Here is a 57,671-nt window from a genome sequence, read left to right as displayed (position 1 = left end):
CATATTGTCGCTCAGGACTTGAAGCACCCCTGGTCCGTCAGCGAAGTCGCGGCGCGCGTAGGCTTGAGCCGCAGCCACTTCAGCACGCTGTTCAAGCGGGTGACCGGGGAGAACTTCATCGAGTTCCTGTACCGGATCAGACTGCGGGTCGCGCGCGACATGCTGGCGAACACCTCACTTACGCAACAGGACATTGCGGAGCATATCGGTCTTATTGACGGCAAGTACTTCAGCAAGTGGTTCAAGCGATCCAGCAACGAGACGCCAAGTGAATACCGGCAACGACAAAAGAGAGAACGGGAGCAAACAAAATAAAGAAACGATGCAAGCTCTCCCCGCTATCGAACAAAATGGGGTACAAAAGAAAACGTTTACAAGTGTTGAACCGCTTTCATTCTCGATACAATGAAAGCGGTTCAACAATTTCCGACCACCAGAACAAAGGGGGATACAAGAAGATGAAGAGATCGGCTATTGTACTTCTCGCCACTTGCATGATGCTCGTATTCGCGCTAAGCGCATGCAGCAATTCCGGCAACGGAAACGAGACAGGGAGCAACGCAAGCAACAATAAAAATGAAACCGCTTCAGAAGGCGGGGACTCCGGAGGGAAGAAGGAGCAAGTGACGGTAAGATTCGCCACATGGGATTCCGGAGAAGCCTTGAAAATTCAACAGGATATTGCCAAAAAATTCGAACAGCAGCACCCCGGCATCAAAGTGCAGGTAGAGCCGTACAGCGACGGCTTCGATCAGAAGCTGGCCGCCGGATTCGGCGCAAGCAACCCGCCGGATGTCATGTACATGTGGGATTTCCCGACTTATTACAAATCGCTGGAGCCGCTGGACAGCTTCGTGGAGCAAGACGGCAGCCTCGGCATCGACGACTTCTATCCCGGACTGTTCGCTTACAACAAGGTAGACGACAAGCTGTACGGCTTGCCGGCGGGATTCACCACCCGCGTCTTCTATTACAACAAGAAGCTGTTCGACGATGCCGGTGTCGACTACCCGCAGGACGGCTGGACGTGGGACGATATGGCGGAGATTGCGAAGAAGCTGACCGACAAGGGCAAGAAGCAATACGGCCTCGGCATTCGCGCCGACAACGATACGTACGACCTGCAAGGCTTCGTCTGGAGCAACGGGAGCAGCTTCATTAGCGACGACGGCAGCGCAATCGAAGGCTACATGAACAGCAAGGAGACGGCAGAAGCAATTGGTGTGCTGGGAAGCGCTGTGAAGGAAGGCTACGGCGTACTGGTCGGCGGCAAAAACCAGCAGAGCGGCGACGATATTTTCAAAGCGGGCAAGATTGCGATGTGGGAAAGCGGCATATGGCCGCTGGAAGGCTTCAAGGAAGCGGGCATCGATGTCGGCACGGTAGAGCCGCCTGCATTCCCGGGCAAGCCGGTGAAGGGCGTGCTCGCGCAATCCGCGGTCTCCATCGCCAAGGATTCCAAGCATAAGCAGGAAGCCTGGGAGTTCGTGAAGTTCTATGTGTCGGAGGAAGCGATCAAGATGAGAACGGCAGACCTGCCGATCCGCATCAGCGTTGTCGAAGAGAAGGGATTGAAGGACGATGCGCTGTACAAGCCGTTCTACACGATGCTGGAGCGCTCGTCGAACGGACCGGCCTTCCTGCTGCACCCGAACTGGGGCCAGATCAATCGCAATCTGTCCACGGCTGTGGAGGCGATCATGCTCGGCCAAGATCCGCAGGAGATGCTGGATAAAGCCGTGAAGGATTCAGCCAAGTTCCTGCAATAAAATCCGCTTTACAAGTTCAACCACAGTAGGAAAGGGGCCGTTACGATGGCAACAAGCGACACCACAATCGTTCCTCCTTCCGCCGGAAAGCGAAATCGGTTATTCAGGAGGGGTAGGGCTATTCCCTACCTCTTCATTTTACCCTGGATCATCGGCTTATTCGCTTTTACGCTGGGACCGCTCATCTTCTCCCTGATCATCAGTTTCTTCGACTGGCCGATTGTCGGGGAAGTGACGTTCGTCGGATTCCGCAATTATATCGAAATGTTCACCCAAGACTCCATGTTCTGGAGCTCGCTGTGGGTCACGGTCAAGTTCGCCGCCTTGTTCGTACCGCTCAACATTATTATCGCGCTGGCGCTGGCCATGATGCTGAATGTGAACATGCGCGGCAAGGCGATATTCCGCACCATCTTCTATATGCCGTCGGTCATCTCGGGCGTGGCGCTGGCCATGATCTGGGCCTGGGTGTTCAGCGGTGAATACGGCATTCTCAACTACTTCCTGTCGCTGCTCGGCATGGAAGGGCCGGACTGGCTGAACAGCACGACATGGGCGCCGGTCGCGATCGTGATCGCAAGTCTGTGGGGACAGGGCACGATGATGCTGATCTTCCTCGCAGGATTGAAGAATATCCCGAAGGAGCTGTACGAGGCGGCATCGATCGACGGGGCGGACAAGCTGAAGCAATTCCTGAAGGTTACGTTGCCCATGCTCAGCCCGACCATTCTGTTCAACCTGATTACGACGATTATCGTGGCGTTCCAGCAGCTGACGCTTGCGCTTGTGCTCACCGGCGGCGGTCCGATGCGCTCCACCTACTTCTACGCCATGTACATGTACGAGAATGCGTTCAAGTTCAGCAAGATGGGCTATGCATCGGCCAACGCCTGGTTCATGTTCCTGATCGTGCTGACGCTCACGATGCTTGTGTTCAAGTCGTCCAGCATGTGGGTGTATTACGAGGGTGAAATGAAAGCGAAACGCAAGTGAGGAGGGAATAGGATGAAGAGACCGCTTATATATATTTTATTGATCTTCCTGTCCGTCCTGTTCCTGGCGCCGTTCTTCTGGATGCTGACGACTTCGCTGAAGTCGCCGCAGGAGCTGTATGTGTATCCGCCTCGCTGGATACCTTCCGAGCTGCTGCTGAACAACTTCGCCAAGGCGTGGCAGTCACAGCCGTTCAATCGATTCCTGGAAAATTCGGTGATTGTCACGGTCGCCTCGCTCATCGGCCAGCTGATCTCTTCGGCGCTTGTCGCCTACGGATTCGCCCGGTTCCGGTTCAAGGGCCGTGATGCGCTGTTTATCATCCTGCTGTCGACGATGATGATTCCTTGGGAAGTGACGATGATTCCGCTCTATATGGAATTCAATTATCTCGGCTGGATCAATACGCTGAAGCCGCTTATCGTGCCCGCCTGGTTCGGAGCGCCGTTCTTCATCTTCCTGCTGCGCCAGTTCATTATGACGATACCGGTCGAGCTGGAAGACGCGGCAAGAATCGACGGAGCCAACCCGTTCCAGACTTTCGTCCGGGTCATTGTGCCGCTTATGGTGCCGGCTCTGATTCTGGTCGGCGTATTCCATATTCTCAACAGCTGGAACGATTACCTCGGCCCGCTTATCTTCCTGAACGATCAGAGCAAGTATACGTTGACGCTCGGACTTGCCCAGTTCAGAGGCATGTACGGCGTCGATATGGAAGGCATTATGGCCGTTACTTCGCTGATCTGCATCCCTCCGCTGGCCATCTTCTTCTTCGCGCAGCGGTACATTGTGGAGGGCGTGGCGGGTACGGGGATTAAAGGATAGGAGCAGCATGGCATAACAGAGACGAGAGGAGCAAGATTATGAATGAATGGGATAAAAGGCCGGATTGGCAGCGGTTGGACGTGCTGGAACGCGGCCGCGAGGCGGGACGAGCTTATTTCATCCCGTATCCCGACAAGCGGTCGGCGCTGACCGGCGACCGCGGGAATTCCCCCTGGTTCCGGCTGCTGAACGGCACATGGAAGTTCCACTATGCGGAAGCGCCGCATCTGGCGCCGGACCGCTTCTGCGAAGACGAATTCAACGCTGAGTCGTGGAGGGATATCGCCGTTCCGGGACACTGGCAGCTGCAAGGCTGCGGCAAGCCGCATTATACCGATCTGTACTACCCGTTCCCGATCGATCCGCCGCTTGTACCCAGCGACAATCCGACGGGCTGCTACAGACGCGAGTTCAAGCTTCCCGCCGCATGGCTGTCGCATAAGGTGACGCTGCGGTTCGAAGGCGTGGACAGCGCGTTCCATGTATGGGTGAACGGTCAATTCGTAGGATACAGTCAAGGAAGCCGGCTGCCGTCGGAATTCGACATCTCCCGGCATATTCGGGAAGGCGCCAATAATATAGCCGTGAAAGTGTATCAATGGTCGGATGGCAGTTACATCGAAGATCAGGATATGTGGTGGCTGAGCGGCATCTTCCGCGACGTCTCGCTTATCGCGCAGCCGCTCGTTCATATTCGCGACTTTACGGTGCGCACGATACTGCCGGAGGGGACGAATGGAGAGACTTCAGCCGCCTCCGCCGCCGAGTTAACGGTAGATATGGATATCGCAAGCGGCAATTCTTCAGCCGATGCTGCACGCGAAGCTTACACGCTGGAGTATACTTTGATCGATCACGCTACAGGGCAAGCATGTGCGGAGCATGCAAGCGATACGTTGTTCATCTCCGGCGGAGAGGAGCAGTCCATTCCCGCGAAGATAACGGTGGCCGCTCCCAAGCTGTGGTCGGCGGAGCAGCCATCCTTATATACATTGTTACTGACACTGAAGTATGCGGACGGGACCGTTGCGGAAGTCGTGCCGTGCCGTGTCGGCTTCCGCCATATCGAGGTCAGCGGCGGACTAATGCGGGTGAACGGCGTGCCGATTACGTTGAAGGGCGTCAACCGCCACGATCATCATCCCGTGCTGGGCCGTTATGTGCCATACGAGATCATGAAGCAAGATGTGCTGATAATGAAGCGGCACAATATCAATGCCGTCCGCACGGCGCATTATCCGAACGATCCGCGCTTCTACGACCTGTGCGACGAATACGGCTTGTATGTCATCGACGAGGCGGATCTGGAGTGCCACGGCGTTGAGCTGATCGGCAAGCCGGACATGCTCAGTGACGATCCTGCATGGGAAGCGGCGTATGTTGAACGGGTCGCCCGTATGGTGGAACGCGACAAAAATCATCCTTCCATCATCATGTGGTCGCTCGGCAACGAATCGGGCTTCGGCTGCAACCAGCGGGCGATGAGTGCCTGGTGCAAGGCGGCCGATCCGACCCGGCTCGTGCATTACGAAGGCGACCGGGAAGCAGAAGTATGCGATGTCGTCAGCACGATGTATTCCTCCGTCGAGAAGATGACGGACTTCGGCAAGCGCACCGACCCCGACAAGCCGCATATTCTGTGCGAATACGGCCATGCGATGGGCAACGGTCCCGGGGGCTTGCAGGAATACGAGGAAGTGTTCCGGACTTACGCGCGGCTGCAAGGCGGCTTCATCTGGGAGTGGATCGATCATGGTCTGGAGCAGAAGCGGGAGGACGGCACGCGCTTCTACGCCTACGGCGGCGATTTCGGCGACGAGCCGAATAACGGCAACTTCTGCCTGGACGGGCTGATCATGCCGGATCGCACGCCGTCTCCGGCGCTGCTGGAATATAAGAAGACGATTGAGCCGGTTACGATCGAGTCGTATACGCTCGATCACGGCGAGTTCGTCATTCGCAACCGCTATGACTTCCTGACGCTGGAGCATGTGAGGCTCGTATGGTCCGTCAAGGCAGGCGGCGGCGAGCTCATCGACAGCGGGGCGCTCGACCTGCCGCCGATACGCGCCGGCGAGAGCGGAGTCGTCCGGCTGCCGGCAGGAGCTGTCCGATCCGAGGGGGCGGACGCTTGGCTGCGAATCGGCTTCGTGCTTGCGACAGACGAGCCGTGGGCGGCAAGCGGGCATGAGCTGGCGTGGGAGCAGCTCCGGCTTCCGGCGCTCGCCGGCTCCAGGCAGTGGGACGAATCGGATCGTTCCTTAGCCATGTTCGGGGATCTCAGCTGCGAGCGTACGGAGTCGAAGCTGGTCGTCTCCGGCGATCGCTTCGCGATGACCTTCGATCTGCCGTCGGCCGCGCTGACCGATTGGAAGTACGAAGGCAGCTCCCTGCTGAGGACGGGACCCGTCCTCACGTTCTGGAGAGCGGCGATTGACAACGATATGTATGTCGTCCAGGAATGGCGGAAGCAGCATCTTGACCGATTAATGACGCGCGTGGATGGCTGGGATGTTGCGGCTGGCGAAGATGGCTGCGTCAGGGTAGCCTTCAAGCTGCGAATAGCGCCGCCGGTCTATGACTGGGGCTTCGCCTGCGAGGCGGTCTATACGATTCGCAAGGACGGCTTCGTCACGCTGCGGACATCCGGAACGCCTCAGGGCAAGCCGCCGGAGCTGCTTCCCAGAATCGGCTGGCGGCTGGAGCTGCCCTGTGAGATGCGGCATGCCGCATGGTACGGACGCGGTCCCGGCGAGAGCTACTCCGACAGCAAGCGGGCCAGCGCCATGGGCCACTACCGCTGCGATGTCGAGAAGCTGCAAGTGCCTTATGTGTTCCCGCAGGAGAATGGCAACCGGACCGACGTGCGCTGGACGGCGCTTCACGACGACCGGGGCGTCGGACTGCTGGCTTGCGGCATGCCGGAGCTGAACTTCAGCGCTCATTACTATACGACGGAAGACTGGGACAAGGCGAAGCACCGTTATGAATTGGAGCGGAAGGAATACGTCACCTGGCATCTGGACTGGAAGCAATCCGGACTGGGCAGCAACAGCTGCGGTCCCGGACAATTGCCGCCTTACCGCGTCACGCCGGAGCCGTTCGAATTCCGGATCGGGCTAATGCCATTCCACACCGAGGAGATTACTCCCGCTGTATTGGGGAGCACATTGCTGCAAAGGAGCGGACAGAAATGACCATGACCAATATAGACGAACTGTTGAATTTACGCGGCAAAGTAGCTGTCGTAACGGGAGGAGCCGCGGGCATCGGCCTGGCGACGGCTCGAACGCTGGCGAAGTACGGCGCGAAGGTCGCGATCATCGATATTCACAAGGAGCAGGAAGCGGCTGCCGATATTGCCGCTGCAGGCGGCGAAGTGTCGGGCTTCCGCTGCGATGTGACGAATGCGGCGCAATGCGAGGCGGCGGTTCATGCCATCAAGCAGCAATATGGCCGGATCGACATTCTGTTCAACAATGCGGGCGTCATTCGCCGCAAGTCGGTCGTCGAGCTGGAGGAGCGGGAATGGGATCTGGTCGTCGACGTATCGCTGAAGGGGGCGTACTTGCTGTCCAAGTACGCCATCCCGATTATGGCCGAAGGCGGAGGAGGCAGCATCGTCAACACCGGCTCCGGCTGGGGGCTGAAGGGCGGCGATCAAGCGGCCGCATACTGCGCCGCCAAGGCAGGCATTGTCAATCTGACCAAAGCGATGGCGATCGACCACGGTCGCCCGGGCATTCGCGTCAACTGCGTATGCCCGGGCGATACGGATACAGAATTGCTGCGCGACGAGGCGCGGCAGCTGCAGCTGGAGGAGCAAGCCTTCCTTCATTCTTCCGCCGACCGTCCGCTTGCCCGTCTCGGCACGCCGCAGGACATTGCGAACGCCGTCTTGTTCCTCGCCAGCGATATGTCGCTATGGGTGAGCGGATCGGTGCTTGTCGTAGACGGAGGCGGACTGGCGTAACCGCGGTCAAATCACGGTGATATCGTGGCGTAATCGTATTGATTAACGAACTGGAGGAGAACGAGATGACACGCAACAATCGGGCATCCCACCCTTATATTCCCAATACCGTACCGGAAGTGCAGGAAGCGATGCTGCGCGAGATCGGCATCTCCGATGTGGAGGAGTTGTATGTCTCGATACCGCAGCAGCTCAGGCTTCGGAAGCCCATGAATCTGCCGCCCGCGCTTGCGGAATACGAGCTTCAGCGCCATATTGAGCGGGTGACGAGCCGCAATGTCAGCTCCAGAGAAGCGGTCAGCTTCCTCGGCGGGGGCTGCTGGCAGCACTTCATCCCGGCCGTCTGCGACGAGATTGGCCAGCGCTCGGAGTTCGTCACGGCATACGCGGGCGAGCCGTATGAGGATCATGGCCGCTTCCAGGCTTTGTTCGAATATCAAAGCTTGATGGCGGAGCTGCTGGATATGGATGTAGTGAACGTGCCCACATTCGACTGGGCACAAGCGGCGGCGACGGCGCTTCGGATGGCGGGCCGCATGACGGAACGCAAGCGCGTACTGATAGCGGGATCGGTCAGTGCGGACAAGCTCCGCATTATCGTCAACTACTGCCATCCCCAGGTGGAAGTGCAGTCTATTGCATTCGACGGAGCGACGGGCTTGATGGATCTGAACGATCTGGAGACAAAGCTGTCGCCGGACGTGGCTGCCGTCTACTTCGAGAATCCCGGCTATATGGGCATGATCGAGCATCAAGGACGGACGATTGCCGATATGGCCCATCGCGCGGGAGCGGAGTGCGTCGTCGGCGTGGACCCTAGCTCCCTAGGGGTGCTGGCGCCGCCTTCGGCCTACGGGGCGGATATCGTCTGCGGCGATCTGCAGCCGCTGGGCATCCGCATGAACTACGGCGGAGGGCAAGCCGGATTCATCGCCACCCGTGACGAGCCGCGCTACGTCATGGAGTACCCGTCCCGCCTGTTCGGCATCGCTCCTACCTCTGTCGATGGGGAGTACGGCTTCGGCGACGTCGCATACGAGCGCACCTCCTTCGCCTTGCGCGAGAAGGGCAAGGAGTCGGTCGGCACGCAGACGGCGCTATGGGGCATTGTCGCCGGCGTCTATCTGGCGCTGATGGGGCCGTACGGCATGCAGGAGCTGGGGACGACCATTATGCAGAAGTCGCAATATGCCGCCAATCGTCTGACGGCAATTCCGGGCGTGCATATGAGATTCGGCGCATCGTACTTCAAGGAGTTCGTCCTGGACTTGAATGGGACGGGCATGACCGTGAAGACGGTCAACGAGCAACTGTTGGAAGCAGGCATCTTCGGGGGCAAGGACTTGTCGGAAGAGTTCCCTGAGCTGGGGCAGTGCGCCCTCTATTGCGTCACGGAAGTCATTAGCCAAGAGGAGATTGACCGACTGGCCGATGCGCTCTCGGCTATCATAGCGCAAGCGGCGGCCAATGGAGATAAGGAAGCATAAGGCGAAAGGGAGGAGAGGCACGATGAATCGTATCCGCAGAGATCATAAAGTGAGGGATTTCCACCAGGCCAAATGGGACGAACCGATCATATTCGAGCTGCATCAGCCGGGAGAGAGAGGCGTGCTGCCGCCGGAGGCGGAACAAGGGATCGCCGCGGCAGTAGGTGACGGCGTATCCGCCATTCCTGCCGTCATGCGGAGAACGGCTCCGCCTTCACTGCCGGAGATTGGGCAAGCCAAAGTGCTGCGCCACTACTTGCGCTTGTCGCAGGAGACGCTGGGCTCCGATCTGAACGTCGAGATCGGGCAGGGCACATGCACGATGAAATATATTCCGCGCGTCAATGAAATGCTCATTCGTTCGCCTAAAGTGGCCGATCTTCATCCGCTGCAGGATGAGAGCACGGTGCAGGGCATGCTGGAGATCTATTATGCCATGGATCTTGCCATGAGAGAGATTAGCGGCATGGACGCCTTCTCATTCCAGCCCGGCAGCGGTACGCAAGCGCTGCTTGCCATGGCCTCGATCGTACGGGCCTATCATGAGGCGAACGGCGAAGGAGAGCAGCGGGCCGAGATCATTACGACGATCTTCTCCCATCCGTCGCAGGCGGCCACAGCGGCGGTGAAGGGATACAAGATTATCACGCTGCATCCCGACGAGAACGGCTTCCCCGATCTGGAGAAGCTGAAGGCGGCGGTGTCGGAGCGTACGGCCGGATTCGTCGTCGCGAATCCGGAGGACACGGGCATATTCAACTCCAGAATTAGAGAATTTACCGATGTCGTGCATGCTGCCGGCGGAATCTGCTATTACGATCAGGCGAACGCGAACGGCTTGCTCGGCATCGCCAGAGCGAAGGAAGCGGGCTTCGATATGTGCTTCTTCAACCTGCACAAGACGTTCGCCGCGCCGCATATGTGCGGCGGTCCCGCTACGGGCGCGCTGGGCGTCACGGAGCAGTTGAAGCCCTACTTGCCGGGGCCTTGCGTCGTGAAGGAAGGGGATCGCTATACGTTCGAATGGGATGAAGAACGGAGCATCGGCAAAGTGCGCTCCTTCCACGGCGTGGCCCAGACCGTCCTCCGATCCTATGCCTGGATTCGCAGCCTGGGCGCGGAGGGCTTGGAGCAGGTGGCGAAGATTGCGGTATTGAACAACAATTATCTTTATCGCAAAATTACGCAAATCCGGGGGGCAAGCGCACCGTATGTGCAGGGCGGCCGCCTGGAGCAAGTCCGCTACAGCTGGGAGCAAATGACGAAGGAGACGGGGGTGACGACGGAGGATGTGCAGCGTCGAATGTGTGACTTCGGCTTGCATTATTGGACGAGCCATCATCCTTATATCGTCAAGCAGCCGTTCACGCTGGAGCCGACGGAGTCCTACTCCAAGGACGATCTGGACGAGTATATCGCGGCGCTGGAACAAATCTCGTACGAAGCTTACCATACGCCGGATATCGTGAAGGAAGCCCCTCATGCGAGCACCGTTCACCGGATTGACGAATCGTCGCTGGACGATCCGGACAAGTGGTGCACAAGCTGGCGCGTCTATTTGCGCAAAACCTGCTCCTAGTTGCTATAATAGAAGAGTCGATTCACCTCGCCACTTGCAGAAGTGGGAGTCCTCTCGACTAATTTGGATAGATTTCTGCAGGACAGCAGTATACATTGGGGAGACATGCATCTTGAAGGGGAAAGCCGAGCAATTTTTCAGCAGCAAATTCGGTGTCGTTGTTGGCGCGACTACGGCAACGTTATTATGGGGAAGCGCATTTCCTTTTGTCAAAATCGGCTACGGCCAGCTGGACATTCATCGTGACGAAGTGTTCGAGCAGATTCTGTTTGCGGGTTACCGCTTCCTGCTTGCGGCGGTACTGATTATGGTCATGATGAAGCTGTTCCGCATCAAGGAAGTGCGCTCCCTGCAAAATGTGCGCACAGTCATTGCCGTTTCCATTTTTCAAACGGGATTGCAATACTTGTTTTTTTATATCGGTTTAAGCGCAAGCAGCGGAATGAACGGCTCGATTATTGCCGGCACCACTTCATTCTTCCAAATGCTGCTTGCTCATTTTATGTACAAAAACGAACGCTTGGACAGAAGCAAATATGCGGGCTTAACGCTAGGCATGGCGGGAATAGCCATGGTCAGCCTGAGCGCCGGCTCCTATATGTTCTCCTTCGGCTACGGCGAGATGCTGCTGTTGCTGGCCATGTTCTGCGGGGCGCTGGGCAACATTCTGTCCAGAGAAGGCGCGCAGCGGATGGATGTCTTCTACCTGACCTCCAGACAAATGCTGTTCGGTTCGCTGGCGCTGATCGGCATCGGCGCCTCGCAGACGGGGCTGCTTCCGTTCACGTTCACACTGCAGTCGGCGGCGGTGCTGCTCTATCTGGCCATGCTGTCCGCAGCGGGCTTCATCTTATGGAATTTCATTATGAAATACAATCAGGTCGGCAAAGTGTCGATGTATCTCTTCCTCATCCCCGTATTCGGTGTCATCTTATCCAATGTGCTGCTGTCGGAGACACTCCGGTGGATAACGCTGGTATCGCTGGCGCTGGTTGCAGCCGGCATTGTTATGGTGAACGGGGAGCGACGTCCGACGCGAAAGCCTCAGCGCGGACCTCTAATTGAGGACCGCCACAAGTCGGGCTTATGACGGACCCACCTCTACAATAGCGGGCTGTGCCCGATACGTATCGCGGGAGACGCGCTCGCGCGATACGACCTCTCCGTCGCGGAGCCGTGTACGGTAAGTGTCTACCACGTAGCCTTGCTTGCCTTTCTCCTTCACTACCCTGCTGCCGGGAGCCAACGCCTCGTTAACCGATTGCTTCACTTCCGGGGCGATCGTCCGCACTGTCTCTGAATGGATTTCGTAGCGTTCATTGTCCGGCATCGTGCCGAACAGCTTGACGGTGAGCTGGCGATCCTTCACTTCCGTGCGGATAATCAGATGCTTGCCCGTGGAATTGCGGAACTTGAAGTCGATCGCGTCCGTCGCGTAAGTGGCGTCGTGGCCAAGCGGCAAGTAAGCGACGGGCAGTGAGTGGTTGCGGCGCTCGACGATATCAAGTCCAGCCCGCAGCACGGCCTGATACAAGGTGCTCGACACCTGGCAGATGCCGCCGCCGATGCCCGGCACCAAGCGCCCGTTCAAGATGACGGGCGCTTCCTGGTATTGATGGCGCTCCTCCGTCAAGGCGATCAGCTCGCTATAGGAGAACACCTCATCAGGAGCCAGATGCCAATCGTGCAGCGTCTCCGCAGTCACTGTGATGTTATGCGCCCTTCCTTCGCTGCTTGTAGCGAAGCTTGTCGTGAAGGACATCATTTTGCGAGAGACGCCTTCATCCTGCAGCTTCTCCAGCGTCGTCTCCGGTTCAACGACCGCGACGGGCAGCTCGGCCCGGAACACCTGCGGCTCCACGTCCGCTACGGGACCCTGCTCCTTCTCGATCATCCACCCGCTCACAGCGCTCACCAATTCCGACGTCTCCAGTCTGAATGCGTTGCGGTGCGCCTTATAGCGCACTTCGTCATCTTCCGTGATGAAGCGCACGGCATTCTGCGGCTCGCTCTCCTCGATCCAGCCCCACTGCATGCGCAGCGAATCCTCGAATAGCTCCTGCTTCCAGGACTGAGTCAGCTCGAACGCGCCGGGGAAATGGTAGCGGTATTTCGCGCGTTCCAGAAGATTGCCCTCGCGCAGCTTCAACAGAGCCGCCCTCAGCTCCAGGAATTGCGCCCTGTATCCCAACTCCGATGCCAGCCTGATATATCGATCGCTTGCCGGACCCGTGCCCTGTATGTCGATTTTACGCGCCATCAGGGCGTTCTCATAGTCTTCGGCGAGTTGAATCGCGGCGTCTATCTCCATTCCGCCGATGGGGATATGGCCGGCCAATACGCCCGGCGGCACAGTATCCTGCTTGGCATATTGCCACAGCAGCGCCCAGCCGGCAGCCGCAGCCAGCAGCAGCAGCGACAGTGCAGCGATAATCGTGATGCGCCATATTTTCATTTCCGGCAACAACATCCTTTCGTGACAGAGTGCAATTCTACATATATATGCTGAACGCATCGTTACCTTTCCAATCCGTACAGCGCGATGCGAATAACGGAATGCCGATGTCCATTCGACAAATCGCTCAAACATTAGAATTGTGAAAAAAGATGAAAGACTGCTCTTGTTGAAGGAATTAGCAAGACGCTGTCGAAATAGTAAAACTGGCTATACATACAGTACAGCTTCAACTTCATACAGGATGTGATATCGCGTGATCGAGATGCAAGACATATGGAAGACTTACGCAGACGGAACGCATGCGCTTCGCGGTGTTTCGGTTTGTATAGATCGTAATGAATTCGTTTATCTAGTCGGCCCGTCCGGCGCGGGGAAATCAACGTTTATGAAGCTTATCTATCGGGAGGAAGTTCCTACGAAGGGGCAAATCTCGGTGAATGGCTTTAATATAGGCAAGCTGAAAGCACGTAAAATTCCATACGTGCGGAGAAACATCGGAGTTATCTTCCAGGATTTTCGTCTTCTTCCAAAGCTGTCAGTGTATGATAATGTCGCTTTCGCGATGGAGGTTATCGAAGCGCCACGCCGCATTATGAAGAAGCGTGTGATGGAGGTGCTGGAGCTTGTCGGATTGAAGCACAAGCACAACAGCTTGCCGTCGCAGCTGTCCGGCGGCGAGCAGCAGCGCGTGTCGATTGCCCGGGCAATAGTGAATAATCCGTCGGTTATCGTAGCGGATGAGCCGACAGGGAATCTGGACCCCGACACTTCGCTCGACATTATGAATCTGCTGGAGGAAATCAATTTCCGGGGCACGACCATCGTTATGGCTACACACAACAAGGAAATCGTCAACTCGATGCGCAAGCGGGTCATCGCGATCGAGAACGGCAATATCGTGCGCGACGAAGCAAGAGGGGAGTACGGTTATGAAGCTTAGTACGATCCTCCGGCATATACGAGAAGGTGGCAAGAGTACGATTCGCAACGGCTGGATGACATTCGCCTCCATGAGCTCAATATTTATTTCGCTGCTGATATTAGGCATATTTGTGCTAATGGCGATGAATGTCAACTATATGGCCGACCAGATCGAGAGCAGGGTGCAGATTCGGGTCTATCTGGAGTCCAATGTGGATGCGGCGAAGGAGAAGGAGCTGCAGAACAAGATCGGCAACATCACGGAAGTAAGCAAAATCACTTACGTCTCCAAGCAAGAGGGACTGCAGATGCTCCGCGATTCCATGGGCGAAGAGAACAAGGACTGGCTGGAGGGCTACACGGACGAAAACAATCCGTTGCCGGTATCCTTCACCGTAGAAGTCTACGATCCGCAGACGGTAGAGTCGGTTGCGAAGCAGATTCAGTCGATTAACGATGCGGACGGCACGGCGCCGATCTTCCGGATCAAATACGGGCAAGGAACTGTAGAGACGCTGTTCAAAATTACGAATGCGGTGCGCAATGTCGGGTTCGTCATCGTCATCGGACTTGGCGTAACCGCCATGCTGCTTATATCCAATACGATCAAAATGACCATTATTAATCGAAGCAGAGAGATTAGCATCATGAAGCTGGTAGGCGCGACGAACGCGTTTATCCGGTGGCCGTTCTTCATCGAGGGAGCCTTGATCGGGGTGATCAGCTCCGCATTGACGACCGCCGTCGTGCTTGCGGGCTACGGGCAATTGATAAAGTACGCCCAGTTGGATTTGTCGCTTATGCTCATCCAGATGGTTCCGGTGTCTGAAGCTTGGCCGCTGACGGCGGGCTTGATTATGATTATCGGCACGCTGATCGGTATTTGGGGCAGTACCATCTCCGTTCGAAAATATTTGAAGGTGTAGGAGGATTATATGAAGAAACTGAACGCAATCGTCATAGCCGCCGCTATGTTTACGGTCTTCACGCTTCACCCTGTTGGCAGTGAAGCGTCCTCTCTATCGGAAATCAATAAAGATATCAATAAAGTGAACAGCGAAATAAGAGATGCAGAGCATGAGGCTGCCCATACGAGCGAGCAAATCAAGCTGACCGAGAAGGAAATGAAAGAGCTTCGGGCCAGAACGGACAAGCTGGAGAAGGAAATCAAGCAGCTCATGGCAGATATCAATAAGGTTGTTGCCCAAAAGGTAGATACAGAGGGAAAGAAGGTCGCCAAGCAGGAAGAGATCGATCAAACCGGCATAGAGCTGAACGAGGCGATTCAGCGAGTGGAAGAGCGGGATGCGATGCTGCAGAAGCGCATGAAAATTATGTACACGAACGGCGCCGTCTCCTATCTGGAAGTGCTGCTGAGCGCCAAGAGCTTCACGGACTTCCTGGACCGATTCGACGCGCTGCAGACGATTCTGAGCTCCGACCGCAAAATTCTGGACGAGCACAAGCGCGACCAGAAGCTGGTGGAGGAGAAGAAAGCGGAGCAGGAGAGTCAATATGCGGAGCTGCAAGAGCTTGTGTATGAGCTGGAGCTGCAGGAAGCGGATCTTCATGACAAAGAGAAGGACAAAGAAGTGATGATGGCCAGCTACAATGATAATCTGAAGAAGCTGGGCGAGACGCTGGAAGAGCTGGAGCAGATCAGCGAGGATCAAGAAAAAATGCTGCTGGATCTGGCAGGCAAAAAATCGAAGCTGATTGCGGAGAAAAACCGGATTCAAAATCCTTACACCGGCGGCAAGCTGGGCATGCCAATCGGCAAAAATTATCGTGTCACCTCCAGCTTCGGCATGCGGGTTCATCCTATTACCGGCAAGAAGAAGCAGCATACCGGCACGGACTTCGGAGCGCCGTCGGGCACCGCGATCCTCGCGGCTGAGGACGGGATCGTGCTCGTCTCCAAGTTCATGGACGGTTACGGCAATGTCATTATCATCGATCACGGCAACGGGCTTTGGACGCTGTATGCTCACATCCGTCACGGAGGATTGCTAGTCGAAGAAGGCGATGCCGTCAAACGGGGCGATCAGATCGCCGAAGTAGGCAATACGGGCAACTCTACCGGCCCGCATCTCCACTTTGAAGTGCGCAAGGATCAAGTGCCGGTCAACCCGGGCGGATATTTGAAATAAGCGATTCTCAGGCAGCCAGCAGACCGCTGGCTGTCTTGTTCTACGGGAGGCTTCGATAGCCGGCATCGGATATGTCATGACGGCGGGGACAGAGGGACTTTCTAATAAATGTCTGTCTGCTGTCATATACTAATGCGGTGTTGTGTCGGTCTTGTCAGTCGGAATCAGATGAAGGTGGTGGGCAAGGTGAGCTTCAAGGGACGTACAGTATTAGCCTTAGTGCTATTGACAATGATGGGGTCTGTCCTGATTACGTTGTCGGTAGCGGATCAGTGGGACAGAGAGACGAAGCAGGCATCAAGCGGATCAGTGGCAGCCGCCGCTGACGGCGGCGGACAATTCGAGCTGAAGAAGGAAGAGCTGGCGAAGCTGAATGCCGTCATGGAACTGATTGAGACCAAATATTATGAGGAAGTGGATCGGGAAGAGCTGGTCGACGGCGCGGTGGAAGGAATAATGAGCGCCTTGAAAGATCCTTATTCCGTCTATATGGAGGAAGAGACAGCGACGCATTTCTCGGAGTCGATTGAAGGCTCCTTCTCGGGAATCGGCGCTGAAGTGACGAGCGAGAACGGGAAGATCGTCATCGTATCGCCAATAAAGGGATCTCCGGCGGAGCAAGCGGGCTTGCACGCCAAGGATATTCTCATGTCGGTGAACGGAGAGAGCATGGAAGGGCTGAGTCTGCAGGAAGCCGTCATGAAAATCCGCGGGCCGAAGGGAACGAAGGTGAAGCTCGAAGTACAGAGGAGCGGATTCAGCGAACCGGTGCAAATCGCGCTCATTCGGGATGATATCGATATCGAGACAGTCTACGCCACGCTCGGTCCGGATGGCATCGGCGTGATCGAAATACGTCAGTTCTCGCTCAATACGGCCAAGCGGTTCAAGGAAGAGCTGGAGAAGCTGGAGCGTGAGGGTATGACGGGGCTGGTGCTGGATGTGCGCAACAATCCCGGCGGCGTGCTGCCGGTCGTGGTGGAGATCGCTCAGACGATGATGAAGGAAGGCGCTACGGTCGTGCAGGTGGAAGGGCGCGACGGAGACCGCAAGGGCACGCTGGCGGAAGGCGGAGAGAAGAAGCCGTATCCTATAGCCGTGCTGACCAATAAAGGCAGCGCCAGCGCATCGGAAATACTGGCCAGCTCCTTGCAGGAAGCGTCCGGCGCTAAGGTTGTCGGAGAGCGCTCGTTCGGCAAGGGAACGGTTCAGGTTAGCTATAATAAAGCGCTGGGGGATGGCAGCCTGATCAAGATGACGATTGCAAAATGGTTGACGCCAAAAGGCAATTGGATACATGAGAAGGGTGTGGAGCCGGATATCGAGGTCGCTCCCCCCGAGATGTACAGTGTCGCCAGAATGACGAAGGAAGTTACGCTGAAGCGCGATCAGCTGAACGAATCCATTCGCAGCGCCCAGATTATGCTGGAGGGGCTTGGCTACAAGCCTAATCGGGATGACGGCTACTTCAGCATCGATACGGAAGAAGCCGTGCGGAAGTTCCAGTCGGAGCGGAATTTGCCAGTAACCGGGGAGATTGACGATAACACCGCGCTGGCGTTGGAGAAGGCGGTTATCGATTGGCTCCGCGACAAGGACAACGATGTGCAGCTGCAGAAAGCGATTGAAACGGTTAGCAGGAAATAACGGAAATGCGTCGAACATATACAAGGTTGGCTTTGTTTAGCAAAGCCAGCCTTTTCTGGTTGTTTGTCCTGTCACTTGAAACGCGATCAGCTTGGAGGGAGTGTTTCCATTGGAGATAGCGTCTGCGATGCTGAATATGTTCGGAAGAGCTGTTGCGGGACTCCTGACGCAGCCCTTTTATTATATTGCTGTCCTTTTCATCATTTTGCAATATACTCGTCAAATGACGATGGAGCGCAAGCTGTTCGCCGTGAAGCTGCGCGATTGGAAGCCGCTTGCGCTTAAGGCGCTCGCAGCCGGTCTCGCCGCAGGTGTTGCGGTCTCTGCAGTGGGCGCATTTATCGGCGCGTCGATTACGGGCTATGCGGTAGTATGGCTGTGGTCGGTCGCGCTTGTTTTGCTGTTGTTTCGGATTCGTTACTTATGCTTCGCCTACAGTGCCGGAATCATAGCGCTTCTGCAGTGGGCGCTGGGCTTCACGGATTGGGCGGAGAGAGATGGGCTGACAGGCTCGGTGCTCGCCACACTGGCGGACATAGACGCCGCAGGGCTGCTCTTGCTCGTCGCGCTGCTTCATATGGCGGAAGCCGTCCTGGTAAGATGGCAAGGCGACAAGCTGGCCAGCCCGCTGTTCCTGGAGGGGAAGCGGGGCAAGCTTGTGGGCGGATACATGCTGCAAGGATTCTGGCCGGTTCCGCTGTTCCTGCTGGTTCCGCTGTCGGGAAGCGCGGGCGAAGCGGCGGGCTATTCTGCACAGCCTCTGCCGTGGGGTACACTGTTCGGTGCCGACTGGGCGCAGGGATGGACGATCGCCGCGCTGCCGATGGTCATCGGCTTCACGGAGATGACGCGTGCGCAGCTTCCGCAGCAGAAGGCGAAGCATGCGGCGGGAGGACTGCTGGTATATAGTGTGCTGCTGGCGGGTGCGGCGCTCGCCGCCTGGTGGCTGCCTGCTCTGCTCCCGCTGGCTGCACTGCTGTCCATTGTGCTGCATGAGGCGCTCGTCTGGCGGAGTGCGTCCGCAGAGGCGAAGCTGCCGCCCAAGTTCGTTCATGACGAGCGCGGACTATGTATACTGGGCATTGTGCCGGGTACTCCTGCGGATGAGATGGGACTTGCCGCGGGCGAGATTATTCATAAAGTGAACGGAACGACCGTACGAACGAAAGAAGAATTGTATGCGGCGCTTGTCCAGAATTCCGCTTTCTGCAAGCTGGAGGTATACAATCTGGAGGGTGAGTTGAAATTCCTCCAGCGCGCACGTTATGCGGGGGAGCATCACCAGCTTGGCGTCATTCTTGCACCCGATGAGCGGGCGGACTATTATGCGGAGAGGGGTCCTTCTTCCTTGCTGGGATTGCTGAGAAGGAAGCGGACAGCGAACAAGCGCGTATTGCTGAATGCGGGTAAGGATAGAGAGAGCGAAGCGGCGGGAGGGAATATGAAGGGTGAAGGGTAATGCGAGACGCATAGCTTCCCTGTGGGCCCTATTCACCTTGCTGAGCGCGACGCTTCTTGCACAGGATGCGAGAAGCTATGCCGCGGGACTGTCGCTATTTGTCGATACCGAAGGCTACTGGGCGCAGGAAGCAATCGAATGGGCGGTGCGGGAGGGCATCGTGACTGGGTATGAGGACAACACATTCCGGCCGGACAAGCCGGTCACGCAAGCGCAGTTCTTGACGATGCTGCTGCGGGCGTATTCTCATCAGAGCAGTCCGGATATATCGAAGAACAGCCCTTGGGACGAACCGTCGTGGCGCTTCTCCGAGGGGATGAATTGGGAGCTCGGAGAGCGGTACGCTGCGGCTTCCCGCGGCAGAATTGCGATTCTTATCGGCAATTCTCTCGGATATGCCTGCGATGAGAATCAATATATTCAGCTGCTGTACGATAGAGGATTGTCTAGCGGCAAGAAGGACAAGACGATTGCGGGATATGCGAAGGAGGAAGCGTTGACCCGTGCCCAGGCCGTCGTCTTCATCCGCAATATGCATGGTATGGTGGAGAAGCTGCAGGCCAGGCCCAGCTTGCCCTCAGCAGGCTGCCCAGAGGTGGGGGCGTCATCGGAGGAACGATCCGTGACGAAGGGCGGCTATACGATTACCAGCGACAGAACGAACTCCAGCAGCGTGACGCTGACGGGCTCATTCACCCGGGAGCGCGACGTGCTGGTCAGAATATCGAAGGGCGATAAAGTGGAGAAGGAAGTCTATGCGACGGAGGGCAATCGGCTGCGGCAGCCGTTGTACTTCAGGCATGGTCCCGGCCAGTACCGCATCGAGTTGTTCGAGAGGGACGCCGGAAGCGAAGAGGGCGAATTTACAGGCGTGCTATGGGGGGAGCAAGCTTTCCTGGTCAGCAATGAAGACCGGCGCGACCTGTCCTACCTGCTGCCGACGCCTTATGTGCAGAGCGATCATCCCGACATTATGGCGCTCTCCCAGGAGATTACCGAGAGTCTGGTCAGCGATTACGAGATAACGAAGGCGATTCATCAATGGGTCGCGACTCATATCGCTTATGATGTGGAAAGCTTCCGTAACGGAACCTCGCAATTGCACACGACTACGGAAATTTTGGAGAGAGGAATGGACGTCTGCAGCGGCTACGCCAACATAACGGCCGCCTTGAACCGCGCCGCCGGCATTCCGGCGAAAATTGTCATCGGAACGGCCATATGGGCCGATCAGGGAGAAACCTGGGAAACGACGATAAAGACCGACAACCATGCCTGGGTGGAGACCTATGTGGACGGCCGCTGGATCGTTCAGGATACGACCTGGGACGCCGGTTCCGTCGATGACGACTGCGGTTGCTTTCGGTTCAATTATGACACGGCCTACTTCGACCCTGATCCGGATCAATTCGCGATTACCCATCGCAAATCGAGAGACCGAAATATGTAGAATGCGCTCTAGCAGCTGCCACGCAAGCGGAATGGACTTGTCTGGCAGCTTTTCAATTTCTTCGACGTAACAACCATTGCATGGCCGGAGGGATAACGTTATAATAAGTGTCATGAGAACAAACATTCTTATTTATGGGAATGTGCTTGAGCGGACTGAACAATGACTATACTGAAGCTATATGGAAGAAAGCCGGAAGCCAGGCACAACGGGACGGAGGGGTCATGCAGTGAGTGGAATGGAACGCGAAGCCAGACTGTTTCAACTGAAGTCGGAGTACAAGCCACAAGGCGATCAGCCGGGAGCGATCGACAGGCTCATTGAAGGCGTGACGGAAGGGAAGAGGCACCAGACGCTGCTGGGTGCGACGGGCACGGGCAAGACGTATACGATTGCCAATACGATTGCAAGGCTGAACAGGCCTACGCTCGTCATTGCCCATAACAAGACGCTGGCGGCGCAGCTGTGCAGCGAGTTCAAGTCGTTCTTCCCGGACAATGCGGTGGAGTACTTCGTCAGCTACTACGATTACTATCAGCCGGAGGCGTACATCCCTTCCACGGATACGTTCATCGAGAAGGACAGCAGCATCAACGACGAGATCGACAAGCTGAGGCACTCCGCGACGAGCTCCTTGTTCGAGCGCCGCGACGTTATTATCGTAGCGAGTGTATCGTGCATATACGGTCTGGGCTCACCGATGGAATACGGCAGCCTGGTGCTGTCGCTGCGGACGGGGATGGAGAAGTCGCGGGACGACATTCTTCACAAGCTCGTGGATATCCAGTATCAGCGCAATGACATCAGCTTCACGCGGGGGACGTTCCGCGTGCGGGGAGACATTGTGGAGATATTCCCTGTCTCCAACAATGAGCGCGCGGTCAGAGTGGAGCTGTTCGGCGACGAGATCGAGCGCATCTCGGAGATTGACGTGCTGACCGGGGAGATATTGGGGGAGCGCGAGCATATCGCCATCTTCCCGGCCTCCCACTTCGTCACGCAGGAAGAGACGATGAAGCGCGCCATCGTCAATATTGAGCGGGAGCTGGAGGAGCGGCTGGCGGAGCTGCGCGGGGAGAACAAGCTGCTGGAAGCGCAGCGGCTGGAGCAGCGAACGCGCTACGATCTGGAGATGATGGCGGAGATGGGCTTCTGCTCCGGCATCGAGAACTATTCCGGTCCGCTTACATTCCGGGAGCGGGGAGCGACGCCGTACACGCTGCTGGACTACTTCCCGGAGGATATGCTGGTCGTCATCGACGAGTCGCACGTTACCCTGCCGCAGATACGAGCGATGTTCAACGGAGACAAGGCGCGCAAGGAAGTGCTCGTCAATCACGGCTTCCGGCTGCCGTCGGCAATGGACAATCGGCCGCTGCGCTTCGAGGAGTTCGAGGGTAAGACGAAGCAGCTGGTCTACGTCTCGGCTACGCCGGGACCCTATGAGCTGGAGCACTGCCCGGTCATGGTGGAACAGATTATTCGTCCGACGGGTCTGCTGGACCCCGTTATCGATGTACGCCCTACGAAGGGTCAGATCGACGATCTGCTTGTCGAGATAAGAGATCGGATCGACAAGGACGAGCGGGTGCTCATTACGACGCTGACGAAGAAGATGGCGGAAGACTTGACCGATTACTTCAAGGAGATCGGGATCAAGGTCCGGTACTTGCATTCCGATATCAAGACGCTGGAACGGCTTGCGATATTGCGCGATCTGCGTCTTGGCGTATTCCATGTGCTCATCGGCATCAATCTGCTGCGGGAAGGGCTGGACTTGCCGGAGGTATCGCTCGTCGCCATTCTGGATGCGGACAAGGAGGGCTTCTTGCGCTCCGACCGATCGCTTATCCAGACGATTGGGCGAGCAGCCCGCAACAGCGAGGGCAGAGTTATCATGTATGCCGACAAAATAACAGATTCCATGGACCGTGCCCTCAAAGAGACGGAGCGCCGCCGCGGCATGCAGATTGCATTCAACGAGAAGCACGGTATCACGCCCCAGACGATCCGAAAGCAGGTGCACGCCGTTATCGAAGCGACGAAGGTGGCGGAGCAGAAGGCGGATTATCTGACGGGATCGGGCGCCGGCAAGATGTCGAAGAAGGATCGCCAGTCGCTGATCGAGCGGCTGGAGGCAGAGATGAAGGAAGCGGCGAAGAGTCTGCAGTTCGAGCGCGCTGCAGAGCTGCGTGATGCGCTTCTGGAGCTTCGTGCGGAGATGTGAATGTAGGAGGAGAAGGAATTGGCTAGTGACAAGATTGTAGTAAAGGGCGCAAGAGCCCACAATTTGAAAAATATTGACGTAACGATTCCCCGCGACAGGTTCGTCGTGTTGACGGGACTAAGCGGATCGGGCAAGTCCTCCCTGGCATTCGATACCATCTATGCGGAAGGCCAGCGCAGGTACGTGGAGTCGCTCAGCGCGTATGCGCGGCAGTTCCTGGGGCAGATGGAGAAGCCGGATGTGGATTCCATCGACGGCTTGTCCCCGGCGATCTCGATCGATCAGAAGACGACGAGCCGCAATCCCCGCTCTACCGTCGGTACGGTCACGGAGATATACGATTACTTGCGCTTGCTGTTCGCCCGTGTAGGGCGGCCGCACTGTCCTCAGCACGGCATTGAGATTACGTCGCAGACGGTGCAGCAGATGGTCGACCGCATTATGGAGTATCCGGAGCGCACGAAGCTGCAGATTATGGCTCCAGTCGTGTCGGGACGCAAGGGGGAGCATGCGAAGCTGCTGGCGGACATAGGCAAGCAGGGGTTCGTGCGCGTACGCGTGAACGGAGAGCTCCGGGAGCTGAGCGAGAAGATTGAGCTGGAGAAGAACAAGAAGCACAGCATTGAAGTAGTTGTCGACAGAATCGTCGTCAAGCCGGACATTCATGCGCGGCTGGCGGACTCGCTGGAGACGGCGCTCAATCTCGCGGACGGGCGTGTGCTCGTCGACGTGATGGGGGAAGAGGAGCTGCTGTTCAGCTCCAATCTGGCTTGCCCGGAATGCGGCTTCAGCATGGAAGAGCTGGCTCCCCGCATGTTCTCCTTCAACAGCCCTTATGGCGCTTGTCCGGACTGCGACGGTCTGGGAGCCAAGATGATTGTAGATCCGGAGCTGCTTGTGCCGGATACGAGCAAATCGATTAAAGACGGAGCGTTCCTGGCTTGGGCCGGAAGCACGTCCAATTATTATCCGCAATTTCTGAGCGCGGTCTGCAAGCATTACGGTATATCGGAGGACGTCCCTGTATCGGAGCTGACGCCGGAACAGATGAAGAAGCTGCTGCAAGGGACAGGCGGCGAGAAGGTGCGCTTCGTCTATGAGAATGACTTCGGGCTTCGCAAGGATGCTTACGTTCCGTTCGAGGGGATTGTCAATAATCTGGAGCGGCGTTACCGGGATACGGCATCGGAGATGATGCGGGAGCATATCGAGGGATATATGAGCTCCAAGCCGTGCGCTTCCTGCAAGGGAGACCGGCTTCGCAAGGAGACTCTCGCCGTCACGGTCGGCTCCAGCAATATCGCCTATGTCACTTCATTGTCGATTGGCGACGCCAGCCGCTTCTTCGACGGCCTGCAACTGACGAAGAAGGAAGAGACCATTGCCCACCTGATCTTGAAGGAGATTAACAGCCGGCTCGGCTTCCTCGTCAACGTCGGCTTGGAATATCTGACGCTTAACCGGGCCGCGGGCACCTTGTCCGGCGGCGAGGCGCAGCGAATTCGGCTGGCGACGCAGATCGGGTCCAGCTTGATGGGGGTGCTGTACATTCTGGATGAGCCCAGCATCGGCCTTCATCAGCGGGACAACGACCGGCTGATTCAGACGCTGGAGCATATGCGCGATCTGGGCAATACGCTGATCGTCGTCGAGCATGACGAGGATACGATGCTCGCGGCGGATTATATTATCGACATCGGACCCGGCGCAGGCATTCACGGCGGTCAAGTGATCGCGCAAGGCTCGCCTCAAGAGGTGATGAACGACGAAGCCTCCTTGACGGGACAATATTTGTCGGGGCGGAAGTTCATCGAGGTGCCGCTGCAGCGGCGCGCTACAGGCGACAAGTGGCTGGAGGTGCGCGGCGCCAAGGAGAATAACCTGCGGAATATTAACGTGAAGATTCCGCTCGGCGTCTTCTCTGCGGTAACGGGCGTATCGGGTTCCGGCAAATCGACATTCGTGAACGAAATTTTGTACAAGACGCTGGCCCGCGACTTGAACAAGGCGAAGACGCGCCCGGGGCAATACCGCGAGCTGCGCGGACTGGAGCATCTGGAGAAGGTGGTCGATATCGATCAGTCTCCGATCGGACGTACGCCGCGCTCCAATCCGGCTACCTATACCGGCGTCTTCGACGATATTCGCGATCTGTATGCCAACACGAATGAAGCTAAGGTAAGGGGCTACAAGAAAGGCCGCTTCAGCTTCAATGTGAAGGGCGGACGATGCGAAGCTTGTCGCGGGGACGGCATTATCAAGATCGAGATGCACTTCCTGCCGGATGTATATGTGCCGTGCGAGATATGCAAGGGCAAGCGTTACAACCGCGAGACGCTGGAAGTGAAGTACAAGAGCAAAAATATTGCCGAAGTGCTGGAGATGACCATTGAGGACGGATGCTCCTTCTTCGAGAACATTCCCCGCATTCACCGCAAAATTAAAACATTGCTGGATGTCGGTCTCGGCTATATGCGGCTGGGTCAATCTGCGACGACACTGTCCGGCGGCGAGGCGCAGCGCGTGAAGCTGGCTTCGGAGCTGTATCGGCGCAGCACCGGCAAGACGCTGTATATATTGGATGAACCTACAACAGGCTTGCATGTCGACGATATTGACCGGTTGCTGACAGTGCTGCATCGACTGGTGGATTCCGGAGAGTCCGTGCTGGTCATCGAGCATAATCTTGATGTGATCAAGACGGCTGACTATCTGATCGACTTGGGACCGGAAGGCGGCAGCGGCGGCGGCACAATCGTTGCGACGGGATTGCCGGAGCAAGTGGCGGAGGTGGAAGGCTCCTATACTGGCCGGTATTTGAAGCCGATATTGGTACGCGACCGCGAACGGACGGAGAAGCGATACGCAGGGAAGGAGAGCGTTGCAGCAGGAGCGGAGCAGTAGTTGCTCGCTCCCGCGCGGCTTGCGAAGCGAGTTTGCTTTGCAAGCTTGCAAAGCGCTCATCTTCGAATGATCTCGCTAGAAGTTATTCTCATAACATTGGGAACAGTTGGACAAAGTAAAGGTGTGCAAATGTGAACAACCGGTGACAAAGTTGTTACGATAGAAACTTCTGTCTTGCATTGAATGCGTAATCAAGCTACCATAGATGAATAATAGGCTACGTGTGATTAAGAGGAGGTCCCTTCATGTTTTTAGCTGAAGAAGCAGCCAAAGCAGGCGGAATTGATCCGTTCGACTGGTTCATGCTTGCGTTCACGGTCATTATTTTAATCGGATTCGTTCGTCTGATTTCGGCGCGTCCGAGGAAAAATTATTTCGCGATCGGCTTTACGGCAGTAGCACTCGCTTTGTTCCTGTTTATCGACTTCGTTATGATCACGAAGTTTTGGTAAGACGAACCGCATCAGCCAAAAAAAGCTCCGGCGATTTACATCGCTGGAGCTTTTTTACCACATAAGAATTTATAAGTTTTCGAGGTCCCCGCAAAGTACCTGAAAAGCTTCGAAGCAGAGCCCTACTTTGTGGGGTTATTTCACACCCACCACATTTCGCCCAGTGGCTCGCGGATCAGCACTTGCTGCAGATTCTGCACTGCTTTGGTGAAGCCTTCATCCACCGACATCAGGCCGTCTTCATGCTCGATGCTGACGACGTAGTCGTAGCCGACAAGACGAAGCGCGCTAATAATGTCCGCCCATACCTTCATGTCATGTCCGAAGCCTACGGTGCGGAACTGCCATGCGCGATCAAGCATCAAGGCGTAGGACTGCATGTCCGTCACGCCGTGGCGGTTCACGTTAACGGGATCGACCGTCGTATCCTTCGCGTGGAAGTGATGAATAGCGCCGGCGCGGCCCAGAATGTGAACGGCTTGGACAGGATCGATGCCTTGCCACCACATATGGCTCGGGTCCAGATTGGCGCCGATGGCATCGCCTGCCGCCTCGCGCAGCCGGAGCATGGTGGCCGGGCTATGAACGGAGAAGCCGCCGTGCAGCTCGAGGCCGATCTTCACGCCGGCGTCCGTGGACAACTTGGCGATCTCGCTCCAATAAGGAATGACCTTCTGCTCCCATTGCCACGTCAAAATTTCCTGATAGTCGTTCGGCCACGGAGCTACTGGCCAATTCGGATATTTCGCATCCTCATGGTCGCCTGGACAGCCGGAGAAGGTGTTGACGACACCAACCTCCAAGCGGTTGGCCAGCTCGATCGTCTTGCGCAATACGGCATCGTGGTCGGCGGAGATTGCCTTCTGCGGATGCAGCGGATTGCCGTGGCAGCTGAGCGCACTGATGATCAGGCCGCGGGATTCAACCGCATCCTTGAATGCTTTCAGCTTGCCGCTGTCGGCGAGCAATTTATCTGGATCGCAATGAGCGTTGCCGGGATAGCCACCCGTTCCGATCTCAATGGCCTCAAGTCCCTTCCCCGCAATGTAGTCGAGCGTTTCTTCCAATGACTTCTGTGCGAACAATACACTGAATACGCCTAATTTCATAATCAAAAAACCTCCCAATTATAGTTGAGATGTAACGATAATGCAGACGAGCTTATTATATCACTATTGCTGCCGAAGAAGAGATGGCGGAATCGCAAGATCACAAAATTGCATAAATATTGAGCAAAAAGAATGAGTACCCGGCTCATTGGCAGCAATGTATGGTGGAATCGCAGTCGCCTCTTTGATAAACTAGGGAGAGCAAAAGGCGCGTACAGGTGAGGCTGACGCCGGGAACGAGAGGAATTGCGAATGATGCAGAAGACAGAAATCACACGATCGGATATAGAATTGCTGGCTCCGGCCGGCGACTGGGATTGTATGCGGGCAGCCGTGGCGAACGGAGCCGATGCGATATTTTTTGGCGTGGAGAAATTCAACGCACGTGCCCGGGCGAACAACTTCCGCAGCGAGGAATTGCCGGAAATTATGGCATTCCTCCATACGTACGGAGTGAAGGGATTCCTGACCTTCAACATTCTCGTATTCGAGGACGAACTGCGCGACGCGCAGACGTTAATTGAAATGTGCATAGATGCCGGGGTAGACGCTGTCATCGTACAGGATCTGGGGCTTGTGAAGCTGATCCGGGAAATATCGCCTGACTTCCCGATCCACGGCTCGACACAGATGACGATTACGTCTCCCGAAGCGGTAGAATTCACGAAGCCGTTCCATATGGAGCGCGTCGTATTGGGCAGGGAGAACAACCTGAAGCAGATTCAAACGATCGGAGAGCAAGCGAAGCTGCCGATGGAAGTGTTCGTGCATGGCGCGTTATGCGTATCCTACTCCGGACAATGTCTCACTTCGGAGATGTGGGGCGGACGCTCCGCCAACCGCGGCGAATGCGCGCAGGCTTGCCGCTTGCCTTACGACTTGATTGTAGACGGGGAGACGAAGCCGATGGGCGATGTCGCTTATCTGCTGTCGCCTAAGGATCTGGCGGCGATCGATCTGGTGCCGGAGCTGATCGAGGCGGGCGTCACCTCCTTCAAAATCGAAGGCAGGCTGAAGACGCCGGAGTATGTCGCCAATGTCGTAAGCAAGTACAGAGCCGCTATCGACCGTTACTTCGACGGCGACCGCTCGGGGCCGTCCAAGGAAGAAGTGCGGGAGCTGCAGCAGAGCTTCTCGCGCGGCTTCACGCACGGCTTCCTGCAAGGCACGAACAACAAGCAGCTGGTGGAGGGGACGTTCCCGAAGAGCCGAGGCGTCTATCTGGGCAAGGTAGAGCGGATCATGCGCGATGCGGTGACGGTCAGGCTGGAAGCGCCGCTGAAGCGCGGCGACGGCATCGTGTTCGATGCGGGAGACCCTACGAAGAAGGAAGAAGGCGGCAGAGTGTACGATATTCGCCGCCAAGGCGTCAAGCTGGAAAGCGAAGCGCCGGAAGGCATCATGATCGAGCTGGTGCCGGGGCGCAACGATGTCGATCTGCGCAAGGTTCACATTGGCGACCGGGTATGGAAGACGAACGATCCTGCGCTGGACAAGCGCCTTCGCGCCACCTTCGAGACGGAGAAGCCGTATCGGGTATTCCCGCTGCATGTGCAGGTGACGGGCAAGCTCGGCGAGCCGCTTCGCTCCCTCTGGACCGATGTGGAGAAGGGGACGACGGTACAGGTCAGCTCCGAGCTGGAGCTGGAGGCGGCGCAGAAGCGTCCGATGGATCGGGCATTGCTGGAGGAGCAGCTGGGACGGCTGGGCGGAACGGTCTATCAGCTGGAGGAACTGAATGCAGAGCTGGACGGGGAGCTGATCGTGCCGATCCGCGAATTGAACCGGATGCGGCGCGAAGCGGTGGAGCGCCTGGCAGGAGAGAGGCCGAAGCCTCCCGTCTATATCAAGCATCAGGTCAGCGCGTTCGATGATGCGTTCGACAACGTGAGCAATCGCAGACCGTTGAGCAGCGGCAAGGATGCCAAGCTGGCCGCGCTGTGCCGCAGTCTGGAGCAGGTGGAGGCTGCGCTGGCGACGGATGCGTCCTATATATACGCGGACTTTGAGTTCATCAAGCAGTTTCCCGCCGCCGTGGAGGCTGCGCGTCGTGCCGGCAAGCCGATCGCGCTGGCAACGCCGCGTATTCATATGCCGCGGGAGAACGGCTATCACGCCAACATTCTGAAGCTTCAGCCGGACGCGGTGCTCGTGCGCAATACAGGCGCGCTCTATTATTACTTGCGAGCGCGCACGGAGAATCCGGGTCGGCCTTTCCCGAAGCTGATCGGAGATTTTTCTCTTAACGTGGCTAATCATAAGGCTGTTAAACTATTCGCCGAGATGGATCTGGAGCTGATTACGCCATCGTACGATCTGAACATTCAGCAGATGGTGGATATGCTGGAGAAGAGCGACACATCGAAGCTGGAAGTGGTCATTCATCAGCATCTCCCGATGTTCCATACGGAGCATTGCGTATACTGCACTTTCATGAGCGAAGGCACGGATTATACGAATTGCGGCCGTCCTTGCGAGGAGCATCGCGCATCGCTGGGCGATCGCATCGGCATGTCGCATCCCGTGCGCGTGGACGAGGGCTGCCGCAATACGGTGTACAATGCGATTGAGCAGTCCGGAGCGGAATACATCCGCAACTTTATCGAGCTGGGTGTGTCGCATTACCGCGTGGAATTTTTGGAAGAGTCGGGGGATCAGGTGCAAGAAGTGCTGTCTCTGTACCGGGATGCGCTGGACGGCCGCATTAGCGGCACGCAAGTATGGCGCAGTCTGAAAGCGACGAATCAACTGGGCGTTACGCGCGGTCAGTTGGTGAAGTAGCCTGCTGAACAGGCAGGTTAAGATGCAGCAGCAGTGAACCGCTATCTCATGATTGGACGAGACTCCAGATCGTGAGGCAGCGGTTTTTGTTGTCTCATAACAACTTCTGAGTTTTCGAGGTGCTGTTGGTATTCGGGGGACTGAATGATTGTCGAAATTGGGCTGTTAGGAGTTGACTTCTGGTATACTTTAGATTAAATTTTATTATATGAACGGAACTTTAAAGTTGAATTGGATCATTTTAGTCCAAAAAATAAGGAGGGGATCAGTGTTTGGAGCGGCATGTACATCGGAATTTCTCGAAATCGCTTACAGTTGAATCGGCTCTTGTATCCGTCCAATGCCATGAAAGCGTATACCGGCATCAGGATGCGCAGTTCGAATTTTCCGATCAAGGAGGATGTATTTGGAAGTGGGAAAGTGTGTTGGTTCTTAGCGAGAAGGAACGAGACGGTGCTGTAGGGATCATACTTAAAAACAGCGGAGGTACGGCTATTTCTCTTCAGCGGGTATGCTTGGAATGGCCGGCCTCATTCTTCGTCCCTTCGCTGGATGCAAGAGACTATACGCAGCTTTATCATTCACGCGATTTCACGAGTTTGTCAGGCGTACGACCGGTGCATCGACCCAATGACTGGTCCGATCCTTCCGATCCTTCGGCAATGGCGACGGTTCTGTCTAACAGACTGGACGGCACCGCAATATTACTTGGAGCGTTGCCGCCTTATGGGGATTGCTTCGTCGATATACCGCTGGTTCATGAACAGCCTCATTGCGACGGCCGCTTCGGCATTGCCGTCCATCTGCAATCACCGCGGCAGGTGGCGCCCGGAGAACGGATCGAGCTTGCGCATGTAACGTTGATGGAAGGGAATGACGGCAATGAGCTGCTGAAAGCCTACGGTGCTATGATGCGCAATCGTCTGCATCCGTCGTTCCAATTCAAGGAAAAGGTGAGCGGCTGGAACTCTTGGGATTATTATGCGGGCGCAGTAACGGAACAAGATGTGAAGGAGCATGCCGCTTACTCCCGAAAGCGGTATGGCGATTTGCTCCGGTATATCGTGATCGATGAAGGGTACGAATGCCAATGGGGGGTGTGGGAAGCGGGCTGGAAGTTTCAGTCGGGCCTTTCCTCTATATGCCGTGAAATCCGGGCAAGCGGCTACGAGCCGGGAATATGGACAGCGCCGCTCATGGTGAACGTTTATACTCCTTTGTTTCGAGAGCGTCCGGAATGGTTCGTCGGCGATGCGAGCGGGAACGTCTATCTCGTCAATATGGGTTATGGCAGTATGGCGCAGCTGGACATTACCAGGCCTGATGTCGTTCGGCATATTGAAACGGAATTCTCACGTTTGCGTCAAGCGGGGTTTACGTATTTTAAATGCGACTTTACGCAGTTGCTGCTTGGTGCCTCATCCTTCTCAAAGAACGATATTACCCATTCCGGCATGATTCGCAAATTATTTACGGTGATTCGTCAAGCGATTGGGGAAGATGCCTATCTGCTGGCTTGCGGCGCGCCGTACGAAGCAGTAGTCGGCATTGCGGATGCTCATCGGACAACAGGCGATATTCATCATTATTGGAGTCAAATTAGACAAAATGTGCGATCCATGTTCGCACGCTGGTGGATGCAGGGAGCAATAGGCAATACCGACCCTGACTTCGCCATTGTCCGTTGCGACGATACGAGCGACGATCCTCACAGGAGCAGACGGTTACCGTTGAAACCTTGGAAAGCGGGCGCGAATTGGAACAACGGCAGAGAGATGGATTTGGAGGAAGCCAAGACATTGCTTCTCGCTTGTTTGGTTACGGGAGGTGATCTGGTGTTGGGCGATGCGCTTCCGTTGTTGAACGAAGAAGGCCATATGCTGCTGGAGAAGCTGCTGAACACGCCAGTCGATGCAGGTATGCCGCTAAATATGTTCGACAGGGACGGGGATGATCTGCCGATTGTATTGGCCAAGTTAAAAGAAGGGGGCGAAGCGGAGAAGTATTTGCTTGCTGCTTTCAATTTGAGCGACGATCCGCGGGAGCTTCGGTTGCCGGCGGCATGTCCCGAAGGGGATTGTTGGAGCGACTTCTGGACGGATCAGCCCGCACAGCCTCCCGCTGCTTCCGATCTCATCCTGCCGCCGCATAGTACAAGAGCTTGGTTATTTATACCCCGTTCATTGAAAAAATCAATCTCTAGTTGACCTGTTAATACGAAAGGCGCAAGCTCTAGGCTCGTACAGCCTCCAAGCTTGCGCTTTTTATTATGAACAGATATGCACTGTGAACTCATTGTCGGGGGCGCTTAACGTTAAAACGAACTTTTACAACGATTGCTTAAAGCGCTGCAAGACCGTATCCAGTTCCTCCAGCTTGGACCAGTAATACCGCAATTCGCTTCCAAGTGCGTTCAATTCATTCGCCGACATCCCCAGATCCGAATATAAACGGAACGTATGGACGATCTCTCTGTACATATGGAAGCGGTGCGGGCGCTGAACGATCTCCTCGCCCGTCCATTCCGCGGCACGCTTATGGCTCGGCAAGCTTAAGGTGTGCCGGCGGATGTATAATTGCGATTCGTACGACAGAAGAAAGTCCATGAACTTTCTGGCCGCAGGTTTCTCGCCGGAGCGCTTGCTCATGGCCAAGCCGATGACAACCAGCATTGTACGGGATTGCTTTAACTGTGGGAGCGGCGCGATATCGTATTCGAAATTTACTGATTTAAGCTTATTTAGATAGGAGTAGGTAGCCATGATAATCGACACTTTCCCGTTGACGAACAGATTCATGGCATCGGAGTCGCTTTGGGACAAATAGGATGGAAACTGGTCGTTCACGATGCTCATGCAGGATTTGATGGCCTGCTTCATGTTGTCATCCTCTAACTGCAGCTGCCCTTGATCGTCGCGCTGCAGATGAACGTCATTCTGAAGCAGAAAAATCGGCCAGCGATTCTCCGACATGAGGTGAAAGTGGAATCCCACCCGATCCTTGTCTTGGCTTAGCCTGGAACCTGCCTTGCACAAATCGTCCCATGTCCAGCCGCTGTGAGGCTCGGGTACATTCATCTCTCTGAAGTGGTCCTTATTGTAGCACAGAATCACCGGAGTGAATACGAACGGCAGCACATATTGCTTCTTGCCGGAAGAGAATGGTTCATTCAGGAATTCATAGGCGTCTTCGAGCCGCTCGAATGGCTCCAGCAGCTTGCTTGTACCGTCATCGTCTCTCATAAATTCATAGTTGTACAAGTTCACCGTCAAGACATCGAATATATCATCCTTTAAGTATTGCTCTAACATTCCTTGCTTCCTCGGCCAGGCAACCGGAATAGATTGTACATGGATATCGTCGTGCAGCGCATTAAACTGCTCCACCAATTGCAATAAATTCGTTTCATCTACCAGCGAGGGGTAGTACCCGAAACGGAGTGTGACGGCCCCGCTTTTTCTACGTTTTCCCAGCACTTGTGCGCCAATACGCGGAATTTTCTCGATCAGCCCTTCATCAACCAGCACCTCAAGCCCTTTGCGGACCGTATTTTTGCTTAAACCGAACTGTTGGTACAATTCTAACTCGGATGGGAGGAAGCTGCCTTTCGGGTAAGTTCCGATTTCGATTTCACTCCGCAAGGTTTGAATCATATTCTCCAGTCTATGTCGAGAAGTTGTGCGTTTTGGTTTCATTTCCTTCAATTCTCCAATCGTTTGTGAAGTACAACGGATACCTTATTGTTGAATATTTTTATGATTAAAAAAGGAGTGATTAGCTTGACAGGTTCATTATAGCTCAAAAAAACATCTATGTCATCATGATTATTGAACCAGAATGAGTTGGAGTTTAGAGTGAAAACGTACTAAACCTTATATTTAAAAGAAAGGTTTAGAGGAAAAACATTGACATACCTCTCAATGGTCAATATAATCTGAAATATACCATAAAGAACCAGTAGACAAATAATAGCGATTTATTTTATCGCTGGTTCATTTTGAATCAATTTAAAGATGCTGGAGAATAGGAGAGGTACAAGATGAAAATTGCATTTTTGCAGGGCAGTGACCAGCGGGAACGCATATTTACGAATCGTCATTTGGAACAGCTGAGGCAGTGGGGGGAAGTCACACTGAATGAAAGGAAAGGGATTCAGAAAGAGGAACAATTGGCCAATGCGATTAAAGATGCGGATGTTGCGATTACGTCATGGGGGGTATCTGCATTGAATCATCGGGTACTCGACGAAGCACCTAATTTGAAGGTAGTTCTGCATGCGGCGGGTACGGTTAAGACCATTGTGACGCCGGAATTATGGGCGAGAGGAATTCGCGTTGCCAATGCGGCAGCTGCGTTGGGCAAAGGAGTGGCCGAGACGGCGCTAGGCATGACGATCGCATCCTTGAAGGATATATGGAGGCTTGGTCGCTATACAAGGAAAGGACAGTGGGGAGAGGTTCAGAACGTTAAAGAAATGTTCGATGTGAAAGTAGGCGTTGTCGGGGCCGGTATGGCCGGTACGCACTTCATCAGGCTGCTGCAGCAATTTGAAGTAGATATTCTGGTGTACGATCCCGTACTATCCGCAGAGCGCGTCGAGGCAATGGGGGCCGTGAAAGTATCGTTCGAGGAATTGCTGGAACAGAGCGATGTCATTTCCATCCATGTGCCTTCTTTGCCCGATACGTTCCGAATGTTCAACGAGAACAGCTTCCAATTAATGAAAGACGACTGCATTCTGATTAATACGGCGAGAGGGGCAGTCATCGATGAACCGGCTCTCGTCAAAGAACTGGAGCGAGGACGTTTTTTTGCTTGCCTTGACGTGACGGACCCGGAACCTCCGACCGCGGATCATCCCTTCCGAAACCTGCCCAATGTCGTCTTGACTCCCCATATCGCAGGCGCGGTAAATAATGGCTTGCAGCGCGTTGCCCGCTCTGTTATGCATGATCTTCAGTTCTATATGCAGGGGAAAGTAATGAAAGGCGAGGTTAAATGCGAGGAATTGAATCTGCTTGCATAGCGGCAGCGGCGCAGATCAGTAAGATGAAAGGAGTGTACAGCAATGGCGGAAACATCCTTAAGTTCACCGGAGACGCGTGAACGGCGTAACGCTCCGCGGTCAGAAGGGTTGCGCAGAATTTGGAGGAAAGTCGTATGGAATTGGCAGCTATACGTCATTATTTCTCCCGTTCTCGCTTATTTTATTATCTTTGAATATATCCCTATGTACGGCGTGCAGATTGCATTCAAGGATTTCATAGCCAATAAAGGGATCTGGGGCAGTCCATGGGTTGGATTTAAGCATCTGGAGATGTTTTTTGACAGCTTTTATTTTGAGAGGCTTCTGAAAAACACGATATTTATTAGTTTATACACCCTGATCATTTCTTTTCCCGTACCGATTGTATTGGCGTTGATAATCCATGAGCTTAGCGGCAAAACATTCAAAAGATTTGTGCAAACGGTTACATATGCGCCGCATTTCTTGTCTATGGTCGTTCTGGTAGGGATGATGTTCATCTTTCTCCATCCGGAACGCGGAATCGTCAATCATCTTATCGGCCTGTTCGGAATCGGGCCCATAGCTTACATGGAGGAGCCGGGATGGTTCAAAACATTATATGTGTTCTCCGGCGTATGGCAAGGCATGGGCTTCGCATCGATTATTTATTTGGCCGCTCTGGCGGGCGTCGATCCTCAACTTCACGAAGCGGCCAAGGTGGACGGGGCTTCACGAATGCGCCGAATCTGGCATATTAACATTCCCGGGATTATGTCGACGGCCGTTATTATACTCATACTCAGCGTGGGAGGATTGCTCAGCGTCGGCTTTGAGAAGATCTTTTTGATGCAGAACGAAAACTTCATCATGCTGGAGACTTCGGAGGTGATCTCCACCTATGTATATAAACAAGGTATTCAGGGAGCGCAATACAGCTTTGCTGCGGCGGTCGGCCTGTTTAATTCGGTAATCAACTTTACACTGCTTGTACTGGTGAACGCATTCGCGAGACGCGTAAATGAGACCAGCTTATGGTGAGGAGTGAGAACAATGGAGATAAGAAGCAGGTCAGACAAGCTGTTCGAAGCGGGAATTATCGTGATTCTTTCTATTATTTGCATATTGGTCATCTACCCGTTAATTTTTGTCGCCAGTGCTTCAGTGAGTAATCCTTTAAAGGTGATTAGCGGGGAGATGTGGCTGTTGCCTGTCGAGTTCAACTTGGGCGGCTACGCGAAGGTATTCGGCAATCCGGATATTATGCGAGGGTATGGCAATACGATTCTCTATACGGTAGTCGGGACCGCCATTAATTTGATACTGACGATTTGCGCAGCATTCCCGCTGTCACGCAAAGATTTTTTTGGACGAAATGTCATTACCGGAATGATGGTGTTCACGATGTTTTTCAGCGGCGGGCTGATCCCTACTTTTCTGCTGGTGAAAAATCTGGGTATGGTTAACACGATGTGGGCCTTGATTTTGCCGGCTGCGGTAGGGGTGTACAACATCATTATTATGCGAACTTTTTTTCAATCCAACATTCCATATGAGTTGCAGGAGGCGGCGTCGATTGACGGCTACTCGCATTTTCGCATTCTGTTGAATATTATTCTTCCTTTATCCGCGCCCATTATCGTCGTCATGATTCTGTTCTACAGCGTCGGGCATTGGAATTCCTACTTCGCAGCGCTGATTTATTTAAAGGACAGGACTGCATACCCGCTTCAATTAATATTGCGAGAGATATTAATCGTCAGTTCGACGCAATCGATGACATCCGACGATACGTTCGCGGCACAGCTTATGGAAGCGGAGAAAATTAAATATGCCGTCATCATTGTGGCCAATCTGCCGATTTTGATGCTTTATCCGTTTGTTCAGAAGTATTTCGTGCAAGGGATTACGATCGGTGCGCTGAAAGGATAAGCTAATAAGCCGAAAGGCAAGCATTGATCTATCCATAGATAACAGGGAAGAAATCAGAATGAGAGGGGATTAAACATGTTGACGAAGCGTATAGGCTTGTTGGTATTGGCGCTGGTTACGGCAATGGGGCTGGCAGCTTGCAGCAACGGAAATAATGGGGGCAATGCAGAACCGCAGACGGCAACCAATTCGGTTGAAACCGGATCGAACGAAGGGGCGGAGAAGGTCAATCCGACGGGGTTTCCCATCGTGAATGAAACGCTTGACGTAACCTTCTTCACCGGACTGGCTCCTATCGCGGCTACGGACTGGAGCCAAGTAAAGCTGTGGCAGGAATATGAGAAGATGACGAACATAAAGGTGAAGTTCGATCTCGTTCCGAGAGCCAGTCTCTCGGAGAAGCGTAATCTGGCATTGGCAGGCGGCGAATATCCGGAGGCATTCTATCAAGCTCTCATTCCGAATGGCGACATTCTGAAATACGGTGAGCAAGGCATTTTTGTCAGACTAAATGAATATATTGACAACTTCGCACCAAATTTTAAGCAAATTCTGGATTCCAACCCTGCGGTCCGTAAAGCGATTACAATGCCTGACGGAGGCATCTATTCCTTCCCTTGGATATTCGATCCGGCATTCACCTCGCTGACGATGGGACCGCGTGTCTGGATCAACAAGGATTGGCTTGATCAGTTAGGTATGCAGGAGCCGACAACGCTGGACGAATTCTATAGCTATCTTAAAGGCGTGAAGGAAACGGATCTGAACGGCAACGGGAAAAGTGATGAAATTCCATGGTCTGCTGTCGGTCTGCAGCAAATTATCGCGTCTTTAAAAGGCTCCTATGGATTTGCAAACCGCGGCAACTCGCATCCGCTCGTCGATGTGGAACCCGGTACTGACCAATTGAGATTCTTCCCAGCCGACCCGAAATACAAGGAAATGCTTGAATTTATTCATATGCTGTACAAGGAAGGGCTGATCGACCGCGATACGCTTACGCAGAAGACGCCTGACATGTATGCGAAAGGAAATCAGAACTTGCTCGGTACGACGATTACCGTCAACCCCCGGATTACGATGAAGCTGGAAAACTATGTGGGAGCAGGCGCGCTTAAAGGGCCGCACGGCGATCAAATCTATTCCTTTGTGAACCCTTCTGTGCCGTTGATCGGAGGTTTCGTCATTACGGACAAAGCGAAAAATGTGGAAGCGCTTGTGCGCTGGATCGATTACTTCTACGGTGAGGAAGGCAGCCGAATGCTGATGATCGGGTTTAAGGATGTGACCTACAAAGAACTACCGGATGGCAAATTCGAGCTCTTGGATAACATTACGAATAATCCGGACGGCTTGTCGCAGGATCAGGCTTTGTCCAAGTATGTGACTTACCCCGGAGGCGGAGCGCCTACGATCGTCTTTCAGAATAACTACGCGGGCGGGGAAGCGCAGCCCGACAGCTTGATGACGGCGGAGAAGGTTCAGCCGTACAAGATTGATGAAGTGTGGCCGACCTTTAACTTCACTGAGGAAGAAAATGACCGGATGACTAAGCTGAGATCGGATCTGTATACCTACGTCAACGAACACGAAGCCAAGTTTATTCTCGGAGACCTACCGTTCAGCCAGTGGGACAAATTCGTGGCGGGTCTGAAGGACGTTAAGCTGGATGAATTCATGGAGATCTACAACACAGCGTACGAGCGTTACAAACAATAAAATCGGCACAATGCTTTCTTTAACGGTATCTTGTTGAATCATCGCTTGATGCGGCCTTGCCCGGACGCCAGTCAGAAGGCGCGTCCGGAACTCTATATCGAGAGAGCGAGGAATGCGAGATGAAAAAGCAGGAGCAGGCACAAACGATGACTGGGGAAGAAAAAGCGGGAGCGGCGGGCATGAGCAGAAGACAAGCACTGGCGGCGCTTGGCGCAGGTACGATCGCTGCCGCAGCGGGGACGTTTATGCTGCCGGGTAGCAAAGTATTCGGCGAAGGAGCGGGCGGAGCGGAACCGTCCACGGAACAAAACGGCGAGTCTGTCGGACTCGTTACGGACCATCCCGTTATGCTGACGACGATAGCCGATATCCGCTCGGGGGCTGCTGTTCCGGATGCAGGCACGTTGTATTATATGACCGATCCCGGAAGAGAAGGAGAGTTTTTCTACGATGCGGCCGACACGGCTTCCTTGGACGATGACGGCATTATTTTCGTATCGGCTACTGGCGCGCGCTTCAAGCGGCTTCATGCCGATAATCTGAATGTGAAATGGTTCGGCGCGAAAGGCGACAACGTGACGGATGATAGCGCGGCATTCCAGAAGGCCATAGAAATTGCAGAAGCGAGAATCGGCGGCACGGTCTATATTCCTATGGGCAATTATGTCGTGACGAACTTGCGGGTGAAATATCATTATGTGAGCATTAGAGGCGAAGGCTACCAAGCGACGCGGCTGATCAATCGCCATCAGACCAATCCCCTACTAGATATTCGCCTGGAGCAAGTCAATACGATCACGCACTTCGAGCTTGCCGATGTCATGATCAAGAATGAAGTGCAACGGCCCGGCGATTATCCCATTGTTTATGCCTACAGGCCGGTCGGTGCGGAATTCCGGAATGTTTTTTTTCAGAATTCTACTCAATTGGTGGGAGGAGGTCATTACCGGGGGAATGGCATCAGGCTGGAGGATGCGTTTGAAGTCACTTTCTATAGCTGTGCTTTTCGCCAATGGCAGAAGGGATATGCTGTGGATATGCCGAATACAGGAGTCAATGTTGGCAACATTCACTTTATTGACTGCTTATGGATGTATTGCGGTCATGCCTTGATCTATGGCCGCGGCAAAGGCTCGATGTCTAACTCGCTGTTGCTGTCCAATCCGAAATTTGTTGGCTGGCAAGGCGGTCATTATGTCAGGGATAACCGTGTCAGGTACTTTCAAACCGTCGCGACATCGGATGTGGTTGACGCCGATTGGGTGCCGGTAGCGGATGTATCGATGTTCAAGAGCAACGAAGTTGTCATGGTGGGCAGCCAGGAGAGGCTGCAGCCGGGTTATATCGAGGAAGTCGACATGATAGGCGGCCGAATTCGTCTGGATCGAAATGTTGTGAAAATCAACAGCGGAGATACAGTATTGCAAGGTACGGTCGCTGTTCACCAGGGTTGGCGCTCGCAAGAGCTAAAAATCAATGTCGGCCACTTTGAAGGGTTAGACGTCGGGGTGTACGCAAGTAACCGGTTCGGTCTGCTTACACTGGATAGCGTTCATAGCGGCAGCTGCTCCAATATTATTCTGGTGGATGATCAGATCAAGTATTTGTCCCTGTCCAACAGCCGTTTATTTTACAATGATGTCAACAAAGTCATGACGGACTGGTGGACAGTTGTCCGAATTACAAAGCTGGAGGACAGCAACAATATCATTCTTCTTGAAAATAACTACATGGAACCCGGCGATGCGGAGCAGCTTATGGACAGGCAGGTGATCAACCATACGCCGCATAAGCCCTTCGTCCGAATCATGGACCGCTTTAAAGGCATTCAATATTATTCCGGCGGGCTTGGCACGGTATATCATGACGAAGTCAAACGTGACTACAATCGCTCGGATACGAACAAGACGTCCCGCCAGCGATGGACGGAATCAGGTGTGGAGAAGTGGTCGCTGAATTTCAAGGATGTCGACGGGCATCTCGCTTACAAGCTGGCAACCAAGACGCAGGACAGCCTGCAACTGGATGGAACCTCCGGCAACGTCGTGATTGGGGCGGGTTGGAATGAGCCGCATCTGCAGCTAGGCAACTATCATCTATGGATCGACTCTCTCGGGAATTTGAGAATTAAGCACGGGACGCCGACAAGCTCGGACGATGGAGAGCGGTTTAAAGTGAATGGCGGCAACGGCATTTGGACGAACGGTGAATGATGCGAGATTAATGGATATGCAATCAAACAGATAAATCGAGGTGAGCAGGTAGGATGGCCCGCTATATTACAATCAGCTGTCTGGGACCGCGGCCGCTTGTCGTGCCAAAGGATGTGCCGCCGCAGGAAACGGTAGAGCGCATGATGGAACATTGGAGAAGCCAACTGGAGCGCGTCCTTCCGGACGGTCCCGATCTGATCGTGCTGCCGGAGGCATGTGACCGGCCGGACAAAGTGCACTACCCGCAGCAGCAGCGGATGAACTATTACAGAACTCGCGGATCTCAGATCCGTGAGTTCTTCTCGAGGATTGCGCGCGAACATCGCTGTTATATCGCTTATGCGTCGCATACAGAAGCAGCCGACGGCAGTTGGCGCAATGCTGTGCAATTGATTGGCCGAGACGGAGTCGTTGAGGGCATCTACCATAAGAATCATCTGGTGCCTGACGAATATTATAAAGATGGCATTTTGTACGGCAAGGCCGCTCCTGTCTTCGATTGCGATTTCGGCAAAGTTGCTTGCGCGATCTGCTTTGATTTGAACTTTGACGAGCTTCGGGAGCAATTCGTCAGGGAGAAACCGGATGTCATCGTGTTTCCTTCGATGTACCATGGAGGGATTATGCAGAACTACTGGGCCTATTCATGCAGGGCGTATTTTGCGGGAGCTGTTGCCGGTTTGCCATGCACGGTAGTATCGCCGTTAGGTGAAGAGATCGCCCGAAGCACGAATTATTATCCTTTCATAACCGCCCGCGTGAATCTCGATTGCGAGGTGCTGCACATTGATCGGAACGGCGCTAAGTTCAGCGAGATGAAGCTGAAATATGGCACGGATATCCGCATCCACGATCCCGGATTTTTGGGTAGTGTGCTGCTGACAAGTGAATCGGAGTCCGTATCCGTGAAGGAGATAATAGAAGAGTACGGCCTGGAGCGGCTGGATGACTACTTCGGACGAGCTTTGGCGGAACGTCATGCGCCTGGCCATATCGAATTATAACATGAAGCCTGCATTGTAGAAGAGCTGCTTGAAGGGGGATGCGCTTTCTTAAGGTGCGTCATACCCGGTAGAGTTGCATCGGAAGCTGAAGGAATAGAAGGGTTTGATCTTTCACGAGCCGAATGATTAACGATGGAAATGATTGTACATGAATACGTTAAAGGCTGGTGGAGGAAATGACGTCATTATCTCAAGACGCAATAAAGCCGCCGCTGCGAATCGCCTTTGCAGGGGATAGCATTACATGGGGCGAGGGATTTCTCACCGACGGCTTTGTAGGAGAAGCCGACCGCTACGTGCGGGAACGAGCGGCACACACTTTATTTCATGATGAGCTTGTCTTCCAGGGCGACACGCGCGTCATACGCAATCGGAAATGCTATCGGGGGCAATGCCGTCTGTTGGCCGGGACCGGCGCGGAAGTAAGCTTTAAGTGGCCGCACAACCGTCTGGTGCTCATCTTGGCGAAGGAACGCCATAATGACAGGGCTGCAATGATCGACTTGTATGTGAATGGGGAGAAGATCGATACGTTCTCCACGTACAACGAATCGCCTGCCGGAAGCGGGAAGGTCGTCCATACAACAGACGGGGTGCAGGACAAGTACGATCTGGGCTGTGCATTCACTTATGAGCATCAAGTGCTGCTGGAAGGCGCTCCTCTGAAGGGAGAGCTGAATCTGGCGGGTTATGCGGGAGCTATACCGGAAGGACACGATTATAAAATCGTGCGGAAGTCGGTTATGGACGCGGACAGCGGGAAGTGGGAGGTGCGCCATTTCATCTGGATGCGGGAGGTGCCGGCCTCAGGGTTAAGGCTGGAGGCCAGCTTCCGGCACGGAGAGAGCGTCACGTATGCCCGCACGACGATCGGTGAGTTGAGCGCAGGGCTGGACAGCGCGCTGGAGAGCAGCTACGGCGAAGGGGATGTAGCGCATGATCCCGCCCATCCCGCTCCGATAAGCAGCGGGCTTGACTTCCGTCAATCGGATGAACGGGCGATGCTGGAATGGCAGTTGCCGGGAGAGGGCGACCGGGAGATCGCGTTCCGCATCAAGGGCTTCGATCCCCGCGGAGGCATGCAGGGAGAACCGGGCTTGTTCGTGAACGCCGTGACGAACAGCGCCCATCACATCATGAATGCCGGAATCGGGGGATGGACGGCCAAGCTGTTCAATGAGGACCGGGGCTTGCGTCATGTGAAGCAGGTGGCAGCATGGCGTCCGGATATCGTATTTGTCGGTCTCGGGACGAATGACGATTGGGGAGAGGGCAATGGGTTCGTTGCTTCGAGAACGTTGAGCGGCTTAACGGAGGAGCGGGTGCGGGCCATGCCGACGCTGCTTATGAGAAGCTGCAAGCGGCAGCCGGACGGGAGCTACCGTCTGGAGACGGCCGATCTTCTTGTCGAACAAACAACGGACCGAAGCGTGACGATCGACGGGCAGGACGCCGACCTCTCCGACGTTCGGCCCGGAGATACGCTTGTCATAGGCGATTATTACGGCGACAACCGCAACGTGCTGTTCCGGCTGGTAGAGCGCTGGGATTCCGCTTCGCGCACGGCCTGGTTCGACAAGCCGCTTGCGGCCACGCCGATAACGGCTGAACGATCCGCATTCGCCGGACAGGCGATCCGGGTGAAGCGAATGGACGGCTTCCTGAGCCAATTGCGCAAGATGGTCAAGACGCTTCGGAGCGAACTGCCGGATGTTGAAATTGCCTTGACGGAGACCGGCCTTAGCAACTTCCATACACGGCTGCTTACCGGCTATCCGGATGCGATCGGGCGATTGGCGAAGCATGAAGGCTTGTGCCACGTCTCAGTCTATGAGGAACTGATGCATTGGCAATACGGCAACCCATGCGATCTTCCGGTGCAGCTATGCTCCGACGGCGGACAGGCAACCTCCGGAGAAGCGGTCTACCGGCTGCTTGGCGAGGATGGCGGAGATATTCAGGAAAGCGTCGGCTATCAGCTGCGGAACTGGTCGGTGAAGGTAGATGGTAAGGAACGGTATGGCCGGGGGTGCCGAATAGAGGGCGGCTATGGGCTTGCCTTCCGTCCCGAAGCTTCTGCGGACGAGCTGCTCATCGACAACTGGAACGGACGTCCCCGACCGCGGCATCCCGCTGTCTGGTACCGCTTCCTTCCGACCCGACTGGTATTCACGCAGGAGGCTCCTTCGCCAGGCTCGCGGATCGAGGTGAGCGTCTCCTCGGCGAAGTGGAGCTACGATGATGCCCATCTGCAGCTGGAGGGTGGTCAAGCAGTGTACAATGCAGCCATCATCGCAGAGCTGCAAGCGTGGCTGGAGAAAAGCTGACCCCCATTTGACAGTCCCTCTGCCCTGGCTTAGCATAGAGAAAGCAAATCTATCTATGAAGAAGCGAGGAGCAGCACATGAACGGGACTTGGCATTCGCATTGGCGGCACGCATTCAAGCTGGACCCGGACAAAACGATTGGCGACGAGGCGCTCGAAGCGATCTGCATGTCCGGTACGGACGCCATAATCGTAGGGGGCTCCAGCGGCGTCACTTATGAGAATACGATCGACTTGATGGCGCGGATACGGCGGTATGAAGTGGACTGTGCACTGGAAGTGTCCACATTGGAAGGAGCGGTACCGGGCTTTGACGGCTACTTCGTGCCACTCGTACTGAATACGGATCGTTCGGAATGGATAGTGGGCAGACAGCTGCAAGGGCTGATGGAATACGGCGCATTCGTCCCGTGGGAGGAGACGGCTGCGCAAGGGTATGTCATACTGAACGGCGAAGCGACGGCGGCTCGACTGACGGAAGCCCGGACAGCCTTGACAGAGCCCGAGCTTGTTGCCCATGTCCAGTTGGCAGACCGCTTGCTTCGTCTTCCTATTGTCTACATCGAATATAGCGGAGCGTTCGGCGATATGAATATGCTGTGGGCGGCGTCCCGCCATATACAAGACGCCCAGTTGTTCTACGGCGGAGGGATAGACAGTGCGGAGAAAGCTGCACAGGCTGCCGAGCTCGCCCACACGATTGTGGTGGGCAATGTCGTCTATACGGATCTGAATGCGGCTTTATCGACGGTTCGAGCGGTGAAGCACGGCGAAAGTAATTTGCCGTAACGAGCGGTGAGCAAGGTTAAATGACCGGCGCCATTCTGCTACTTCGTGACTATATTGGAATATAAAGCTGCACGAGCGGGAGTGAGAGGATGGAGGCGGGGATTCGAGCCTGCAGGAGGGGCAAGCGGGGAAGAAAGGGCAAGGGGAGAAAGCAGCGGTATGGAGGCAGGCGATATGGAAGGCTGGTGCGGACGAAGACGTATTATTACTATGCGCTCGGCGATGGCTGCAAAAAGCGGTTCACGATGAGCGACGCTATACCAGGCTACAACAGCAAGCTTCCGAATCCGGCCAGACTGTCGCTTGCCAGCGTATTCGTTGACGGCTTGCTGCAATCGCCGGACACCTATGTTTTGGGAGCGGGATGCCTATCGTTCACGTCGGAGGATTCCCCTCCTGACGGTTCCAGAATTATCGCACAGTTCGTGACCATATATGTATGAGACAACACCCTGCAGAGGCTGCAAGGGTGTTGTCTCGTCTTAGAGGAGGAATTAGGAGTAGCTGGTGGTAGTGTCTACTTGGTAGATGGTTAATACGACACGCGCCAGACTCGGAATTGTGCCCGCCGAAGCAGAGGTAAGCTCCAGTACGGTGTTGGTGACGTCCGTCATTAATCCTTCTTCTTGCACCTGCCCTTCGATGATGAGCTGATAAGCGTAAGTGGTGCCGGCAGGCGGATTGCTGACGTCTACAGCGAATTCGGTAATGGTTGTTCCCGTATCGTCTTCCCAAGTTTCCTGCGTGGGACCGATGTCGGTAGCGGTGGCGGACGGAAGAGCGATGCCCAGCAGCGGGGCGGTCATGAAATAGTTGTAAATCTGGTAGTCTACTGCGACGGACAAGGAACGGGGAAGTATTAAATCGGCCATATCCCTTCACCTCCTTTTCTAATGTTAGTTAATGTAAGATAAGGGGAGTAGGAAAGGGACAAACGATTGGGATATCGCGATTTGTGCGTTTAGCATAGCCGGTGCTGCCATACTCCGCCGTTTTCAATTGACACACAGGCATGCCGTTGTCTAAACTGGGAATAGGCGAACAAATGGCGAACAAAGGAGTTAGAGCATGTTCAATCAGATCAGTATAGATGACGCAGTGCAAAGGCTGAATCCGCCGCAGCGGGATGCGGTTGTAGCGACGGACGGGCCGCTGCTCATTATGGCGGGTGCAGGCAGCGGCAAGACGCGTGTCCTGACGCACCGCATCGCATATTTAATCGAGAAGAAACGGGTCGCGCCATGGAGTATTCTGGCGATTACCTTTACGAATAAAGCGGCTAGAGAAATGCAGGAGCGGGTTGGCGCGCTGGTAGGCCCTTCGGGCAGGGACATCTGGGTATCCACGTTCCACTCCATGTGCGTGCGGATTCTGCGCAAGGATATAGACCGGATCGGTTATTCGTCGAACTTCTCTATTCTGGACTCCTCGGATACGCTGTCAGTCATTCGGAACTGCATGAAGGAGATCAATGTCGACACGAAGAAGGTGGAGCCGAAGGCGGTACAGGCTACGATCAGCGGAGCGAAGAACGAGCTCGTCACCCCGCAGCGCTACGAGGAGAAGGCAGGGGACTATTTCGAGAGCATTGTGGCAAAAGTGTATACCATGTACCAGAAGCGGCTGAAGAGCAACAATTCGCTCGACTTCGACGATCTGATCATGTTGACGATCCGGCTGTTCCAGGATGTGCCGGAGGTGCTGGAATTCTACCAGAACAAGTTCCGCTTCATCCACGTTGACGAGTATCAGGATACGAACCGGGCGCAGTACATGCTGACGCGGCTGCTCGCCGATAAGCATCACAATCTGTGCGTCGTCGGGGACAGCGACCAGTCGATCTACCGCTGGCGCGGGGCGGACATCACGAATATTCTCAACTTCGAGAAGGATTACCCCGAAGCGCGCACCATCATGCTGGAGCAGAATTATCGTTCCACGGCCAACATTCTGAATGCCGCGAACGCCGTTATCGACCAGAATACCGGACGCAAGCCGAAGAAGCTGTGGACGGAGCAGGGAGCGGGAGATCCCATCTCCCTCTATTACGCGGATTCCGAGCATGATGAAGGGTACTTCGTGACGGGCGAGATTCGCAAAAATGTACAGAGCGGGCGGCGATACACCGATCATGCGATTCTGTACCGGACGAATGCGCAGTCCCGCGTTATCGAGGAAATATTGATCAAGTCGGACATTCCGTATCAGATCGTGGGAGGAATCAAGTTCTACGATCGGAAGGAGATTAAGGATGTGCTGGCTTATCTGCGGCTTATCTCCAATCCCGACGACGATATCAGCTTGACGCGCATTATCAATGTGCCGAAGCGGGGGATCGGGGATACGACAGTGGGCAAGCTGGAGGAGGAGGCAGCGCGCCGCGGCACCTCCATCTATCGTGTGCTGAACGATCTGGATATGGTCGATGTCAACAGCCGCGCTCGGGGACAGCTGAAGCAATTCCATACGATGATTGCGACGCTGGCCGCCATGGTAGACTATCTGACCGTGACGGAGCTGACGGAGAAGGTGCTGGAGATGTCGGAATACCGGATGGAGCTGCAGCGGGAGAATACGCTGGAGTCCAAGGCGCGCATCGAGAATATCGACGAGTTCCTGTCCGTGACGATGGACTTCGAAGCGCGTAATGAGGACCGCTCCCTCGTCTCGTTCCTGACGGATCTGGCGCTTATCGCCGATATCGACTCCATGGACAAGGACGAGGAGGATGCGTCGGCGTCGGACGATGCCGTCGTACTGATGACGATGCACAGCGCGAAGGGGCTGGAGTTCCCCGTCGTGTTCATTATCGGCATGGAGGAGACGGTGTTCCCGCATATGCGCGCCATGAACGACAACGAGGAGCTGGAGGAGGAGCGCCGCCTCGCTTATGTCGGTATCACCCGCGCAGAGAAGCGGCTGTACTTGACCTGCGCCCGGATGCGGACTTTGTTCGGACGCACCGGGATGAACATGCCTTCACGCTTCCTGGAGGAGATCCCGGAGAGCGTGAAGAGCGCGGTGTCGCCCGGCGGCGGGATGCCGCGGGCGGCAGGGCGCTTCGGCGCCGGCAGCGCTCCGGCGCCGCGCCAGAGCTTCCGCTCCCCCGGTACGGCGGGGAGCGGCAGACCCGCAGCGGGCGGCGGGAGTGGCGTGCGCGTCAGCACGCCGATGGATGCCGCCCGGGCGGCAGGCGCGGGAGCGTCTTCGTCCTCCGCTCCCGGGGGCTTCGCTTCCGGCGACCGCGTGGCGCACGCGAAGTGGGGCGAGGGCGTCGTCGTCGCCGTGAAGGGGACGGGCAACGACACGGAGCTTCAGATCGCTTTCCCCGCACCGACGGGCATCAAGCGGCTGCTTGCAGGCTTTGCACCGATCACCAAGCTGTAGGCGTTTGGGATCGGTATTGAGGATAGATAAAGGAGGCTCCGCACGTGGACAATCAGTTGGACCGGATGAAGGAGTTAATTACGCTCATTAACGAGCACAATTATTATTATTACACGCTGGATCAGCCGCGCATCAGCGATGCCGATTACGACAAGCTATACGATGAGCTGACAGCGCTGGAAGCGTCAACCGGCGTGACTCAGCCGGATTCGCCAACGCTGCGGGTCGGGGGCGAGCTGCTCAAGGGCTTCGAGCAGCATCGCCATCGGGCCCGGCTGTGGAGTCTCGACAAAGCGCAGGACAATGAAGACCTGCTTGCTTGGCACGCCCGCGTTCAGAGGACGATAGCGGACTATAATGCGAAGCATCCCGATGAAGCGCCGCTGCCCGAGCCGAGCTATGTTATTGAGCTTAAGTTCGACGGCTTGACGCTGAATCTGACGTACGAGAACGGAGAGCTTGTTCAGGCGGCAACGCGGGGCAACGGCACGGTCGGCGAGGGCATATTGCCGCAGGTGCGGACGATTCGTTCTGTGCCGCTGTCGATTCCGTTCAAGGATGGCATCATCGAGGTGCAAGGCGAGGGTATTATGGGCTTGTCCGTACTGGCGAAGTACAACGAGACGGCTGCCGAGCCGCTCAAAAATGCGCGAAATGCCGCTGCGGGAGCGCTTCGCAATTTGAACCCGAAGACGACGGCGGAGCGCAAGCTGGATGCCTTCTTCTACAATGTGGGGTTCGCGGATGGCGTAGCATTCGACAATCACCGCGAGATTCAGCAGTTTCTGCGCGACAACAAGCTTAAGGTGAACCCGTATGTGAAATACGTGAACACGATCGAAGAGGTGCAGCAGGAGCTGGCGGACGTGGCAGCCAAGCGGGATACATTCGACTTCCTCATTGACGGTGCGGTCGTGAAGCTGACGGATATGCGGACCAGAGAAGCGCTTGGCTATACGGACAAGTTCCCCCGCTGGGCGGTGGCCTTCAAGTTCGAGGCGGAGGAAGCAACGACGGTACTGGAGTCCGTCTCATGGGAAGTAGGCCGTACGGGCAAGATTACGCCGGTCGCCCGCGTGGAGGCTGTCGAACTTGCCGGAGTGACGGTGCAGAACTGCACATTGAACAATATCGGCGACATCGAGCGGAAAAACCTGAAGCATGCGCTTGGCACACCTGTGTTCATCCGCCGTTCCAATGACGTCATACCGGAAATTCTGGGCAAAGCGGACGACACGCCGGGCCTGGAAATTGGATTCCCTGAGGTGTGTCCTTCATGCGGCATGGAGCTGGAGCAGCGCGGAGCTCATCTATTCTGCAACAACAAGCTGGGCTGCCGGCCGCAAATGATCGGACGCATTACGCACTTCGCCTCCAGAGATGCGATGGACATTGAATCGTTCAGCATTATGACTGCGGAACAACTGTATGAAGACTGCGAAGTGAGGGACCCTGCGGATCTGTATGCGCTGACGTTCGACAACCTGATCGGGCTGGAGCGCTTCGGGGAGAAGAAGGCGCAGAAGCTGCTGGATGCGATCGAACAATCAAAGGACCGCGAGCTGGCGGCATTCCTGTTCGCGCTTGGCATTCCCAATACAGGCAAGGCGACGACGCGAATGCTGGCGGATCATTACCGCGACCTGGATGCGGTGATGAAGGCAACGCCGGAGGAACTGGTCGAGCTGCCGGACATCGGCGGCATTGTAGCGGAGAGCATCGCAGGCTTCTTCGCTGACCCTGTCATCGCGGACAGCATCGCCCGGATGAGAGCGGCCGGCGTGAAGGCGGAGGCGGAGCAGCAGCCGGAGGTTCAGCGGGACAGTGTATTCACGGGCAAGACGGTCGTCTTGACGGGTACGCTGCCGACGCTGACCCGCGATGAAGCGGCCCGAAGGCTGGAAGCGTGCGGGGCGAAGATTACGGGAAGCGTCTCGAAGAAGACCGACTTCGTCATTGCGGGCGAGAAGGCCGGCAGCAAGCTGACCAAGGCCCAGTCTCTCGGCATTGCCATCATTGAGGACGAAGCGGAGCTGTTGAAGCTGCTGGGCGAATAGGAGGGACGGTTCGTGCAAGATATCTTTGCCCCATCCGGCGTGGCGCGGGATAATGAGCAAAGAAGAGAAGTATCTCCTGGATAGGGGACGCTTCTCTTTCCTCATGCCATGCAGTCTGGTACCTGCATCCGATCAATAAATTGCAAATAGTCCTTTGCTCTTTGAGTTTCAGGACAACCGTAGCAAGCCGCTATACGCTCGGCGGTGTCTCTACGGGAATCATTATCATAAACTCCGGATCTGCATCGTAAGGGTCCTGCTGCATCGGATATTGTTCGAAATGGTCGACATCGCCTTTATGCAGTGTGTAGCCCTGCTCTTCGATCCAGGCAAATATATTGCTGTAAGAAGTATCAATGTGTTGTCCCTTCTTATGCTCGCACTTGGCATAAGTTAATGTTGGCAGCGTGACGATCGTCATTCCGGCGGGAATACGCTCTACTTGCTCGACTTCGACGACGGCATAATGGGTAAACCCGCCTTCGACGTTCATATAAGACAGTCCGAGCAGTATATCCGGATGCAAGACGTGAGCAATTTCCGGTAATCGCTTCTGCATGATGGCAATGACCGCCCTTATCCCGCCTGCTTCAGCCTCGGCGAAGGTTCCCGACCATACTAGCCCGACAGCCTGAAAACCCTGTTTCGTGACAAGCATAGCTTCATTTTTTTGCATCAGTTCATTTCCTCCCGACAGATGGTTTTTGTATACATGCTCCTTTTATTTTACAATGATAATGTGACAGTTACTGTCAGAATAATCGGCGGCAGGTGAAAAAAGTTGACTAAAACATCCCGTATGCATGAAGTCATGCAGCGAGTATATGAAAAAAAGAACTTCACAGTAGCTGAGCTGGCCGAAGAATTTCAAGTATCCTATCGCACGATGCTTCGCTACTTGCAGGAACTGAGCGGTATGGGAGTGCCCCTGTACTCGGTGACGGGCAAGCGAGGCGGATACAATCTACTAACGAAAATCGCGGCGAAGCAAGTGACAAAAGTGATTAAACCTTCTACATATGTCATTGGGATGGAATTCAAAGCGCCGTTCACAGCGCTCTACATGGCTCAGGTCCATATTCCGAGTATATGGCGGACATTCAACGAACGAATAGACGAGGTGCTGAACGTTGCAAATAGAACAAACAGGATTGGCGTTGCGTTCGGCAGAAGCAGCATTTACCACTATGTGGCCGGAGTGGAAGTGACCAGTCGTTCCAGGAGGATTCCTCATGGCATGGTGGAAATTGCTTTGCCCCCGCGCGAATACGCTGTGTACAATCATGCCGGTGAAGCTGGTCGGGCCGAGATGGACGAGACTTATTTTCTCGTTCTTCAAAAATTGCGAAGACAAGGATTGAATCACGACCCTGATGCGTGCACATTGGAAGTGTTCCGAAGCGGTAATGGTCGTGAACGCGCCGTTCATCTGCCATTGAAACAAACTTGAGCGAGTGCTTGCCGGAACTATAGCTGAAAAAAATAATGTTGCCACCATTGGAGAATTATAGTAGAATACAAACGTGAAAACGCTTAACATGTCGTAATAAGCGCAAATAACCGATTGGGTTCGGAGATTATGAGAAGGCCCAAGAGATTGAAGGGTCAATTGGCAATCGCCAGTTGATCATCAACTCTTGTTGCATTCTTGTAATCTCCTTTTTTGCGTTCTGCGGCTGGCGGCGTTAAGTCCACTAATCGAAGAGAGGGGTTATACGCATATGAAGCATATGCTGAAAGCGTTATCTTGTATGGTCATTATGGGCATGGTCGTCGGCTGTTCCGGCTCCAATTCCGGGGAAGGCTCCGGCACCGGGAATGAAGGCGTCCAGATTCCATCCGAGCCGCCTAAGGAGGATACGACGCCGATTACGATCCAGTACTGGCATTCCCATGCGGAGCCGCAGCTGCCCGGCTTGGATTACATGATCGCCGAATTCAACAAGCAATATCCGCATATTACGGTGGAGCCGGTGTATCAAGGCGGATATCCCGACTTGCACAAGAAGCTTCAAGCTGCGGTGGCGGCCAAGGATGTGCCCGCCGTTACGAACGTTGAAGTGTCCGCCCTGCCCAACTTTGCCGACGGAGGCGTGTTCACTGATCTGACGCCGTATATCAAGCGGGACGGCGTCGATACGAACGATTTCTCCCAAGGCATGCTGGGAGCCTACTCGTACAATGGCAAGCAATACGGTCTTCCATTAATCGTCAGCACAAGCGTATTCGTCTATAACAAGACGCTGTTCGACGAACTGGGCGTTCAGCCGCCGGCCAAGTGGGATGAGATCGAGGCATTCAATGAGAAGGTGACGGTGAGAGAAGGAGGCGCAACGACGAGATATGCCTTCTCCGTACCGGGCTGGGATACCTGGTATTACGATCCTTGGATTTCCAACGGCGGAGGCTCCATTCTGAATGAGGATATGTCGGCGACTACGCTGGATCAGCCGGAGAGTCTTCGCTGGATCGAGAATTTCAACAAGTGGCTGAAGGACGGCTCCTTGCATATGGGGTATGGCAAAGGCGCTTCCAGCAATATGAGAACGATGTTCCTGGAAGGTAAGATCGGCATGGTTCAGCATTCCTCCGCTATCATTAAGACCTACATCGAAAATGCCGACTTCGAAGTAGGCGTGTCGTTCATTCCGGGAGATGTGGAGCGCAAGTCCCATATCGGAGGAGCGGGCATTGTGATGATGGATGGCGCTTCCCAGGAGCAGAAGGAGGCCGGCTGGAAATTCATTCGATTCATGACTTCCGCGGAGCACAACATCAAATGGGCGGAATCCGTCGGGTACTTGCCGACGCGCAAGAGCGCCTTCCAATCGGAAGAAGGCGATCAATATTTCGAGAGATGGCCGCAATACAAGACGGTATTCGAGCACTTCGACGACGTTGCGCCGAGGCTTCAGCATCCCGCCTATCCGGAGTTCAGCGCGGAGTATAAGGAAGTGGTAGGCGAAATGATCTTGAACGGGGAAAATCCGGTTCCGCTCATGCAGGAAGCGGTGAAGACGATCAACGATATACTGACCGATTACTAGAAGGCAGGAAAGGAGTGGTACTATGACGGGAATCAGCGGCAAGACTGCCGCCCGGCCGGGCAAGCGCCGTTTCAAAGCGATTGAGGCGTTGAAGGATTTTTCCTTCTCGCTCCCTGCGCTTATCGTGCTGATAACGTTCATCTATTATCCGCTCGCGAACTCATTCTATTTGAGCTTTACGAACTGGAATATGACGAAGCCGGTCAAGAAGATGGTAGGCTTCAAAAATTACGACTGGCTTCTCTCCAATGAAATGTTCTATAAAGTGCTCGGCATCACATTCACCTATACGATATTGGATGTTATCCTGACGCTGGGCATCGGCTTGCTGCTTGCCCTTCTGTTTAATTCGCTTTCCAGGCTATTCAACTTTATGAGGGCTATCATCTTTATGCCGCATTACATCTCCATGGTTATCGTGTCCATGGTGTTTCTATGGATCTTCAATGGGCAATACGGCTTTGCCAATGAAGTGTTGAAGGTGCTGGGCATGGAACCGGTCATGTGGCTGCAAAATCCGAAGACGGCACTTGGCGTTCTGCTTGCGGTATCGGTGTGGAAGGGGGTAGGCTTCGCTATGATTATTTTCATCGCGGGGCTGCGCGGCATTCCGCTTGAATACTATGAGGCCTCCAGTATAGACGGGGCTACAAAGTGGACGCAATTCTGGAGAATAACGCTGCCGCTCTTGTCGCCAATCACGCTATTCCTTGTCATTACGAACTTTATTTCTTCGATGCAGGTGTTCCAGTCCGTGGACGTCATGACGAACGGCGGTCCTCTGGAAGCGACGAAGGTGATGGTGTACTGGATTTATACGATGGCTTTCACGGAATTCAGAACCGGCCGAGCTTCGGCGCTGGTCATCATCTTCTTTATCATCATCATTGTGCTCACGACCGTCCAGCTGTACGTATCCAAGAAAAAAGTTCATTACGAAGGGTAGGTGTGATGTTCCATGTTCTTGCAAGTAAAACATACGACCCGCATCACGCTTGCCGTCTTCATCACGTTAGTCATGTTTTTTCCCGTCTATTGGATGCTGGTGACCGCATTCAAATCGCAACAGGAGCTGCAGCTAGCGATACCCACGTTCTGGCCGGAACGGCTAATGTGGGAGAATTTCTCGCATCTGTTCGACAAAATCCCATTCTGGCGCTACTTCATGAATACGGCCGTTCAAACGGCGGGTATAGTCTTGCTCCAAATCAATATCGGCCTGATGGCGGCCTATGCGTTCGCAAAGGGGAGCTTCCCGGGCAGAGAAGCGTTGTTCATGCTGGTGCTGGCCGCACTTATCGTGCCGGAACAGGTCACCTTCGTGCCGGTCTATGTCATGATGGCGGATCTGAAATGGCTGAATACGTTCTATGCGCTGATTATTCCCAATGCGGTATCCGCTTATGGCATTTTCCTGCTTAGACAGACGTTCAGATCCATTAATAATGATGTCATTGAAGCGGCCAAGGTGGATGGCGCGAACCGATTGCAGGTGTTATACAAGCTGCTGACGCCGATGGCGCTGCCGACAGTTGCCACCCTGGTCGTAATGAGCTTCATTGGCAGCTGGAATTCCTACTTCTGGCCGCTAATTATGACCAATACGAACGATATGCGCGTGCTGACAGTCGGCATAGCCATGATGCGTGACGCCATCGCCGGAGACGAGATGCTCAACTTTCATTATTTGATGGCGGCAAGCCTGATCGTCATTATTCCCATTGTAATCGTATTCGCGTTGGCTCAGAAGCATATTATTGCGGCTATGGCCAACTCCACTTTCAAATAGGGACGAAGCAGATACAGAAAGGACAGAAGCACTATGGTCAAAAAGAATATGCTTGTCATTGCGCATCGGGGAGCATCGGGAGAAGCTCCAGAAAATACGCTTGGCGCTTTCAAGCTGGGTCTGGAGCAAGGCTGTGACGCAATAGAGCTGGACGTTCATCTGTCGCGGGAAGGTGAAGTCGTCGTCTGCCATGACGCTACATTGAAGAGAACGACCGACCGGGAAGGGACGATTCGGGAGCTAACGGTAGACGAACTGAAGCGGGCGGACGCCGGCTTGTGGTTCCATGAATCATTCAAGGGGGAGCGTATCCCTCTAATGGAAGAAGTCTTCGATCTTGTACCTCCCGGCGTTATGATCAATATCGAAATGAAAGACTCGTATAGCGGCGCTATGGAGCCTGCATTACTGGCTTTAATGAAAAGGAAGAATCGACTTGACGATGTTGTTGTATCCTCCTTCGACCATAAGTGTCTATACAAGCTGAAGCAGCTTGAGCCGGATGTGAAGATAGGGCTGCTGTATACGATGAATCCGCGCACCCATGCCGGATTTGCTCAGACATTCGGTCTTCCTGTCTATTCTCTGCATCCTCATAAGGCCCATGTATCCGAAGCGGATGTGAGAGAAGCCGCCCGTTCAAATCTGCACGTTTATCCGTATACCATTAATGATGAGGCAACGATGAGACAGTATATGGATAATGGTGTGTCTGGCATTATTACCGACTTTCCGGGCAAGTTGAGAAAGCTGTTGGAGTCGGTGGAAGGATGAGGAGAGGCTTGGTCATGTTGGCATGGCTCTTCCTGTTGATGACCGCAGCCGGTTGTCAGAGCAGCAGCTCTCCTGCAGTTTCTTCAGAAGATCAATCGGACGCGTATTCAGGCGAAGGGGAAGTGGAACAGGCCGAATCGGCAGAGTTGACTGGAGAGAGCGAGTCCGATGTCATCACCCAAGAAGAGGCGGATATTAAGTTCCGGATCGATATGCCGGAGATTGAGCAATTCCTTGGCATAAGTGAAGAAGGGCCGGTCATTCCGGGGTTGAAGCAAGGGGCCATTCCGCAAGGACTGGCGTATATGCCGGAGAACGACTGGCTGCTTATCTCTTATTATCGGGAGGACGGAAAACCCAGCCTTCTGGCGGCAGTCGACAAGAAGTCGGGCGAATTCGTAAAAGCTGTAGAGCTGTTCGAAGAGAACGGAGCACCATATACCGGACATGCCGGGGGCGTGGCAGTCAGTCGCAGTCATATATGGATATCCTCCGGCGGCTCAGTCTACTGGATGAATTCCGAACGGCTAATTGAGGCGGAGAATGGCGGGCAGCTGACTTTTCAAGGGGCAGTCCTTACAGATACGCGCGCTTCTTTCGTCTCCTATGCCGACGGCATACTATGGGTGGGGGAATATGCACAAGGAGTCGATTATCCAACCGGAGAGCATCATTACAGGCTGAACCGAGAGGGTCAGGAGCATCGGGCATGGGCTGCCGGCTATAAGCTGGATATGGAGACGGATCATCTGCCGGTAAGGGAAGGAAATGACAGCTTACTGCCGGCAGTGCCGGACTATATTTTGTCCATTCCCGACAGGGTGCAAGGAGTAGCAATAGCGAATGGTGAAGCATGGCTTAGCCAATCCTACGGAAGAAACAACAGCAGCGAGCTGACAGGTTACAGTGTCGATATCCAGCAGGGTGAGCCGCATGAGATGGCGAGTATAGAAGGGAAAGATGTTCCGCTTTGGTTTTTAGACGGAATGAATCAACTGAAGCAGCACATTATCCCACCGATGTCCGAGGGAATTGTGAATGTGGAAGGAACGCTTTACATTCTTGTAGAGTCTGCCGCTCAGAAATTCGTAACCTCGTCCGCCTATCCGATTGACCGCTTGATTATCTGGAATAGTGAGAGAGACGTTGTGGAGTAGCGGAATGGCATGGTGAACAAACCCCTGTTTTTATCATAAGGAGCAGGGGTTTGTTGAATTCCAAATAATACAAGTTGTAAAGTGGTTTCAGATGTGGTACATTATTTCTTGTCGCTTCTGAGACATGGTGTTGAGCAAGAAGAAGCTTAATAATTAAGCGAAAATAACGCTTGACATGATGAGGACGACCTGATAATATGAATACTTGTCACGGCGAGAACGTGACAGTAAGTTCCTTGAAAACTGAACAAATGGATTACGTCAATTCTAGCAAGTTATTGCTAGCTT

42 protein-coding genes (1 of these 42 running past the window's edge) are annotated in these 57,671 nt (G+C 54.6%); 37 read left to right on the top strand and 5 right to left on the bottom strand.

Annotated features, from left to right (window positions below; translation table 11 throughout):
• The 9 genes from M6D81_RS06665 to M6D81_RS06625 form a co-directional block, all read left to right on the top strand.
• Positions 1 to 315: the end of a response regulator gene (locus M6D81_RS06665; protein WP_262676061.1), read on the top strand. The gene continues 840 nt to the left of window position 1, outside the view; 315 of the gene's 1,155 nt are visible here — the last part of the coding sequence; its start codon lies off the left edge, out of view; the stop codon is at positions 313 to 315.
• A gap of 143 nt (positions 316 to 458) precedes the next feature.
• Entirely contained in the window at positions 459 to 1,769 is a 1,311-nt protein-coding gene (locus M6D81_RS06660) for an ABC transporter substrate-binding protein (RefSeq protein WP_262676060.1), read from the top strand.
• A gap of 45 nt (positions 1,770 to 1,814) precedes the next feature.
• A complete protein-coding gene (locus M6D81_RS06655; protein WP_262676059.1) occupies positions 1,815 to 2,762 on the top strand; it encodes a carbohydrate ABC transporter permease in 948 nt (315 codons plus the stop codon).
• A 12-nt stretch (positions 2,763 to 2,774) separates the two neighbouring features.
• On the top strand, positions 2,775 to 3,587 hold the full coding sequence (locus M6D81_RS06650; RefSeq protein WP_262676058.1) for a carbohydrate ABC transporter permease: 813 nt from the start codon (positions 2,775 to 2,777) through the stop codon (positions 3,585 to 3,587).
• Between the two features lie 38 nt (positions 3,588 to 3,625).
• A complete protein-coding gene (locus tag M6D81_RS06645) occupies positions 3,626 to 6,784 on the top strand; it encodes a glycoside hydrolase family 2 TIM barrel-domain containing protein (protein ID WP_262676057.1) in 3,159 nt (1,052 codons plus the stop codon).
• A 2-nt stretch (positions 6,785 to 6,786) separates the two neighbouring features.
• Positions 6,787 to 7,560: an SDR family NAD(P)-dependent oxidoreductase gene (locus M6D81_RS06640; protein ID WP_262676215.1), complete on the top strand. Its 774-nt coding sequence runs from the start codon at positions 6,787 to 6,789 to the stop codon at positions 7,558 to 7,560.
• Between the two features lie 65 nt (positions 7,561 to 7,625).
• Positions 7,626 to 9,047, top strand: coding sequence for an aminomethyl-transferring glycine dehydrogenase subunit GcvPA (gene gcvPA / locus M6D81_RS06635; protein ID WP_262676056.1), 1,422 nt, complete (start codon positions 7,626 to 7,628; stop codon positions 9,045 to 9,047).
• A gap of 22 nt (positions 9,048 to 9,069) precedes the next feature.
• Positions 9,070 to 10,626 carry an aminomethyl-transferring glycine dehydrogenase subunit GcvPB gene (gene gcvPB, locus M6D81_RS06630; RefSeq protein WP_262676055.1) on the top strand — a complete coding sequence of 519 codons (1,557 nt, stop codon included), beginning with the start codon at positions 9,070 to 9,072 and terminating at the stop codon, positions 10,624 to 10,626.
• Between the two features lie 112 nt (positions 10,627 to 10,738).
• Positions 10,739 to 11,716, top strand: coding sequence for a DMT family transporter (locus M6D81_RS06625; RefSeq protein ID WP_262676054.1), 978 nt, complete (start codon positions 10,739 to 10,741; stop codon positions 11,714 to 11,716).
• Here the strand turns inward: M6D81_RS06625 and M6D81_RS06620 are convergent.
• Positions 11,711 to 13,081 (bottom strand): VanW family protein, encoded by a 1,371-nt coding sequence (locus M6D81_RS06620; RefSeq protein WP_262676053.1) that lies wholly within the window; start codon positions 13,079 to 13,081, stop codon positions 11,711 to 11,713. The genes M6D81_RS06625 and M6D81_RS06620 overlap by 6 nt on opposite strands.
• 256 nt (positions 13,082 to 13,337) lie before the next feature.
• On the opposite strand from M6D81_RS06620, the gene ftsE reads away from it, so the two are divergent.
• The 9 genes from ftsE to M6D81_RS06575 all read left to right on the top strand — a co-directional run bounded on the left by ftsE (position 13,338) and on the right by M6D81_RS06575 (position 26,294).
• Positions 13,338 to 14,024: a cell division ATP-binding protein FtsE gene (gene ftsE, locus M6D81_RS06615; protein WP_262676052.1), complete on the top strand. Its 687-nt coding sequence runs from the start codon at positions 13,338 to 13,340 to the stop codon at positions 14,022 to 14,024.
• On the top strand, positions 14,014 to 14,931 hold the full coding sequence (gene ftsX, locus M6D81_RS06610) for a permease-like cell division protein FtsX (RefSeq protein ID WP_262676051.1): 918 nt from the start codon (positions 14,014 to 14,016) through the stop codon (positions 14,929 to 14,931). The genes ftsE and ftsX overlap by 11 nt, the downstream gene beginning before the upstream one ends.
• A 9-nt stretch (positions 14,932 to 14,940) precedes the next feature.
• Positions 14,941 to 16,155: a murein hydrolase activator EnvC family protein gene (locus M6D81_RS06605; RefSeq protein WP_262676050.1), complete on the top strand. Its 1,215-nt coding sequence runs from the start codon at positions 14,941 to 14,943 to the stop codon at positions 16,153 to 16,155.
• A 186-nt stretch (positions 16,156 to 16,341) separates the two neighbouring features.
• Positions 16,342 to 17,802 (top strand): S41 family peptidase, encoded by a 1,461-nt coding sequence (locus M6D81_RS06600; RefSeq protein WP_262676049.1) that lies wholly within the window; start codon positions 16,342 to 16,344, stop codon positions 17,800 to 17,802.
• Positions 17,803 to 17,911: 109 nt separating this feature from the next.
• Positions 17,912 to 19,261: a PDZ domain-containing protein gene (locus M6D81_RS06595; protein ID WP_262676048.1), complete on the top strand. Its 1,350-nt coding sequence runs from the start codon at positions 17,912 to 17,914 to the stop codon at positions 19,259 to 19,261.
• On the top strand, positions 19,251 to 20,711 hold the full coding sequence (locus M6D81_RS06590) for a transglutaminase domain-containing protein (protein WP_262676047.1): 1,461 nt from the start codon (positions 19,251 to 19,253) through the stop codon (positions 20,709 to 20,711). Before M6D81_RS06595 ends, M6D81_RS06590 begins: the two co-directional genes overlap by 11 nt.
• A gap of 238 nt (positions 20,712 to 20,949) precedes the next feature.
• A complete protein-coding gene (gene uvrB, locus M6D81_RS06585) occupies positions 20,950 to 22,938 on the top strand; it encodes an excinuclease ABC subunit UvrB (protein ID WP_262676214.1) in 1,989 nt (662 codons plus the stop codon).
• 18 nt (positions 22,939 to 22,956) lie between these two features.
• On the top strand, positions 22,957 to 25,842 hold the full coding sequence (gene uvrA / locus M6D81_RS06580) for an excinuclease ABC subunit UvrA (protein WP_262676046.1): 2,886 nt from the start codon (positions 22,957 to 22,959) through the stop codon (positions 25,840 to 25,842).
• A gap of 245 nt (positions 25,843 to 26,087) precedes the next feature.
• Complete coding sequence (locus M6D81_RS06575; RefSeq protein ID WP_262676045.1) at positions 26,088 to 26,294, top strand: hypothetical protein; 207 nt, start codon at positions 26,088 to 26,090, stop codon at positions 26,292 to 26,294.
• A 140-nt stretch (positions 26,295 to 26,434) separates the two neighbouring features.
• Here M6D81_RS06575 and M6D81_RS06570 read toward each other — a convergent pair whose 3' ends face one another.
• On the bottom strand, positions 26,435 to 27,403 hold the full coding sequence (locus M6D81_RS06570; RefSeq protein WP_262676043.1) for a sugar phosphate isomerase/epimerase family protein: 969 nt from the start codon (positions 27,401 to 27,403) through the stop codon (positions 26,435 to 26,437).
• 255 nt (positions 27,404 to 27,658) lie between these two features.
• Here M6D81_RS06570 and M6D81_RS06565 point away from each other — a divergent pair, with 255 nt between their 5' ends.
• A complete protein-coding gene (locus M6D81_RS06565; protein WP_262676213.1) occupies positions 27,659 to 30,184 on the top strand; it encodes a U32 family peptidase in 2,526 nt (841 codons plus the stop codon).
• A gap of 272 nt (positions 30,185 to 30,456) precedes the next feature.
• Positions 30,457 to 32,391 carry an alpha-galactosidase gene (locus M6D81_RS06560; RefSeq protein WP_262676041.1) on the top strand — a complete coding sequence of 645 codons (1,935 nt, stop codon included), beginning with the start codon at positions 30,457 to 30,459 and terminating at the stop codon, positions 32,389 to 32,391.
• Positions 32,392 to 32,511: 120 nt separating this feature from the next.
• On the opposite strand, the gene M6D81_RS06555 is transcribed toward M6D81_RS06560, so the two are convergent.
• The gene (locus M6D81_RS06555; RefSeq protein ID WP_262676039.1) at positions 32,512 to 33,879 is read right to left on the bottom strand and encodes an extracellular solute-binding protein; all 1,368 of its coding nucleotides are present in this window, start codon (positions 33,877 to 33,879) and stop codon (positions 32,512 to 32,514) included.
• Positions 33,880 to 34,223: 344 nt separating this feature from the next.
• Here M6D81_RS06555 and M6D81_RS06550 point away from each other — a divergent pair, with 344 nt between their 5' ends.
• The 9 genes from M6D81_RS06550 to M6D81_RS06510 all read left to right on the top strand — a co-directional run bounded on the left by M6D81_RS06550 (position 34,224) and on the right by M6D81_RS06510 (position 45,615).
• Complete coding sequence (locus M6D81_RS06550) at positions 34,224 to 35,210, top strand: hydroxyacid dehydrogenase (protein WP_262676038.1); 987 nt, start codon at positions 34,224 to 34,226, stop codon at positions 35,208 to 35,210.
• Positions 35,211 to 35,252: 42 nt separating this feature from the next.
• Positions 35,253 to 36,230, top strand: coding sequence for an ABC transporter permease (locus M6D81_RS06545; RefSeq protein ID WP_262676037.1), 978 nt, complete (start codon positions 35,253 to 35,255; stop codon positions 36,228 to 36,230).
• A 12-nt stretch (positions 36,231 to 36,242) separates the two neighbouring features.
• Positions 36,243 to 37,121 carry a carbohydrate ABC transporter permease gene (locus M6D81_RS06540; protein ID WP_262676036.1) on the top strand — a complete coding sequence of 293 codons (879 nt, stop codon included), beginning with the start codon at positions 36,243 to 36,245 and terminating at the stop codon, positions 37,119 to 37,121.
• Between the two features lie 75 nt (positions 37,122 to 37,196).
• Positions 37,197 to 38,840 carry an extracellular solute-binding protein gene (locus M6D81_RS06535; protein ID WP_262676035.1) on the top strand — a complete coding sequence of 548 codons (1,644 nt, stop codon included), beginning with the start codon at positions 37,197 to 37,199 and terminating at the stop codon, positions 38,838 to 38,840.
• Positions 38,841 to 38,959: 119 nt separating this feature from the next.
• The gene (locus M6D81_RS06530; RefSeq protein ID WP_262676034.1) at positions 38,960 to 41,053 is read left to right on the top strand and encodes a glycosyl hydrolase family 28-related protein; all 2,094 of its coding nucleotides are present in this window, start codon (positions 38,960 to 38,962) and stop codon (positions 41,051 to 41,053) included.
• Between the two features lie 53 nt (positions 41,054 to 41,106).
• Positions 41,107 to 42,057 carry a carbon-nitrogen hydrolase family protein gene (locus M6D81_RS06525; RefSeq protein ID WP_262676033.1) on the top strand — a complete coding sequence of 317 codons (951 nt, stop codon included), beginning with the start codon at positions 41,107 to 41,109 and terminating at the stop codon, positions 42,055 to 42,057.
• 176 nt (positions 42,058 to 42,233) lie between these two features.
• Complete coding sequence (locus M6D81_RS06520; RefSeq protein ID WP_262676032.1) at positions 42,234 to 44,384, top strand: SGNH/GDSL hydrolase family protein; 2,151 nt, start codon at positions 42,234 to 42,236, stop codon at positions 44,382 to 44,384.
• A 77-nt stretch (positions 44,385 to 44,461) separates the two neighbouring features.
• Positions 44,462 to 45,172 (top strand): heptaprenylglyceryl phosphate synthase, encoded by a 711-nt coding sequence (pcrB, locus tag M6D81_RS06515; protein WP_262676031.1) that lies wholly within the window; start codon positions 44,462 to 44,464, stop codon positions 45,170 to 45,172.
• Between the two features lie 89 nt (positions 45,173 to 45,261).
• Entirely contained in the window at positions 45,262 to 45,615 is a 354-nt protein-coding gene (locus M6D81_RS06510; protein ID WP_262676030.1) for a DUF4183 domain-containing protein, read from the top strand.
• A 51-nt stretch (positions 45,616 to 45,666) separates the two neighbouring features.
• Here M6D81_RS06510 and M6D81_RS06505 read toward each other — a convergent pair whose 3' ends face one another.
• Positions 45,667 to 46,044, bottom strand: a complete 378-nt coding sequence (locus M6D81_RS06505) for a hypothetical protein (protein WP_262676029.1) — start codon at positions 46,042 to 46,044, stop codon at positions 45,667 to 45,669.
• 196 nt (positions 46,045 to 46,240) lie between these two features.
• Between M6D81_RS06505 and pcrA the strand changes: the two genes are divergently transcribed.
• Positions 46,241 to 48,559, top strand: a complete 2,319-nt coding sequence (gene pcrA, locus M6D81_RS06500) for a DNA helicase PcrA (RefSeq protein WP_262676028.1) — start codon at positions 46,241 to 46,243, stop codon at positions 48,557 to 48,559.
• 65 nt (positions 48,560 to 48,624) lie between these two features.
• A complete protein-coding gene (ligA, locus tag M6D81_RS06495; RefSeq protein WP_262676212.1) occupies positions 48,625 to 50,616 on the top strand; it encodes an NAD-dependent DNA ligase LigA in 1,992 nt (663 codons plus the stop codon).
• Positions 50,617 to 50,806: 190 nt separating this feature from the next.
• On the opposite strand, the gene M6D81_RS06490 is transcribed toward ligA, so the two are convergent.
• The gene (locus tag M6D81_RS06490; protein ID WP_262676027.1) at positions 50,807 to 51,292 is read right to left on the bottom strand and encodes a GyrI-like domain-containing protein; all 486 of its coding nucleotides are present in this window, start codon (positions 51,290 to 51,292) and stop codon (positions 50,807 to 50,809) included.
• Between the two features lie 105 nt (positions 51,293 to 51,397).
• Between M6D81_RS06490 and M6D81_RS06485 the strand changes: the two genes are divergently transcribed.
• The 6 genes from M6D81_RS06485 (at position 51,398) to M6D81_RS06460 (ending at position 57,383) form a co-directional block, all read left to right on the top strand.
• On the top strand, positions 51,398 to 52,066 hold the full coding sequence (locus M6D81_RS06485) for an HTH domain-containing protein (RefSeq protein ID WP_262676026.1): 669 nt from the start codon (positions 51,398 to 51,400) through the stop codon (positions 52,064 to 52,066).
• A 271-nt stretch (positions 52,067 to 52,337) separates the two neighbouring features.
• Complete coding sequence (locus M6D81_RS06480) at positions 52,338 to 53,663, top strand: ABC transporter substrate-binding protein (protein WP_262676025.1); 1,326 nt, start codon at positions 52,338 to 52,340, stop codon at positions 53,661 to 53,663.
• A gap of 22 nt (positions 53,664 to 53,685) precedes the next feature.
• On the top strand, positions 53,686 to 54,609 hold the full coding sequence (locus tag M6D81_RS06475) for a carbohydrate ABC transporter permease (RefSeq protein WP_262676024.1): 924 nt from the start codon (positions 53,686 to 53,688) through the stop codon (positions 54,607 to 54,609).
• Positions 54,610 to 54,621: 12 nt separating this feature from the next.
• Positions 54,622 to 55,452, top strand: a complete 831-nt coding sequence (locus M6D81_RS06470; protein WP_262676023.1) for a carbohydrate ABC transporter permease — start codon at positions 54,622 to 54,624, stop codon at positions 55,450 to 55,452.
• 33 nt (positions 55,453 to 55,485) lie between these two features.
• Complete coding sequence (locus M6D81_RS06465) at positions 55,486 to 56,226, top strand: glycerophosphodiester phosphodiesterase (protein ID WP_262676022.1); 741 nt, start codon at positions 55,486 to 55,488, stop codon at positions 56,224 to 56,226.
• A 14-nt stretch (positions 56,227 to 56,240) separates the two neighbouring features.
• Positions 56,241 to 57,383, top strand: a complete 1,143-nt coding sequence (locus M6D81_RS06460; protein WP_262676021.1) for a hypothetical protein — start codon at positions 56,241 to 56,243, stop codon at positions 57,381 to 57,383.
• The last annotated feature ends 288 nt before the right edge of the window (positions 57,384 to 57,671 follow it).

The organism is Paenibacillus sp. J5C2022 (genome assembly GCF_025567625.1).
Lineage (GTDB): Bacteria > Bacillota > Bacilli > Paenibacillales > Paenibacillaceae > Pristimantibacillus.
Note: the sequence above shows the minus strand (reverse complement) of the source record. Positions and strands in the feature narration are given on the sequence as shown.

Coding starts and splice junctions, on each gene's coding strand:
- M6D81_RS06480 (WP_262676025.1), top strand. CDS start 52,338: ATGAAGCATATGCTGAAAGCGTTATCTTGTATGGTCATTATGGGCATG.
- M6D81_RS06510 (WP_262676030.1), top strand. CDS start 45,262: ATGGAGGCGGGGATTCGAGCCTGCAGGAGGGGCAAGCGGGGAAGAAAG.
- ligA (WP_262676212.1), top strand. CDS start 48,625: ATGAAGGAGTTAATTACGCTCATTAACGAGCACAATTATTATTATTAC.
- ftsX (WP_262676051.1), top strand. CDS start 14,014: ATGAAGCTTAGTACGATCCTCCGGCATATACGAGAAGGTGGCAAGAGT.
- M6D81_RS06550 (WP_262676038.1), top strand. CDS start 34,224: ATGAAAATTGCATTTTTGCAGGGCAGTGACCAGCGGGAACGCATATTT.
- M6D81_RS06640 (WP_262676215.1), top strand. CDS start 6,787: ATGACCAATATAGACGAACTGTTGAATTTACGCGGCAAAGTAGCTGTC.
- uvrB (WP_262676214.1), top strand. CDS start 20,950: ATGGAACGCGAAGCCAGACTGTTTCAACTGAAGTCGGAGTACAAGCCA.
- pcrA (WP_262676028.1), top strand. CDS start 46,241: ATGTTCAATCAGATCAGTATAGATGACGCAGTGCAAAGGCTGAATCCG.
- M6D81_RS06525 (WP_262676033.1), top strand. CDS start 41,107: ATGGCCCGCTATATTACAATCAGCTGTCTGGGACCGCGGCCGCTTGTC.
- M6D81_RS06530 (WP_262676034.1), top strand. CDS start 38,960: ATGAAAAAGCAGGAGCAGGCACAAACGATGACTGGGGAAGAAAAAGCG.
- M6D81_RS06545 (WP_262676037.1), top strand. CDS start 35,253: ATGGCGGAAACATCCTTAAGTTCACCGGAGACGCGTGAACGGCGTAAC.
- M6D81_RS06655 (WP_262676059.1), top strand. CDS start 1,815: ATGGCAACAAGCGACACCACAATCGTTCCTCCTTCCGCCGGAAAGCGA.
- M6D81_RS06565 (WP_262676213.1), top strand. CDS start 27,659: ATGCAGAAGACAGAAATCACACGATCGGATATAGAATTGCTGGCTCCG.
- M6D81_RS06645 (WP_262676057.1), top strand. CDS start 3,626: ATGAATGAATGGGATAAAAGGCCGGATTGGCAGCGGTTGGACGTGCTG.
- M6D81_RS06465 (WP_262676022.1), top strand. CDS start 55,486: ATGGTCAAAAAGAATATGCTTGTCATTGCGCATCGGGGAGCATCGGGA.
- M6D81_RS06650 (WP_262676058.1), top strand. CDS start 2,775: ATGAAGAGACCGCTTATATATATTTTATTGATCTTCCTGTCCGTCCTG.
- M6D81_RS06475 (WP_262676024.1), top strand. CDS start 53,686: ATGACGGGAATCAGCGGCAAGACTGCCGCCCGGCCGGGCAAGCGCCGT.
- M6D81_RS06505 (WP_262676029.1), bottom strand. CDS start 46,044: ATGGCCGATTTAATACTTCCCCGTTCCTTGTCCGTCGCAGTAGACTAC.
- gcvPB (WP_262676055.1), top strand. CDS start 9,070: ATGAATCGTATCCGCAGAGATCATAAAGTGAGGGATTTCCACCAGGCC.
- M6D81_RS06520 (WP_262676032.1), top strand. CDS start 42,234: ATGACGTCATTATCTCAAGACGCAATAAAGCCGCCGCTGCGAATCGCC.
- M6D81_RS06575 (WP_262676045.1), top strand. CDS start 26,088: ATGTTTTTAGCTGAAGAAGCAGCCAAAGCAGGCGGAATTGATCCGTTC.
- M6D81_RS06535 (WP_262676035.1), top strand. CDS start 37,197: ATGTTGACGAAGCGTATAGGCTTGTTGGTATTGGCGCTGGTTACGGCA.
- M6D81_RS06570 (WP_262676043.1), bottom strand. CDS start 27,403: ATGAAATTAGGCGTATTCAGTGTATTGTTCGCACAGAAGTCATTGGAA.
- pcrB (WP_262676031.1), top strand. CDS start 44,462: ATGAACGGGACTTGGCATTCGCATTGGCGGCACGCATTCAAGCTGGAC.
- M6D81_RS06660 (WP_262676060.1), top strand. CDS start 459: ATGAAGAGATCGGCTATTGTACTTCTCGCCACTTGCATGATGCTCGTA.
- M6D81_RS06490 (WP_262676027.1), bottom strand. CDS start 51,292: ATGCAAAAAAATGAAGCTATGCTTGTCACGAAACAGGGTTTTCAGGCT.
- M6D81_RS06470 (WP_262676023.1), top strand. CDS start 54,622: ATGTTCTTGCAAGTAAAACATACGACCCGCATCACGCTTGCCGTCTTC.
- M6D81_RS06540 (WP_262676036.1), top strand. CDS start 36,243: ATGGAGATAAGAAGCAGGTCAGACAAGCTGTTCGAAGCGGGAATTATC.
- M6D81_RS06620 (WP_262676053.1), bottom strand. CDS start 13,081: ATGAAAATATGGCGCATCACGATTATCGCTGCACTGTCGCTGCTGCTG.
- gcvPA (WP_262676056.1), top strand. CDS start 7,626: ATGACACGCAACAATCGGGCATCCCACCCTTATATTCCCAATACCGTA.
- M6D81_RS06605 (WP_262676050.1), top strand. CDS start 14,941: ATGAAGAAACTGAACGCAATCGTCATAGCCGCCGCTATGTTTACGGTC.
- M6D81_RS06460 (WP_262676021.1), top strand. CDS start 56,241: ATGTTGGCATGGCTCTTCCTGTTGATGACCGCAGCCGGTTGTCAGAGC.
- M6D81_RS06555 (WP_262676039.1), bottom strand. CDS start 33,879: ATGAAACCAAAACGCACAACTTCTCGACATAGACTGGAGAATATGATT.